The sequence below is a fragment of the Halovivax cerinus genome (genome assembly GCF_024498195.1).
GTDB lineage: Archaea > Halobacteriota > Halobacteria > Halobacteriales > Natrialbaceae > Halovivax > Halovivax cerinus.
In genome coordinates, this window is sequence record NZ_CP101824.1 from 629,187 (window position 1) to 685,007 (window position 55,821).

General features: G+C 66.4%; 57 protein-coding genes and 1 pseudogene (1 of these 58 cut by a window edge). 29 read left to right on the top strand and 29 right to left on the bottom strand.

From position 1 onward, the window contains the following. Positions 1-341 precede the first annotated feature (341 nt). The 7 genes from NO366_RS02915 (at position 342) to NO366_RS02945 (ending at position 9,110) form a co-directional block, all read left to right on the top strand. Complete coding sequence (locus NO366_RS02915; RefSeq protein ID WP_256532816.1) at positions 342-1,904, top strand: hypothetical protein; 1,563 nt, start codon at positions 342-344, stop codon at positions 1,902-1,904. A gap of 127 nt (positions 1,905-2,031) precedes the next feature. Beyond that, entirely contained in the window at positions 2,032-3,258 is a 1,227-nt protein-coding gene (locus NO366_RS02920) for a TIGR04053 family radical SAM/SPASM domain-containing protein (protein ID WP_256532817.1), read from the top strand. Positions 3,259-3,727: 469 nt separating this feature from the next. Continuing rightward, positions 3,728-4,825, top strand: a complete 1,098-nt coding sequence (locus NO366_RS02925; RefSeq protein WP_256532819.1) for a substrate-binding domain-containing protein — start codon at positions 3,728-3,730, stop codon at positions 4,823-4,825. A gap of 63 nt (positions 4,826-4,888) precedes the next feature. Further along, entirely contained in the window at positions 4,889-5,701 is an 813-nt protein-coding gene (locus tag NO366_RS02930) for an ABC transporter permease (RefSeq protein WP_256532821.1), read from the top strand. Between the two features lie 2 nt (positions 5,702-5,703). After that, a complete protein-coding gene (locus tag NO366_RS02935) occupies positions 5,704-6,510 on the top strand; it encodes an ABC transporter ATP-binding protein (RefSeq protein WP_256532822.1) in 807 nt (268 codons plus the stop codon). Continuing rightward, a complete protein-coding gene (locus tag NO366_RS02940) occupies positions 6,500-7,318 on the top strand; it encodes an ABC transporter permease (protein ID WP_256532823.1) in 819 nt (272 codons plus the stop codon). The genes NO366_RS02935 and NO366_RS02940 overlap by 11 nt, the downstream gene beginning before the upstream one ends. A gap of 148 nt (positions 7,319-7,466) precedes the next feature. Further along, positions 7,467-9,110 (top strand): amidohydrolase, encoded by a 1,644-nt coding sequence (locus NO366_RS02945; RefSeq protein WP_256532824.1) that lies wholly within the window; start codon positions 7,467-7,469, stop codon positions 9,108-9,110. A 159-nt stretch (positions 9,111-9,269) separates the two neighbouring features. Here the strand turns inward: NO366_RS02945 and NO366_RS02950 are convergent, their stop codons facing one another. The 3 genes from NO366_RS02950 to NO366_RS02960 form a co-directional block, all read right to left on the bottom strand. Beyond that, entirely contained in the window at positions 9,270-9,974 is a 705-nt protein-coding gene (locus NO366_RS02950) for a helix-turn-helix domain-containing protein (RefSeq protein ID WP_256532825.1), read from the bottom strand. A gap of 105 nt (positions 9,975-10,079) precedes the next feature. Next, the gene (locus NO366_RS02955; protein ID WP_256532826.1) at positions 10,080-10,952 is read right to left on the bottom strand and encodes an ABC transporter permease subunit; all 873 of its coding nucleotides are present in this window, start codon (positions 10,950-10,952) and stop codon (positions 10,080-10,082) included. Then, positions 10,949-11,866: an ABC transporter ATP-binding protein gene (locus NO366_RS02960; protein WP_256532827.1), complete on the bottom strand. Its 918-nt coding sequence runs from the start codon at positions 11,864-11,866 to the stop codon at positions 10,949-10,951. Before NO366_RS02960 ends, NO366_RS02955 begins: the two co-directional genes overlap by 4 nt. Before the next feature lie 293 nt (positions 11,867-12,159). On the opposite strand from NO366_RS02960, the gene NO366_RS02965 reads away from it, so the two are divergent. Next, on the top strand, positions 12,160-12,765 hold the full coding sequence (locus NO366_RS02965) for a nitrous oxide reductase accessory protein NosL (protein ID WP_256532828.1): 606 nt from the start codon (positions 12,160-12,162) through the stop codon (positions 12,763-12,765). 74 nt (positions 12,766-12,839) lie between these two features. On the opposite strand, the gene NO366_RS02970 is transcribed toward NO366_RS02965, so the two are convergent. The 4 genes and pseudogenes from NO366_RS02970 to NO366_RS02985 all read right to left on the bottom strand — a co-directional run. Next, positions 12,840-13,691 (bottom strand): ABC transporter permease subunit, encoded by an 852-nt coding sequence (locus NO366_RS02970; protein WP_382274540.1) that lies wholly within the window; start codon positions 13,689-13,691, stop codon positions 12,840-12,842. Positions 13,692-13,738: 47 nt separating this feature from the next. After that, positions 13,739-14,515: an ABC transporter ATP-binding protein gene (locus tag NO366_RS02975; RefSeq protein ID WP_256532829.1), complete on the bottom strand. Its 777-nt coding sequence runs from the start codon at positions 14,513-14,515 to the stop codon at positions 13,739-13,741. 56 nt (positions 14,516-14,571) lie between these two features. Next, on the bottom strand, positions 14,572-16,506 hold the full coding sequence (locus NO366_RS02980; RefSeq protein WP_256532830.1) for a NosD domain-containing protein: 1,935 nt from the start codon (positions 16,504-16,506) through the stop codon (positions 14,572-14,574). 78 nt (positions 16,507-16,584) lie between these two features. Beyond that, positions 16,585-17,175 (bottom strand): annotated as a pseudogene (locus NO366_RS02985) (LiaF transmembrane domain-containing protein); the annotation flags it as partial. 256 nt (positions 17,176-17,431) lie between these two features. Between NO366_RS02985 and NO366_RS02990 the strand changes: the two are divergent. Beyond that, complete coding sequence (locus tag NO366_RS02990) at positions 17,432-17,881, top strand: universal stress protein (RefSeq protein WP_256532832.1); 450 nt, start codon at positions 17,432-17,434, stop codon at positions 17,879-17,881. A 99-nt stretch (positions 17,882-17,980) separates the two neighbouring features. On the opposite strand, the gene NO366_RS02995 is transcribed toward NO366_RS02990, so the two are convergent. Together NO366_RS02995 and NO366_RS03000 are read right to left on the bottom strand one after the other, a co-directional pair. Continuing rightward, positions 17,981-19,132, bottom strand: a complete 1,152-nt coding sequence (locus NO366_RS02995) for an aminotransferase class V-fold PLP-dependent enzyme (protein ID WP_256532833.1) — start codon at positions 19,130-19,132, stop codon at positions 17,981-17,983. Beyond that, on the bottom strand, positions 19,132-20,523 hold the full coding sequence (locus NO366_RS03000) for an FAD-dependent oxidoreductase (protein WP_256532834.1): 1,392 nt from the start codon (positions 20,521-20,523) through the stop codon (positions 19,132-19,134). Before NO366_RS03000 ends, NO366_RS02995 begins: the two co-directional genes overlap by 1 nt. Before the next feature lie 312 nt (positions 20,524-20,835). Between NO366_RS03000 and NO366_RS03005 the strand changes: the two genes are divergently transcribed. Together NO366_RS03005 and NO366_RS03010 are read left to right on the top strand one after the other, a co-directional pair. Further along, complete coding sequence (locus tag NO366_RS03005) at positions 20,836-22,089, top strand: MgtC/SapB family protein (RefSeq protein WP_256532835.1); 1,254 nt, start codon at positions 20,836-20,838, stop codon at positions 22,087-22,089. A gap of 274 nt (positions 22,090-22,363) precedes the next feature. Next, positions 22,364-22,834 (top strand): Hsp20/alpha crystallin family protein, encoded by a 471-nt coding sequence (locus NO366_RS03010; protein ID WP_256532836.1) that lies wholly within the window; start codon positions 22,364-22,366, stop codon positions 22,832-22,834. A gap of 103 nt (positions 22,835-22,937) precedes the next feature. Here NO366_RS03010 and NO366_RS03015 read toward each other — a convergent pair whose 3' ends face one another. From NO366_RS03015 to NO366_RS03030, 4 genes are all read right to left on the bottom strand, one after another. Next, the gene (locus tag NO366_RS03015) at positions 22,938-23,405 is read right to left on the bottom strand and encodes a VanZ family protein (protein WP_256532837.1); all 468 of its coding nucleotides are present in this window, start codon (positions 23,403-23,405) and stop codon (positions 22,938-22,940) included. Between the two features lie 232 nt (positions 23,406-23,637). Further along, on the bottom strand, positions 23,638-23,889 hold the full coding sequence (locus tag NO366_RS03020) for a HalOD1 output domain-containing protein (RefSeq protein ID WP_256532838.1): 252 nt from the start codon (positions 23,887-23,889) through the stop codon (positions 23,638-23,640). Positions 23,890-23,981: 92 nt separating this feature from the next. Next, positions 23,982-24,617: a DsrE/DsrF/DrsH-like family protein gene (locus NO366_RS03025; protein WP_256532839.1), complete on the bottom strand. Its 636-nt coding sequence runs from the start codon at positions 24,615-24,617 to the stop codon at positions 23,982-23,984. 1 nt (position 24,618) lies between these two features. Further along, a complete protein-coding gene (locus tag NO366_RS03030; protein ID WP_256532840.1) occupies positions 24,619-24,864 on the bottom strand; it encodes a sulfurtransferase TusA family protein in 246 nt (81 codons plus the stop codon). Positions 24,865-25,118: 254 nt separating this feature from the next. Here NO366_RS03030 and NO366_RS03035 point away from each other — a divergent pair, with 254 nt between their 5' ends. From NO366_RS03035 to NO366_RS03055, 5 genes are all read left to right on the top strand, one after another. Continuing rightward, entirely contained in the window at positions 25,119-26,366 is a 1,248-nt protein-coding gene (locus NO366_RS03035; RefSeq protein WP_256532841.1) for an MBL fold metallo-hydrolase, read from the top strand. A gap of 20 nt (positions 26,367-26,386) precedes the next feature. Beyond that, positions 26,387-26,905: a YeeE/YedE family protein gene (locus NO366_RS03040; protein ID WP_256533994.1), complete on the top strand. Its 519-nt coding sequence runs from the start codon at positions 26,387-26,389 to the stop codon at positions 26,903-26,905. Continuing rightward, complete coding sequence (locus NO366_RS03045; RefSeq protein WP_256532842.1) at positions 26,905-27,375, top strand: YeeE/YedE family protein; 471 nt, start codon at positions 26,905-26,907, stop codon at positions 27,373-27,375. Before NO366_RS03040 ends, NO366_RS03045 begins: the two co-directional genes overlap by 1 nt. A gap of 49 nt (positions 27,376-27,424) precedes the next feature. Continuing rightward, positions 27,425-28,600, top strand: coding sequence for an inorganic phosphate transporter (locus NO366_RS03050; RefSeq protein WP_256532843.1), 1,176 nt, complete (start codon positions 27,425-27,427; stop codon positions 28,598-28,600). Between the two features lie 910 nt (positions 28,601-29,510). Then, the gene (locus NO366_RS03055) at positions 29,511-29,870 is read left to right on the top strand and encodes a hypothetical protein (protein ID WP_256532844.1); all 360 of its coding nucleotides are present in this window, start codon (positions 29,511-29,513) and stop codon (positions 29,868-29,870) included. A gap of 396 nt (positions 29,871-30,266) precedes the next feature. Here the strand turns inward: NO366_RS03055 and NO366_RS03060 are convergent, their stop codons facing one another. From NO366_RS03060 to NO366_RS03075, 4 genes are all read right to left on the bottom strand, one after another. Next, positions 30,267-30,437: a hypothetical protein gene (locus NO366_RS03060; RefSeq protein WP_256532846.1), complete on the bottom strand. Its 171-nt coding sequence runs from the start codon at positions 30,435-30,437 to the stop codon at positions 30,267-30,269. Positions 30,438-30,988: 551 nt separating this feature from the next. Then, positions 30,989-31,129 (bottom strand): hypothetical protein, encoded by a 141-nt coding sequence (locus NO366_RS03065; RefSeq protein WP_256532847.1) that lies wholly within the window; start codon positions 31,127-31,129, stop codon positions 30,989-30,991. A gap of 94 nt (positions 31,130-31,223) precedes the next feature. Beyond that, positions 31,224-31,382 (bottom strand): hypothetical protein, encoded by a 159-nt coding sequence (locus NO366_RS03070; protein WP_256532848.1) that lies wholly within the window; start codon positions 31,380-31,382, stop codon positions 31,224-31,226. Next, on the bottom strand, positions 31,379-31,750 hold the full coding sequence (locus tag NO366_RS03075; RefSeq protein ID WP_256532849.1) for a hypothetical protein: 372 nt from the start codon (positions 31,748-31,750) through the stop codon (positions 31,379-31,381). The genes NO366_RS03070 and NO366_RS03075 overlap by 4 nt, the downstream gene beginning before the upstream one ends. Positions 31,751-32,226: 476 nt before the next feature. Here NO366_RS03075 and NO366_RS03080 point away from each other — a divergent pair, with 476 nt between their 5' ends. Further along, complete coding sequence (locus NO366_RS03080; protein WP_256532850.1) at positions 32,227-33,609, top strand: ATP-binding protein; 1,383 nt, start codon at positions 32,227-32,229, stop codon at positions 33,607-33,609. 548 nt (positions 33,610-34,157) lie between these two features. Then, positions 34,158-34,721, top strand: a complete 564-nt coding sequence (locus tag NO366_RS03085; protein ID WP_256532851.1) for a BlaI/MecI/CopY family transcriptional regulator — start codon at positions 34,158-34,160, stop codon at positions 34,719-34,721. A gap of 57 nt (positions 34,722-34,778) precedes the next feature. Here NO366_RS03085 and NO366_RS03090 read toward each other — a convergent pair whose 3' ends face one another. Both NO366_RS03090 and NO366_RS03095 read right to left on the bottom strand, forming a co-directional pair. After that, complete coding sequence (locus NO366_RS03090; protein WP_256532852.1) at positions 34,779-35,627, bottom strand: bile acid:sodium symporter family protein; 849 nt, start codon at positions 35,625-35,627, stop codon at positions 34,779-34,781. Positions 35,628-35,777: 150 nt separating this feature from the next. After that, positions 35,778-36,500: a DUF2238 domain-containing protein gene (locus tag NO366_RS03095; protein WP_256532853.1), complete on the bottom strand. Its 723-nt coding sequence runs from the start codon at positions 36,498-36,500 to the stop codon at positions 35,778-35,780. Between the two features lie 104 nt (positions 36,501-36,604). Here NO366_RS03095 and NO366_RS03100 point away from each other — a divergent pair, with 104 nt between their 5' ends. Then, complete coding sequence (locus tag NO366_RS03100) at positions 36,605-37,240, top strand: metal-dependent hydrolase (RefSeq protein ID WP_256532854.1); 636 nt, start codon at positions 36,605-36,607, stop codon at positions 37,238-37,240. A gap of 186 nt (positions 37,241-37,426) precedes the next feature. On the opposite strand, the gene NO366_RS03105 is transcribed toward NO366_RS03100, so the two are convergent. After that, complete coding sequence (locus tag NO366_RS03105; protein ID WP_256532855.1) at positions 37,427-38,065, bottom strand: hypothetical protein; 639 nt, start codon at positions 38,063-38,065, stop codon at positions 37,427-37,429. 208 nt (positions 38,066-38,273) lie between these two features. On the opposite strand from NO366_RS03105, the gene hemE reads away from it, so the two are divergent. Next, positions 38,274-39,281 (top strand): uroporphyrinogen decarboxylase, encoded by a 1,008-nt coding sequence (hemE, locus tag NO366_RS03110; protein WP_256532856.1) that lies wholly within the window; start codon positions 38,274-38,276, stop codon positions 39,279-39,281. 61 nt (positions 39,282-39,342) lie between these two features. Here hemE and hemH read toward each other — a convergent pair whose 3' ends face one another. From hemH to NO366_RS03130, 4 genes are all read right to left on the bottom strand, one after another. Then, positions 39,343-40,410, bottom strand: coding sequence for a ferrochelatase (hemH, locus tag NO366_RS03115; RefSeq protein ID WP_256532857.1), 1,068 nt, complete (start codon positions 40,408-40,410; stop codon positions 39,343-39,345). A 114-nt stretch (positions 40,411-40,524) separates the two neighbouring features. After that, complete coding sequence (hemG, locus tag NO366_RS03120) at positions 40,525-41,862, bottom strand: protoporphyrinogen oxidase (RefSeq protein WP_256532858.1); 1,338 nt, start codon at positions 41,860-41,862, stop codon at positions 40,525-40,527. 226 nt (positions 41,863-42,088) lie between these two features. Then, entirely contained in the window at positions 42,089-42,460 is a 372-nt protein-coding gene (locus NO366_RS03125) for a hypothetical protein (RefSeq protein WP_256532859.1), read from the bottom strand. Positions 42,461-42,584: 124 nt separating this feature from the next. Beyond that, positions 42,585-43,424, bottom strand: a complete 840-nt coding sequence (locus NO366_RS03130) for a universal stress protein (RefSeq protein ID WP_256532860.1) — start codon at positions 43,422-43,424, stop codon at positions 42,585-42,587. 155 nt (positions 43,425-43,579) lie between these two features. Between NO366_RS03130 and NO366_RS03135 the strand changes: the two genes are divergently transcribed. The 3 genes from NO366_RS03135 (at position 43,580) to NO366_RS03145 (ending at position 46,757) form a co-directional block, all read left to right on the top strand. Next, complete coding sequence (locus NO366_RS03135) at positions 43,580-44,335, top strand: ZIP family metal transporter (protein ID WP_256532861.1); 756 nt, start codon at positions 43,580-43,582, stop codon at positions 44,333-44,335. A gap of 92 nt (positions 44,336-44,427) precedes the next feature. Beyond that, complete coding sequence (locus NO366_RS03140; protein WP_256532862.1) at positions 44,428-45,051, top strand: MSCRAMM family adhesin SdrC; 624 nt, start codon at positions 44,428-44,430, stop codon at positions 45,049-45,051. Between the two features lie 62 nt (positions 45,052-45,113). Then, on the top strand, positions 45,114-46,757 hold the full coding sequence (locus NO366_RS03145; protein WP_256532863.1) for a potassium channel family protein: 1,644 nt from the start codon (positions 45,114-45,116) through the stop codon (positions 46,755-46,757). 30 nt (positions 46,758-46,787) lie between these two features. Here the strand turns inward: NO366_RS03145 and NO366_RS03150 are convergent, their stop codons facing one another. Further along, the gene (locus NO366_RS03150; RefSeq protein ID WP_256532864.1) at positions 46,788-47,348 is read right to left on the bottom strand and encodes a DUF1684 domain-containing protein; all 561 of its coding nucleotides are present in this window, start codon (positions 47,346-47,348) and stop codon (positions 46,788-46,790) included. 100 nt (positions 47,349-47,448) lie between these two features. Then, positions 47,449-47,886 carry a thioredoxin gene (trxA, locus tag NO366_RS03155; protein ID WP_256532865.1) on the bottom strand — a complete coding sequence of 146 codons (438 nt, stop codon included), beginning with the start codon at positions 47,884-47,886 and terminating at the stop codon, positions 47,449-47,451. Between the two features lie 525 nt (positions 47,887-48,411). Between trxA and NO366_RS03160 the strand changes: the two genes are divergently transcribed. The 3 genes from NO366_RS03160 to NO366_RS03170 are packed head-to-tail and all read left to right on the top strand — an operon-like array spanning position 48,412 to position 50,304. After that, on the top strand, positions 48,412-48,651 hold the full coding sequence (locus NO366_RS03160) for a sulfurtransferase TusA family protein (protein ID WP_256532866.1): 240 nt from the start codon (positions 48,412-48,414) through the stop codon (positions 48,649-48,651). A 1-nt stretch (position 48,652) separates the two neighbouring features. Next, a complete protein-coding gene (locus tag NO366_RS03165) occupies positions 48,653-49,792 on the top strand; it encodes an NAD(P)/FAD-dependent oxidoreductase (RefSeq protein ID WP_256532867.1) in 1,140 nt (379 codons plus the stop codon). After that, complete coding sequence (locus NO366_RS03170; RefSeq protein WP_256532869.1) at positions 49,792-50,304, top strand: helical membrane plugin domain-containing protein; 513 nt, start codon at positions 49,792-49,794, stop codon at positions 50,302-50,304. Before NO366_RS03165 ends, NO366_RS03170 begins: the two co-directional genes overlap by 1 nt. A gap of 12 nt (positions 50,305-50,316) precedes the next feature. Here NO366_RS03170 and NO366_RS03175 read toward each other — a convergent pair whose 3' ends face one another. Continuing rightward, positions 50,317-50,742: an OsmC family protein gene (locus NO366_RS03175; RefSeq protein WP_256532871.1), complete on the bottom strand. Its 426-nt coding sequence runs from the start codon at positions 50,740-50,742 to the stop codon at positions 50,317-50,319. 270 nt (positions 50,743-51,012) lie between these two features. Between NO366_RS03175 and NO366_RS03180 the strand changes: the two genes are divergently transcribed. Together NO366_RS03180 and NO366_RS03185 are read left to right on the top strand one after the other, a co-directional pair. After that, on the top strand, positions 51,013-52,452 hold the full coding sequence (locus NO366_RS03180; RefSeq protein WP_256532872.1) for a cytochrome ubiquinol oxidase subunit I: 1,440 nt from the start codon (positions 51,013-51,015) through the stop codon (positions 52,450-52,452). A gap of 28 nt (positions 52,453-52,480) precedes the next feature. Beyond that, positions 52,481-53,554 carry a cytochrome d ubiquinol oxidase subunit II gene (locus NO366_RS03185; protein WP_256532874.1) on the top strand — a complete coding sequence of 358 codons (1,074 nt, stop codon included), beginning with the start codon at positions 52,481-52,483 and terminating at the stop codon, positions 53,552-53,554. A gap of 99 nt (positions 53,555-53,653) precedes the next feature. On the opposite strand, the gene NO366_RS03190 is transcribed toward NO366_RS03185, so the two are convergent. After that, positions 53,654-54,559 (bottom strand): ZIP family metal transporter, encoded by a 906-nt coding sequence (locus NO366_RS03190; protein WP_256532875.1) that lies wholly within the window; start codon positions 54,557-54,559, stop codon positions 53,654-53,656. Positions 54,560-54,703: 144 nt separating this feature from the next. On the opposite strand from NO366_RS03190, the gene NO366_RS03195 reads away from it, so the two are divergent. Then, the gene (locus tag NO366_RS03195; RefSeq protein ID WP_256532876.1) at positions 54,704-55,174 is read left to right on the top strand and encodes a PKD domain-containing protein; all 471 of its coding nucleotides are present in this window, start codon (positions 54,704-54,706) and stop codon (positions 55,172-55,174) included. Between the two features lie 89 nt (positions 55,175-55,263). Here NO366_RS03195 and NO366_RS03200 read toward each other — a convergent pair whose 3' ends face one another. Beyond that, a protein-coding gene (locus tag NO366_RS03200; RefSeq protein WP_256532877.1) for a universal stress protein crosses the window boundary here: on the bottom strand, positions 55,264-55,821 show its 3' portion. The gene runs 288 nt beyond the window's last position; 558 of the gene's 846 nt are visible here — the last part of the coding sequence; its start codon lies off the right edge, out of view; the stop codon is at positions 55,264-55,266.

Sequence of the window (55,821 nt, forward strand, 5' to 3'; positions counted from 1 at the left end):
GAGTGGAGACGGCAATCCGAACCGCCGGATCGGTGTCCACAGTACCGTGAACGTACGCCACGCCTGGGCCAGCGTAACGCGACCAAACGCCGTCGGCGTCGCGACTAACGATTTCGTACAACCGCTAACCCGCGCCGCTCGGGTGCGATTCGACCGCCGTTTTCGCCGCCCAGTGCCCGATCGTCCGATTTTCGTCCCGTCCCGGGACTGACTGTGTCCCATCGACTCCCGTTTCCCGTCGCGATCGTGCCCCCACGGCCCGACTTCCCCGCCGTTCCGGCCCGATCAGGCCAATCTGACGGTAACTATACCGGTCGGTATGGCGGTCTCAACCGCACACGATGACAGATCGCGATTCCACCCAGCCACCAGGTATCGATTCCGACGGACGTGCTGATTCCGACGACCGTTCCGATTCCGCCGACGACGAACGAGGCCAGGACGAACGACGACCAGCCCGCGACGAGCCGCCGGCGACGGACACCGACCAGTCCGTCGACGGCGACGACGGCAGTGCCGATCGGGACGCAGACGGGGACGTCGAGCGACGGACGTACCTACAGGCGATCGGCGCGGCGGGCGCCGCCGGTGCCATCGGCGCCGGAGCCGGCCTGAGTGGCCTGGGTTCGCAGCCCGTGAGCGCGCAAGCGGATCCGAACGGGAGTGTCCTCGCGACGTTCTGTGGGACCTTCTCCGGTGGACCACAGGTCCAGCAGTGTCTCTCCTGCGTCGAGGCCGCGTGCCCGGGCGAGGAGGTCACTCCGGTGTATCCGATCGTTACGGGCCTGACCGGCACGTGCTTCACGCCCAACAGTATCCCCGCCGGTGCCGACTACGTGACGCTCAAAGCCGGGACGAACTGCTATGTGGCCCCCGTGAACGGAAACACCACGTTCTGCCTGCCGCCCGGGGCACCGGACATCTCCAACGCGACGTTCTACAGCTGCGGGGGGGATCAGCCCCAGCCCGCGGTTGTCGACTACACGGTGACCTGCGAGGAGATCGTCGTCACGACGGCGAACATCGACACTGGAACGACGCTGACAGCGCAGGTAACCTTCCTCGACGGTGAGGGCAACGAGACTACCGAGACGTTCCAGGCGACCGTGCAGAACAATACGGCGACGTTCGCCCTCCCCGGCAATCTCAACCCGACGAATCTCGTCTTGCTGCTCGACGATCTCGTTCTCGACGACCAGCCCGTCGTCGCCGAGGACGCCCCGTGTACCCCCGAACCGCCGGTCTTCGACGGGGTCGACGTGACCTGCGACGCCATCACCGTCTCCACGACGAACGTCCCCGAGGGGGAAACGCTCTCCATCACGGTCTCCTTCGCCAACGGGGTCGTCGAAACCTACAACGTGCCAGTGGATGCCGATGGCGTCGCCGTCGTACCACTCCCCGGCGACGTCGATCCGTCGCACCTTACGGTCGTCTACGACGGCGAGACGCTGTTCGACATGGAGGTCCAGGCGACCGACGCGCCGTGTGCGGAGCCGCCGACACCGCCGACGCCGGATCCGCGCCTCGACTCGATCGAGGTGACCTGCGAGGCGGTGCGGATCGTGACGGCCGACATCCCCGACGGTGACGTGCTGACGGTGACGGTCTCCCTCGCGGACGGAACGTCGGTGATGGAGGACCTCGCCATCGACGCCGATGGGGTGGCGACCCTCGGGCTGCCCGGCGACGTCGACCCAACACACCTCACTATCGTCTACGACGGCGAGACCCTGTTCGACATGGAGGTGCAGGCGACAGATGCGCCGTGTGCGGAGCCGACGCCCCCGGAACCACCGGAGCCGCCGACCCCGAAACCGCCGAAGAAGGAGATCCGAAAGAAGATGATGCGACACAAGCGCGCGTACGAGAAGTACAAGAAGATGCTCGAGAAGTCGGACTGAGCCCGGAGCAGGCACAGTCCGGACCGATCGACGCAGCTGTTTCGCCGCCCGAACCAGTTCGCCCGCCTTCCAGCGAACTGGGACGGGCCACCTCGATATAGGCCGGTGGCGGGTCGACCTCGGTCCAATGACGACCGGCTCGCTGAACACGGCCGACCGTCCGCTCGTACTCATCTGGGAACTGACGCAGGCCTGCGACCTGGCCTGTGAACACTGCCGGGCGGAGGCGGACCCGACGCGACACCCGGACGAACTCTCCACGGCCGAAGGCAAGGCGCTCCTCGACGACGCGGCCGCCTTCGGTGAAGGCCAGCTCGTCGTCCTCTCCGGTGGCGACCCGCTCGTCCGCGACGACGTGACCGACCTCGTCGCCTACGGCACGGATCGCGGGCTCCGGATGACGATCACGCCGAGCGGAACGTCCTCGCTCACCGCGGACGCCATCGGCGATCTGGCCGATGCCGGGTTACGCCGGATGGCGGTCAGTCTCGACGGTGCCTCGCCCGAGACGCACGATGCATTCCGCGGCGAGTCGGGCAGCTTCGCGGAGACCATCCGGGCCGCCGAAGACGCGCGCGAGGCCGGCGTCCCGCTGCAGATCAACACCACCGTCTGCGCCCAGACCGTGTCCGACCTCCCGGCGATTCGCGACGTCGTCCGGGAGCTGGACGCGGTCATGTGGAGCGTCTTCTTCCTCGTCCCCGTGGGGCGTGGCCGCGTGCTGGATCCCATCTCGCCCGAACGCGCCGAGGCGGTGATGGAGTGGCTCCACGTCGTCAGTCGGGAGGAGTCGTTCGGCCTCAAGACGACTGAAGCGCCGATGTACCGTCGCGTCGTGGCCCAGCACGGACGGAACGGGAACCGAGATAGGGGTGCTGCCGGCGGACGGACTACCACAGGCGGCGAACGCGATAGTGACGACCGCGACCGTGACGCTCCCGGTCGGGATGACCGCGACCGTGACGACCGCAATCGGGACTCCGGCGGCCCACCAGCCGGCGTCACCCGCCGCACCGGCATCGTCGCCGGCGACGGTTTCTGCTTCGTCAGCCACACCGGCGAGGTCTACCCGTCCGGCTTCCTCCCCGAATCCGCTGGCAACGTCCGGGAGACGCCCGTCACCGAACTCTACCGCGAGAGCGACCTGTTCCGCTCGCTTCGCGATCGCGACCGCTACAGGGGCAAGTGCGGTGCCTGCGAGTTCCGCGCACTCTGTGGCGGCAGTCGCTCACGAGCGTACGCAACGACCGGCGATCCGTTGGCGAGTGATCCGCTCTGTTCGTACGTCCCCGAAGGCTACGATGGACCGTTACCGTGGGATGAAAGTGGGACGGTATCGTCGGCGAGCGACTGAATTGCTCGGACAGCCGGCACGAATTCGTTCGTCCCCGATCGTTCTCGCCGGTACAGTACCGTTCGTCTCCTCAAGTCCGCCGATGGGATCGCCTGCGACGACGAGCAGTGGTGGCTACGTCGGACGGCACCGGCGGCGACGGACGGTGGACCACTTTTCTCGTGTATCGGTACCCGCTCACTGTCGAGCACTCGTATCTACTACAGGAGTGTCGACGATCCTGTCACGTTTCCCGATAAAATTCCGACCACTTTGCATGCTAGCTATCGTGGTACAACCCACTACCATCATGCTTCCAACACGAATCGACACGACGAGTCGGCCCCACAAAAACGCAATCCCGGGGCCCAAGATGAAGATATTTGAAATCCATCGGACTATAGCCCTGGCCGATAGTACCAAGATTTAATACAGTTAGTGAGTTTGGTAGGCACGAACACGCATGGTGTTAGCTAACAGGAGACATTTTGTGAAGAGTCTCGGGACGATCGGTGCTGGAGGACTCGCAACATCGCTAGCAGGGTGCATGGGCGGTGGCAGTGAGGGATCGTCACTCAACGTGGTCACAGCACCGACGCCGACGACATCGCTCGAGATAAATCACCTCCAAGAGGAGACGGACATCTTCGAGACCGTCATGGACGACATCGGATACGAGGGTGACGTCCAGCTCACCTGGGACGAACTCTCTCAGTTCATGGGCGGTCAGGCGGATATCGCCCCCTCGGTCGGAACGGTGGAGGCCGCCCAGTTAGCGACGGAACGCGACTTCGATCTCACGGCTCACGCACAGACAACTCCGCAGCATACGGCACTGTACGTCCGAAGCGGAAGTGACTACGATCCCGACGTCGCCGGAAGCAAACAGGCCGCGATAGACGCCCTGGTCGAAAACGATGCGGCGTTCGGGATCGGTGGCTGGGGGAACGGGCCCGTCCCGGCCTACCGGTTGATATTCCAGGAAAAGTACGGCTATTCCTTCGAAGAAGGCGGGGATTTCAACATCGTAACCGGCGAGTTCCCGGCGCTCGCCCAGATGGTGGCCGAAGGCAACATCGATGCTGGCGGGTCGGGACCACCGTACGGGTTGTACCCGGTTCGGGATCAGGTCAAGCCGCTGCTCTGGAATCAGGAGGAACTGGCGGACATCGATCTGCCGAAGACGGCGATGTGCATCTCGAACGGAATCACGCGAACGAGTTACGCAGAGGAGAACACAGAAGCGATCGCCGCCTGGTTCGGGATGGAAAAGTACGCACACGAGTACATGGCCAATAATGTGGACGAACTGGCCGCTCGGTCGGACGTACAGGAGAGTCTGAACGTCCCGAACGAGGACGCCGCCGCGTGGATCCTGAACTTCCGCTACAACGCGATGAACACGGAAAACGAACTCCCGGCGAGCCTCCAGGACGTTCCGTTCACCGAAGATCGGATCGCGCAGGACAAAGAGTCCCTCAGATCGATCGAATCGATGGGGCAGCTATCCTCCGGCTGGGAAGAGTCACTCAGCTACATGGAACACGATATCGACGAGTACTACGAGATGGCGAAGAACAATGCCTAATTCAGAGATCCTGAGGCACCATAGACAGTCTACTGACGGAGATACAGCCGATCTATCTAAGGAATGAGTACCGCATCACGTTCCCCGACGAAGCTCGTTCCGGCACCCCTGGTTGCGAATCGACGCGTCGTCTTCATCGAAGCGGTCGCATCGATCGTGGTCCTCTGGGGACTCGTCGCGTGGGGGCTGAACATGACGGATACGGTTTCGTCACCCATCCTGGTCGCGGACTCGATCGTCGCTCTGCTCGCGAGCGGCGAGTGGGTCCCCCACTTCTCGGCGTCGATACGACGGATCCTCTACGGGTTCGTCCTCGCAACGCTTCTGGGGACGTCACTCGGCGTCCTGATGGGACTCTCCGAATTCTGGGAGCGCGTGTTTCAGGATTACATAACGATCGGGCTCGCGTTCCCGTCTGTGTTCATCGCGTTCTTCGCGGCGATGTGGTTCGGAATCGGTGACATGACGCCGACGGTGACGGCCGCTATTGCACCCTTCCCGTTCGTCGCACAGAACGTCTATCAGGGCGTCGAAAACATCGACCATCGCCTGACGGAGATGACCCAATCGTTCGACGTGTCGCGGAAACGGACGCTGTGGCGGGTCGTCTTCCGATCCGTCCTCCCGGAGTGGTTCGCCGGCATCCGGTACGGCTTCGCCGGGTCGTGGAAGCTGGTGACGCTCGCGGAGGCGATCGCAGCGGAGCGCGGAGTCGGCTTCATGATCCAGTACGAGATGAACCAGTTATCGATCACCGCCGTGCTCACGTGGACCATCCTCTTCGCGACCGTCATCATGGTCTTCGAGTACGGCATCCTCCAGCAAGTAGAGAAACGGGTGTTCGCCTGGCGGCAGGACACCGCCGTCGCGTGGTAACAATGACTCAGCACACTACAGCAGAACAAGAACGCATCGACGTCGGCTCGAACAGCGCAGGCAGAATCAGTATCGAGGGACTCACGAAGCGGTTCGAGACGGCGAGTGGTGGCGAGACGGTCTTCGAGAACGTCGACCTGGAGATCGAGCCCGGCCGATTCGTCACGCTGATCGGCAAGTCCGGGTGCGGCAAATCGACGCTACTGAAGATCCTGAGCGGCGTCCTGGAGCCGACGTCCGGTTCGGTGCGCATCGAGAGCGAAGACGGCGGCGACGCCGAAATCGGCCACGTGTTCCAGTCGCCCCGGTTGCTGCCGTGGAACTCCTGCGAACGGAACATCGAACTCGTTCACGAAGGTAACGCGGCGTACACGCCCGAGCTGGCGCGGCGGTACCTCGAGCTGGTAGACCTGGGCGAACACGCCGATAAGTACCCGACGCAGCTCTCCGGCGGACAGCAACAGCGCGTCGGCATCGCCCGGGCATTCAGTATCGACCCTGAAATCCTCCTGATGGACGAACCGTTCTCGAACCTGGACGAGATCACGGCCGACGAACTCCGGACGGAACTCATCGACATCTGGGAGAAACTCGATAAAACGGTGTTCTTCGTCACGCACGACATCACGGAGGCTGTGGCCCTCTCGGATCGGATCCTGATGCTCGGCGACGGGCGTCTCTACGGCGACCTGGAGGTCCCGCTCGAACGGCCGCGCGACATCGAATCCGAGGAGTTCCTCAGGTTCCGTCAACGGGCGATCAAGCAGTTCCACACAATCGACGAGGAGGGACCGATGGATGGCCACTAGCACTCGGACGAGCGTGCTCGACACCGTCGACGTGAGCGTTCGCCGATGGGCACCGAGGGTCGTCGCTATCGGGTTGACCTACGGCCTGTGGTACGTTATTGCCACGATGTTCCCGTCGGACCTGATGCCGTACCCGCTGGAGACCCTGGAGCTCACCTGGGACCTGTACGTGTCGGGACAGGCCTTCACCCATCTGATTCCGTCGCTATCGCGGATCGGGATCGCGTTCGTCGCCGCGATGATCATCGGGACCGGAGTCGGTGTGGCCATGGGATCGACGAACTTCGGTCAACTGTACTTCGCACCGTTCGTCGTGATCGGGCTGGCGCTCCCGTCCGTCGCGCTCGCCGCGATCATGCGGTTGATCTTCGGGTACACCTTCGTGGCACCGGTCGTCGCCGCGACGCTCGCGGTAGTCCCGTTCGTCACGGTCAACATCTGGAAGGGCGTCGAAAACATCGATCAGGACCTCCTCGAGATGGCGTCGTCGTTCGACGTTTCGAACCTCCGCCTGCTGTGGCGCATCGTCATCCCGAACACCGCCCCGTCGCTGTTCGCGGCGACGCGATTCGGTCTCGCGCTCTCGTGGAAGGTGGTTACGGTCGTGGAGGTGTTCGCCGCATCGAGCGGGATCGGGTACATGGTCAACCGGACCTACCAATCGTTCAGGTTCGAGCAGAGTTTCGCCTGGGCCGTCGTCTTCATCGTCGTCGTCATATTCGTAGAGTATCTGGTGTTGAAACCCCTCGAACGTCGGATGTTCGAGTACCGCCAGGACGTCGATTTCGACTTCGGTGGTGTCCGATGACTCCCCCCTCTCGAGCGCGTTCTGTGACGACGACCGATTCGGACCGGCGCCGAACCCACGCCGTTCGTCCCACCTCGGGATACGAAACGAACGAGTATTGTACACATACGACGAGCGCCAGCCGACACACGTCGAGGTGACACGACTAATGGTAGACAAACAGGACACACTCATCGAGTATCCGGAACGGATACTGTACAACGGAACGATTCGAACAGTCGACGAGAACGAGACCGTCGCCGAAGCCGTCGCGATTCGGAACGGTCGATTCCTGGCCGTCGGCGGAACGGCCGAAATCCGCGAACTGGCCGGTCCCGAGACCGACGAGATCGACCTGAACGGCCGGACCGCTATTCCCGGGTTGATCGACTCACACCTTCACCTTCGCAACGTCGGGCGGGATCTGAACAGGGTGACGCTGTTCGACGTACGGTCCATCGACGACGTCCTCGAGGCGATCGGTGACGCGGTCGAAACGACGACCGATACGGACTGGATCCTCGCCAGTTCGGGCTGGCACGAGAGCCAACTCGAGGAGGAACGGCTTCCGACGCGGTACGAACTCGACGCGGTCGCACCCGACAATCCGGTGTTCATCCCCCGCGGCGGACACGTCGCAGTCTGCAACAGCGTCGCGCTGGATCGCGCCGGCATCGGCGAGGACACGGACGATCCCGACGGTGGAACGATAGTCCGGGACCCGGACACGGGCGAACCGAACGGCGTCGTCCTGGAGACTGCCCGTACAGAAGTCGTCGAACCGGTGCTCCCGGATCGCGGGTACGAGGACTACGTCGCCGACATCGAACGCGCCATGTCCGAACTCAACTCCCGCGGCATCACCGCGGTGATGGAGCCAGGACTCGAACGCGACGAGTTGCGAGCGTACCAGCGTGTCGCCGTCGACGGAGAGGCGACGGTCCGAACGGACGCCTTCGTTCGTATTTACGGCGCGGACGACGTCCGCGACGCTGGCAGTTACTTCTATCGAGAATTCGGGACTGACAGGCTGAAGATCGGCGGGCTGAAGTACATGCTAGACGGCGGCGTCGAAGGCGCACGGCTCACAGAGCCGTATCGAATCGTCTCGGAAGTCCAGGAACAGGAAGACTATCACGGCCACTACCTGCTTCCAGAGGGCGGAACAGAAGAGCTCCAGGAGATGTACGAACTGGCCGCCGAGCGGGGCCACCAGGTGCAGACGCACGTCGTCGGCGACGAAGCGATCGAGACGCTCCTCGATATGTACGAAGCTGCGTCGGCGGTCCGAGACATCGAACCCCTCCGATGGACCGCGATGCACGTGTTTCTCCCGCGAGAGGAAGACCGAGAACGGATGCGAGAACTCGGCGTCGTCACCACGGTACAGAACCACCCGACCTTCCTCGGGCGAAACATGGAACTGCTGTGGGGGCAAGAACGTGCCGCCGACGCGATTCCGACCAGAACGCTCCTGGAGGACGATATCCCGGTCGGCGGCGGGACCGACGCCCCGGTGGTCCCGTGGTATCCGTTCGAGTCCATCTGGTGGATGGTGACCCGACAGACGGTTACCACCGGGACGCTCGGTCCCGAGGAAGCGATCGACCCCGCAGAGGCGCTCCGCCTCTGGACCCGCGGTTCGGCCTACGTCCTGCACTGGGAGGACGAACTCGGCTCCGTCGAACCGGGCAAGCGGGCCGACCTCGCGGTCCTCGATCGGGATATCGTCACCTGCCCTCCCGACGACATCCGGGAGACGACCGTCGAACTGACCCTCGTCGGCGGCGAGGTCGTCCACGAGGATCGGTAGTAGAGATCGTCGGTGTGGAAATCGTGGTTTCTGAAATCACGATTGCTTTTCCGGTTCGTCTACCGATAGATCGACGGAGACCATCACGCCACTCACCTGTCGTGCGCTGAACGAACGTCGAGAACCGACGGCGTCTCTGTCGAGTCCGCGTCCCCGCCCTCACTCGTCGAGAATCGCACCCAGCAGTTTCGACTGGGCAGCCGCGAGGTGCTCGGCGAAGGTCGACCCGGAGATGTGGAGTGCCTCGGCTACCTCGCCTGCGTTCGCGCCCTTCGGGTAGTCGAAGTAGCCCATCTCGTGGGCCGTCTCGACGACCTGGCGCTGGCGCCGCGTGAGGCGGGCGCGGTCGACGAGGACGGGATCGCTCCCACCGCTCCCGTCGCTCTGAGTCAGCTCCTGCAGCCGTACGCCGCCGAACTGTGCGTTGAGGCTGGTGACCGTCTCCGAGAGGTCGTCCACGTCGGGCGCGTTGACGGTGACGTGGAGGGCGCCGTCTCGCGCACGGAGTGACGAGACCGGGTTCCCGCCGTGTTCGACGACTTCGCAGACGCAGGCCGTCGACCAGTCGCGCTCGAACCGGTAGGTCCGCTCCGAATCGGTCGCCGCGACCGTCTGCAAGGAGACGTCGTGACCCCGTTCGCGGGTGTGTTCGTCAGATTCTGGGTTCCCGAGGGTGTCCGGTTCACCGGTGCCGGCGAGCGATCCGTCCGGATCCTGGACGGTGAACTCTTCGACGACCGTCTCCGCGTCGCGCGTCGACGACCGCGAGATCGAGTCGACCGGCGCGTCGAGTTCGTCCGCCGCGACCGCGACCGGACAGCCGCCCGGGTCGTCGACGACGATCGTGGCCTGGTACCCCGTCATGTACGGGTGGTCGGCGCCCGCGGGCTTAACGGGGGATCACCGTTCCCAGGGCCGTAGAACGTGGCGAACGTGTTCGGGCCGGTGTCTCCCTGCTACGTGGCACGACTAGAGGTCGGCGCCGTCGAACCGAACGTAGCCGACGACGATCGGGACGAGCAGCCAGCAGGCGAGGACGACGAACCCGATCTCCGGGGACGCGAAGAACGGCTCCCCGCCGGCGGCGCTCGCCTCGGTGCCAGCCTGCGCGGGATCGGCGTTCGCCCGCGAGGCGAGGTCGGGTAACGCCGCGACGATGCCGGAGAAGTACGCGGCCGACGGTGGAATCTGGGACACGGTGAACGCCCACTCCGGCATCGTCGCCGGATTCGGCATCGAGAAGCCGCCGGCGACGTAGAGGACCCCCATGACGACGGCGTCCCACAGCAGTTCGAAGACGACGAAGAAACCGAGCGCGAGCGTCGTTGCCCGACTCGTCGACCCCGTCGTCGCGGAGATGCCGACGACGATCGTGGCGTAGACGGCGACGAACGCGAGCGTCACGAGCAAGAACGTGATCGCGGCGACGACGTCGAGTGTGCCGAGCATCGCCGCGCCGAAGCCGAGGCCGACGACCAGCCCGACGCCGAGTCCGAACCCGAGGACCGCGGCCCGTCCGAGTACCTTCCCCGCGAATACCTCGCCGCGCGTGGTGGGCAGCGAGCACAGCAGTTTGATACTGCCGAGTTCGCGTTCGCCAGCGACGGACTTGTAGCAGCCGACGATTGCCGCGATCGGGACGAACAGGCTCGCGATTCCGGCGGTGAAGAAGAGGAGGCCGCCGAACGTCGCGCCGCCGGGTTCGCCGAACAGCTCCGGCGCTTCGACGTACGCGAACGAAGAGAGGAGCGAGACGACCACGAAGACCGCAACGAGCGCCCACAGCGCCCGCGACTGGACGGCGTCCCGGAAGTCCTTCTTCGCGACCGTGAGCCAGGTCACGATTCCACCTCCTGGGTCTCGGTCGTGTAGCGGACGAAGAGATCCTCCAACGACGATTCGATCACCGAGAAGTCCTGAACGGCGGCGATCTCGTCGACGGACTCCAGGACGGCGAACTTCGAGTCGCCCGCGATCGTGAGTCGGAGCTGGCCGTCGTCGATCGCGGCCGACCCGACGCCGTCGAGGCCGGCGACCGCCTCGCGAACGCCCTCGTCGAGGTCGGCGACGGAGACGTACAGCGTCTCCCCGGTTTCCGTCGCGTCGCGCAGCCCGTCGATGGTGTCGACGGCGACGAGTTCCCCGCGGTCGATGATCGCCACGCGGTCGCAGACGGCTTCGACTTGCTCCATGATGTGACTCGAGAAGAAGACCGTCGTCCCGCGGGCGTTCTCCTCGCGGATGATCTCGCGCATCTCGCGGGCGCCGTTGGGATCCAGGCCGGTCGACGGTTCGTCGAGGACGAGCAGATCCGGGTCTCCCACCAGGGCCATCGCGAGGATCAACCGCTGGCGCATCCCCTTGGAGTAGCCGCCGGCCTTCCGGTCAGCCGCGTCGGCGACGTTGACCCGATCGAGCAGCGCCACCGGGTCTTCCTCGACGCCCTTCATCTCCAGGGCGAACTCGACGTGCTGGCGGCCGGTGAGTCGATCGTAGACGTGGTAGGCGTCGGGGAGGACGCCGGTCCGCTGCCTGACGGCGCGCCCCTCGGACTGGGCGTCGTGACCGAGGACGGTTACCGTCCCCGACGTGGGCCGGATGAAGTCCAGCAGGATGTCGATCGTCGTCGACTTCCCGGCGCCATTCGGTCCGAGGAAGCCGAAGATCTCGCCTTCCTCGACGACCAGGTCGAGGTCCGAGACGGCGACGACGTCGCCGAAGCGCTTCGTCAGCCCGCTGGTTTCAATCGCTGCCATGGGATCTCCTCGTCAGGTCCGTCACTCGGCGCATCGATGTCGTGGGTTGCACGCCGAATAATGTGAAACCCGCCCGGATAAGCGTTGACGCCGTTCCCAGTCGGTTGAACTGCTCCGAGAGAACAGTTCCGACGCAATAGGGGCCACGACCTCGCGTTCTACGTGTCGGCCCGTCTCGCTCGGCGGTGGCGACGCAGGCGTTCTCAGGGACGAGTCGGCACCTGTGACCGGTTCCTCCCGAGTGGGAATGGAACAGTGTGCCTATTGGCCAGGGTGGCGTCGGTCCATCCAACATGCGTAGGCGAACTCCGTCGGAAGACGACGCCCGAACCCGACGCTCCGTACTCGCCGGCACGACCGTGATCGGTCTCTCGGCCCTCGCCGGTTGTCTCGACGGCTCGAACGGTGACACCGACGCGCCCGACCCGATCACCATCGACCCGGGGATGGCTTGCGACAACTGTTCGATGCGCATCGGCAACTTCGGAGGGGCAGCCGGACAGTCGTTCTACGAGGACCCGTCGGCCGTCCTCGGCCCCGACGACACGGATCGCCCGGCCCAGTTCTGTAGCTCGTACTGCACCTACACGTTCACGTTCGACAACCAGGCCGAGGCGGAGCCGGAGGTGAGCTACCTGACGGATTACTCGAGCGTCGACTGGACGGTCGACGACGGCGACGGGGCGCAGACGATGAGCAGGCACCTCGACGCCGACGCGTTCGCGTCCGCCGCCGACCTCACACTCGTTGTCGACAGCGACGTCGAGGGGGCGATGGGTGGGTCGCTCCTCGGGTTCTCGAACGCCGACGACGCGGAATCGTTCCAGGCCGAGTACGGCGGCGAACTGTACGACAACGACGAGATCACGCAGGAACTCCTCCAGTCGCTGATGGCGTAGCGATCCGCCCGCTGCTCGAATTCGTCTCCCCTGACCGGAGCGGCCGTCCGTTTCACGGCATCGACCGACGGTCATCACCGACGAACCGCCCACGCGGCGACCGCCAGCGACCCGACGAGCCAGGCGGCGAGTCCGACGAGACTGGCGAGCGGTGACGCCGCACGGGGGCCGGTCCCCGCGACCGTGTTCACGACGGTCTCGAAGACCAGCCCGCGGTAGGCGCTCAGCGGACTCAGCGCGAGCGCGTCGACGAGGGCGGACCCCGGAAGGATCCCCTCCGCGAGGCCGACGACGAGCGCGAGATCGAGCCCGACGAGCAGGACGACCAGCGCGACGATCGCGAAGGCGAGCGCGCCGCGCGTCCCGCTCGCGAGCGCCGAGACGGCGAGCGCCACCGCGAGGACGACCAGGGCGAACGCGACCGTGAGGGCGACGAATCGGGCGAACAGGATCGGCGAGTCGGCGCCGAGTTGTGTGGCGTAGATCTCCGCCGGCGCCTCTCGACGGACCGCGACGAGCCCGCCGACGAGACCGAGTGGGACGCCGATCGCGACGAGGAGGCAGACGGCGCGACCCACGTAGACGCCGACCACGTGTTCCCCCGCGCCGACGGGGTACGTCGCGAGGACGTCGAGCTCGCCCCGGCCCTCGTCGGCGACGATCGCGCGGTAGCCGAACGCGACGGCGACGATCGGGACGAGCAGTTCGAGCGGCGTGAGCAGGTCGACGGCGGTTGGGACGTACCCGGCGGACGCGCTCCCGGTGAGGCCGATCCCCAGCAGGACGGCGGCGAGCGCCCCGGCGAGAACGAGGTACCCGCGCGTTCTGCCGACCGTCCGGAGTTCACGTCCCACGAGCCGGCCGACACGGCCCAGCGAGCCCGGGGCCGACCGACCGTGGGGTGTATCGCTCTCCGGGCCAGCGATCGGCCCTCGGGTCCGATCGTCGGACGCGCTGTCAACTCGCTCGTCGGTCACGCCGACTCACCTCGCACGCTGACACGCGTGAGGTCTCCGGAGACGGCCGCCTCGTAGACGGCGTGGAGCGAGTCGACGTCGAAGCGGTCCAGCAGGGCGTTCGGCGACCCGGTCACCGCGACGCCGCCCGCGTCGAGGAGGGCGATCACGTCGGCCGTCCGCTCGACCAGTCCCATGTCGTGGGAGGTGACGACGACCGCGGTGTCGGCGTCGGCGAGCTCGCGGGCGATCTCGTAGATGTGCGCGCTCATCCCCGGGTCGAGGCCGGAGGCGGGTTCGTCGAGGACGACCACGGGCGGGTCGCCGATCGCGGCCTGGGCGATGCCGAGCAGGCGCGTCATTCCACCGGAGAGGGCCTCGACGTTGCGATCGGCCGCGTCGGCGAGGCCGACGCGTTCGAGCCGCGCGCTGACCTCCGCGCGCGACTCGCCGACGAGCGACCCGTAGAACGCGAGCGTCTCGGCAGCGGAGAAGCCGGGCCTGAACGCCGGTTGCTGGGGCAGGTAGCCGATCTCGCGCGGGACGTCGGGACCGTGATACCGGACCGCGCCCGCGGTCGGTTCGGCGAGCCCCGCGAGCGTCCGGAGCAGCGTCGTCTTGCCGGTGCCGTTCGGCCCGATCAGGGCCGTGACGGCGTTCGCCCGGATCTCGATCGAGACGTCCTCGAAGACCGATACGTCGCCGTAGGCGAACGCGAGGTCCTCGACGTCTACGAGGGTCGCTCCGGCTCGGTCCGTCCCCGTCGTCCGTGCGTCGTCTTCGTGAGTCGTCATGGGTCGGTCTGTCGTGCTCCGTCGCGTCGGTCGCGTGCCGTCGGTTCGATCACCGGTCACGGCTCGGTCACCACCGTCCCGTCGCAAGCGTACGCGTCGACCGCCCGGTCGGTCCGGGCGAGCAGGCCGGGGTTGTTCGGGCCGCACGCGGGCGAGAGGTCCGTAATACTCCCGGTCTGCATGCCGGAGACGGACCGTTCGAGTCCGGAGAGGGCGTCCACGGCGGGAGCGCGGGCGAGTGTCGCCGCGCCAGGGGTCGTGTGCAGTCGGCGGTCGACCGGGTCGGTCGGCGAGTACGCGCGTTGCGGTGGTTCGCCGTCAGCCGGGCTCGTCGCGCCCTGCCAGTAGTTGCCGACCCCGTCGTGCGACCAGATCCGGAGTGGACCGTGTCCGGCGGTCGCGTGACGGTCGTTCGCGACGAAGTCGTTGTCGATCACCCGGTTGGTCGGGAGGACGGCGCCGGCGTGGGCACCGACGCCGTTGCCGGCGAGGACGTTGCCCTCGTAGAGCGAGTTGTCGGCCAGGATCCGAAGCCCGACGTCGGCGTCGGTGACGACGTTCCGGGCGACGTAGGACGCCGTGCCGCCGACCGAGATGCCGATCTCGGCGTCTGCGATCTCGTTGCCGACGACTGCGGTCCCCGTCGGGCCGGTCATGACGTAGATAGCCGTCTCCGAGACGGTGTCGACCCGGTTGTTCGCGAGGAGCGCGTCGTTCGTGTGCATCAGGTGGAGCCCGAGGAGGCTGTCGCCGAGGTCGTTGTCCCGGAACACCAGGCCGTCCGACCGGTACAGGTAGATGGTGTCGCGCCCGCCGCGGAACGTCGAGTCCTCCACGACGCCCGGCGATCGGAGGACGATCAGGCCGGCGTAGGGATCCTCGGCGTCGGGCGCTTCGGTGACAGTGACGTTCCGCAGGACGGCCCCGGGACTCTCCCGAAGGATCACACCGTTCGCGCGCGTCTCGACGGAGACGTTCGCGATCGACACCCGGTCCGCGACGTGGGCCGTTAGTCCCGCGTCCGTCCCGCCGTAGAACGCCAGGGAGCGGTCGTCGGGGTGGTCGCCCTCGTCGCCGGGCAGCGACTCCGCGCCGAGCGAGCGGTTGCCGGTGCCCGCGAGGTGTACGTTACGGACGCCGACGTCGGGTTCGGTGATCGTCACGACGGAGCCGTTGTCGTCACCGCGGATCGTCACGTCGCCCTCGCCCGCGAGCGTGACGGGTCGATCGATCTCCACCGTCTCCGTGTAGGTCCCTGGCGGAACCAGGACGGTCGTGTTCGCCGGCGCGCGCTCTACGGCACCCTGGATCGTCCCGGCGTCCTCCCCGACGAGGACCGAGACCGGTCGATCGTCGTGGGAACTGGCGCTCGCGACGGTTTCGTTCGCCGATGCCATCTGCCGGGAGACGCGCTCGCGGACGGCCGCGGCCTCGGCGCGCTCGAACCGACGCTCCGTCACCTGATCCCAGGATTCGACCGTCCCGCCGTAGGATGCAGCGAACGCCTCCGCCTCGGCCCGCTCGCCGAAGGAGGGGATGGCCGCGCCGCCGGGTGTCCGGGCCTCGCTGTCGACGACGTACCAGGCAGACTCGGCCGGGATCCACGCCGGATCGCGCGCGACCACCGGGTAGTCGTCCGCCCCCAGTTCGACGCCGGTCCCGCCGTAGTCGGTGACGTACGTGACCAGCGGGTAGCCAAACCGCGATCGGTGGCCCGCCTGGCGCTGGGCGGCGAGCGCGGCGTCGACGCCGAAGTAACCGACGACGTACGCGTACTGCGAGTAGAAGGTCTGGACGCGCGGGAGCGACGCGTTCGGCCGGTCGAGCAGTTCGTACTGCTCTTCTAACGTGAGTCCGACGGTGACGGTGTCGTCGAAGTCTGCGGGCTCGGGGGACTCGGCGCCGGTCTCGACGGAGAAGAGCAGTCCGATGCCGACCGCCGCGAGCACGACGACTGCGACGAGCACCACCGACAGAACCCGTTCGTTCACGCACGTTCGTTCGATCGCCGGACAAAAAGATAGTCCGGTCCGTTCCCGCCCGCCGGGAGGCGGGCGATCGGGTGTCACTCAGTCCGAGACGGAGACGCCGCCGAAGGCGACGAATCCGGTCACCACGAGGTCGACGCCATCGTGGGGATCCGTGCTCCTGGGCCGGTCGTCGGTAGCCGCGCCCAGTACGGGCAGGACGTCCATCCGCACGGTCCACTCGCGGGGGACGATGACGTCCACGCCGCCGAAGAGGGCGACGGCGTTGATCCGGCCCGGCGGCTCGTCGATCGCCGCGTCGCGCAAGTCGAGCTCCGTGCCGCCGAACGCGGCGGTGAGGTCCGCGCCTGCGAAGTGCTTCGAGGTGTTTCGCTTTTCGACGCCGCCGAAGGCCGCGAACGCCGAGGTGAACGAATCGTCGACGTCGAGCGCCGCTGATCGGTACTGGCCGAGCACGATGGACAGGCCGAACGCGATCAACAGCAGCGGCCAGAGGTCGATCATCCCCTCGACGGTCGCGTACCCGAGGGCGACGAGCTGCCACGCGCTCGCGACACCGACCAACACCAGGGGGCCGACGACGTTGCGGAAGCCACTCGTGACGAGCGCCCAGACGCCGACGAGGACGAACAGCGACGGGACGAACTGTAGGAGGCTCCCCGTGGGGGCGAGCCCGGTCGTTTCGAGCGGGCGGTCGGTTTTACCGACCGCCTATAACGTGGCGGTCTAACCGCCACGCAGCAGGAGTATGACGCCGATCAGGACCACGAGGGCCCCGAGGAGGAATTGGCTCGTCGGGAGTCGTCGGGACGACCGTTCAATAGACATGGTGTTGACACGCTTCCTGGGGCGATAAACCTCGTACCCTGTTCCAGCGAGCCGAGAGTCCCACCCAGTCATATTTGGTCGTCCGTCGTAGGGACCCGGTATGCACGAGACGATTCTGGTCACGACGGACCTGAGTTCGGGCGTCGACAACGCCGTCGAGTACGCCATCGACGCGGCGGCCGCTGCCGACGCGACGCTGCATGTCTTGTACGTCGTCGACGCCGATGCCTACAGTTCGTACCCGGGTGACGAGTACGTCCACGAGTTCGAGGGGCTGGAACACGCGCTCGAACAGTCCGGCCGGGAGGCCGTCGAGTCGATCGCCGAGCGAGCAACCGACGCCGGCGTCGAGACCGAGACAGTCCTGCGCCACGGCGTTCCCCACGAGGAGATCCTCGCCTACGCCGACGAGGCCGACGTCGACCTGACGGTCGTCGGATCGAAGGCTCGCTCGGGTGAATATCGTCGCCTCCTAGGGAGTGTCGCCCAGCGGGTCACCTCGATGGCCGAGCGCCCGGTGACGATCATCAAGACGCCGGTCGAGGACTGAGGGTTCCGGGTGCCGTCGTCCCCGCTCGCGGACGATTTTCCGCACCACGCCTCCACGCCATCGGGCGAACGCCCCGTTCGGAAGCGCCTCGAACTGACCTCAGAGAATTCGCTCAAGTGCGTCGAGCAGGTCGTCGACCTCGTCCGCGGTGTTGACGGCGTGGACGGAGGCGCGGATCGCGTCCGGCTCCGGGAGCGGTCGGACGACGAGTCCCTCGTCTCGTATCCGCTCGGTGACGGCCTCCGGATCGTCGACGGCGATGGTCACCAGCCCGGATTCGGGTTCGGCCGGGCTCAGCAACCGGTCGTCGGGGACGCCGTCGGCGAGTCGACTCGCCAGTCGCCGGATCTCGGACTCGATCTGCTCGACCCCGATCGCCTCGGCCGTCTCGATGGCCGTCCGGAGCGCGACGTGCGGGGCCGGGTTGATGGTCCCGATCTCGAACCGCGGGGCGCCGGGTTCCAGTTCGTAGCGCTCGGCGGTCGCCTCGACGACGCCACGGTAGCCGATCGGGCCGGGGACGAGTCGGTCGGCGACGGACTCGTCGACGTAGAGAAAGCCGCCGCCCCAGGTGCCGAGCAGCCACTTGTGGCCGGCCGCGGCGACGGCGTCGGCGCCCCAGTCGGTGACGTCGAGGGGTGCCTGGCCCGGCCACTGGACCGCGTCGACGAGGACGAGCGCGCCCGCCTCGTGGGCGATGTCGACCAGTTCGCGGACCGGGAGTCGGGTCCCGTAGTTCCACGTGAGCGCGCTGAACGCGACGAGTTTCGCGCCCTGGACAGCCTCGCGGTAGGCGTCGACATCGAGTCGGCCGCGGTCGCTCTCGACGACGCGCACCTCTGCCCCGCGCTCGCGCTCTAAGCGCTCCCAGGGGAGGATCCCGGCGGGGTGCTCCATGTCGGTCCGGACGATCGCGTCGCCGGGTTCCCAGTCGATGGCGCAGGCGACGCGGTTGATCGCGTCCGTCGTGCTCTGGGTGAGCGCGACCTCGGTCGTCTCGGCACCGATAAAGTCGGCGACCGTCTCGCGCACGTCGTCGTAGGTCTCGAACGCCGCGGGGTACATCCCCTCGCCGCTCGGCGCGTCGAACTCGTGGTACTCGAGGAAATCCTCGGCGGCCTCGACGATCGGGCGCGGACTGGGTCCGCTGGCGCCGAAGTTCATGTAGGTCACGTCGTCGAACGCGGGGATCGTCTCCCGGAGTGCCGCCGCGGACGTCGGTGGGTCCGGCGTCTCGATTCGGTCCGTCATCAGTCGTCCTCCATACGTCCGCGGAGGACCTTCGCCGCCGTCAAGATTGGGTCCCAGACCGGGCTAAAGGGTGGGGCGTACGCCAGGTCCGCGTTCTGCAGTTCCGCGACGGTAAACTCCCCCGTGATCGCGGTCGCGACCGTGTCGATGCGTTTGACGCCGTCGCGGCCAACCACGCTCGCGCCGAGGACGCGCCCCGAATCTGCGTCGGCGACGAGGGTCACGGAGAGTTTCACCCCGCCGGGGTAGTAGTGTGGCCGCGTCGGTGCGTCGATCGTGACGGAGACGGGGTCGAAGCCGGCCTCTCGGGCCACTTCCTCGTCCACGATCCCCGTCCGGGCGGCGCCCAGGTCGAACGCCTTGACGATGGCCGTTCCGGCGGTGCCACCGGTCTGCGTCGGGTCGCCGCCGACCGTCGCGCCGATGGCTCGCCCGGCGCGGTTGGCCGTCAGCGCCAGCGGGACGTGGTCGGGCTCGCCCGTGACGACGTTGTCCGCTTCGGCGCAGTCGCCGGCGGCGTAGACGTGTTCGAGCGTGGACCCGTCCGCGGCGTCGAGCGTGCGGCCGTAGTCGTCGGTCGCGATCGCGCCGGTCGGCCCGAGTTCGATGCCCGCCTCCTCGGCGAGGGCGGCGTTCGGGGCGACGCCGACGCCCACGATCACGAGGTCCGCCGCGGCCTCGTCTTCGCCACCGTCGTCGGTCTTGTACCGAACTGTTTCGACGCTAACATCGCCGTCGAAGCCCTGCACCGCAGTTTCGAGGTGGAGCTCTACCCCCTGGTCGCGCAGGTGGTCTTCGACGGTGCGGGCGGTCTCCTCGCCGAACGGCTGGAGGGTCCGGGGGAGCATCTCGTACATCGAGACGTCGAGGCCGCGGGCGTCGAGCGCTTCGGCCATCTCGACGCCGACGTAGCCGCCGCCGACGATGGCGGCCGTCTCCGGGTCGTGTTCGGCGACGTAGGACTCGATCGCGTCGGCCTCGTCCATGTCGTGGATCGTGAAGACGCCCGTCAGGTCGAGCCCGTCGAACGGCGGCTCGATCGCGCTCGCGCCGGTGCCGACCAAGAGGTCGCCGTAGGCCTGCTCGATGGACTCCCCGTCGTCGGTCTCGACCGTGACCGTCTCCGCGTCGGTGTCGACCTCGACGACCTCGTGGCCGGTCCGGAGATCGACGTCGCGCTCGTCGCGGAACTCCTCGGCCGTCACGGCGACGAGGTCGTCGAGTTCCTCGACCTCGCCTTTGACGTAGTAGGGCATCCCGCAGGCCGCGTAGGAGACCCACTCGCCCTTCTCGAAGACGATCACCTCGCGGTCGGGGTCCTCGCGCTTGGCCTTGCTCGCGGCGCTCATCCCGGCTGCGTCTCCGCCGACGACCACGAACGGATCTGACATACGCGAAGAGACGGCGGCCAGTGGTAAAGTATTTTGGAATGTGCACAATACTGTTCCGTTCGTCGGGGGTAGAGATCCGGACGCGGTCTGTTCTCTCTGTGAGTCGCTGTCGCTACGTTCTCATCGCGAGTCGACAGCAGTAGAGGGTTCGACCCGGCACTCTCCCGTCGTGAGGGGCGACACGTCCTTTTTAGGCGTCGCCGCTGTACGCGGCTGTCGGACCGCTCGAAGCGGATCACTCGCGAAGCATCGCAGTCGATACCACAGCCACGTCGTCAGGTATCGGGTTCCAGTCTCCGGGTCCCAGCCACGATGATCGAAACGCTCCCCGTTCCCGATCTGTTGCTCAGGGTGTGCGTAGCCATCGCGACGGGCGGCCTGATCGGACTCGAACGCGAGCGCTTGCCGACGCGGAAGTTCGCCGGACTGCGGACGCTCGCCCTCCTGTGCGGGGCTGGCCCGCTCGTCGTCTCCGTCGGCGACCGGGCCGGCGAACCGGCGCTGATCGGCGTCTACCTCGCGCTGGCCGGTGCGCTCGCGGTGCTCGTGGCGTACATCCGCTTCTCGTTGGACGGGGCGAACGTCGGGCTCACTACGTCGGTCACCGTCTTCGTCGTCGCGCTGCTCGGGGCGCTCGTGGGCTACGGGGCGTACTTCGAGTCGACGTCGATCGCCATCCTGCTGGTCGCTCTCCTCGCCGAGCGCGACCGACTCCACCGCTACGTCGGCGCCATCACCGATCGCGAACTCGAGGACTCGCTGAAACTCGGCGCGCTCGTGTTCATCCTGTATCCGATCCTCCCCGGCGAGCCCGTCGATCCCTACGGCGTGCTGGCGCTCCGGGAGGTGCTGACGTTCACCATCTTCGTCCTCGTGATCCAGTTCGGCGCGTACGTGTCGATGCGCCAGCTCGGCGGATCACGTGGTCTCGCCCTCACGGGATTGCTCGCGGGCGCGGCCAACTCGTTCGCGGCCGCCGGCGTCCTCGCCAGACTGTCGAGGCAATCGCGGGAAGCGACCGACGCCGTCTCGGCTGCCCTGCTGCTCGCGACGACCTCGATGATCGCTCGGAACGTCGCTATCGCGATCGTCCTCGGAATCGGTCTGACGCTCCCGTTGCTGGGTCCGACCGCCGCGATGGTCGCACTCGCACTCGCGTTCGCGGCCTATCACTGGCGCTACGGCGACGTCACTGGCGCGTTCGATCTCGATATCGGGTCGCCGCTGTCGATGGTGGCTGCGGCCAAGTTCGCGATCGCGTACGTCGCGATCCTCGTCGTCTCGGTCGTCGCCGAAGAACTCTTTGCCGAGCTCGGTCTGTACGCGACGGCGTTCGCGGGCGGACTCGTCTCGTCGGCCGCCGTCTCGGTCACCGCGGCGACGGTGTTCACCGGCGGGACGATCGGTGCCGAGAGCGCCGCCGGGATGGTGGTCCTCGGGATTGCCGCCAGCCTGGCCTCGAAGCTCGCCCTGATCGACAGGGTGGACAGCCGCCTCCGTCGGCCCGTCGCGATTCCGCTACTCGCTATCGGGCTGGTCGGCCTCGTCGTGTTCGTCTTCGTCTGAGGCGCGTCGGTTCGGGTCGAACTGGCAGTCGATCCGGGCACGGGCACGGTCGGTCCGGGTGGAGCCGTGGCCGATTCGGGTGACGGCCTAACCGATCCGGGTGACGCCGCGGTCGGCCCGGGCGACGTCCTGGCCGATTCGGGTGACGGGGTGGTCGGTCCGACCATCGTCCTGGCCGATCCCGGTGCACCACGGCTCCGACCACCGCGGCATGCACTTCCCTGTAAAACGTTTAGCAGTGTGGTCGGTGGAGCCCCGTCCGGGTGTCACGCACGTGAGTACCGATCGGAACCCGTTCAGATCGATCGAAGAACAGTTCGACCAGCTGCGTCGCCAGTTCGAGACCATGCTCGAGGACTGGGACGGTGACCGCTACAGCTCGTCGGAACAGCTGCGCGCCGCGTCCGGGATGGGCGTCGACCTCGAAGATCGCGACGAGGAGTACGTGCTGACGGCGGACGTTCCGGGATTCGACCGCGACGAGATCGACGTTCGCCTCGTCGACGACACCGTCCACATCACGGCCGAGCGAGAGCGCTCGGCCAGCGAGGACTCCGACGATCACTATCTCCGGAGCGAACGCGAACACGAGACGATGCGACGGTCGGTCCGTCTTCCGTCGGCCGTCGAGGCCGCAGACGCCGAGGCGACCTGCCACAACGGCGTGTTGACGATCACGCTCCCGAAGGCGGACCCGGAGGACCTCGATGGGCAGCGAATCGACGTCCAATCGCACGATCAGTGACGACGATCCGGTCACCGTGGCGGGTTTCCGACCGACTGGTCCGCCGCTGTGGCCAGTTTCACCCGTCGCTCCGGCGGCGATATGGGCGGCTCACACTGGTACGCTACTCCCGCTGGAGCGCACCGTGTTCGGGCGATTCCGCGTCCCGTTTGATCGGCTGGGCCGATCGCGAGCCCGTCCGTTCGCCGTCCGATTCAGTGTTCACGACGGGCCGCCAACGGAACCAGTACAGGGCGCCGAGCACAGACCCGAGCGTTCCGGCGGCGACGTCGGCCCGTTCGTGCGCGCGGCCGGGAACGTACAGCTGGAGCAGTCCGGTTGCCGTCCCGATCGCGGTCGACCAGACCACCGCCAGAAGCCCGCTCTGGGCGCGTCCGATCCCCTCTGCCGCGAGCGCGTCGGCGACGGCCACCGACAGGCCGAAGTAGCCGAGCAGGTGCAACGCCTTGTCCGGCCCGACCAGTGCGAACTCGGGGCGACGACGAAACGGCAGGGGAAGCAACGACCCGCCGACCAGCACCAGCGCGATGGCACCGACCGCCGACCAGGGTCGGTCCGGACCACGGCTCATGTGCGTACGTCGTCGGCCGTCCATTTCATACCCGGGCGGTGTCGAGTCGTGTGAGAATCGACCGGCTGGGCGTCGAGCGGGCACCCCAGGTAGCGCGCATTCGAGGGACGGCCGGACGAGCGAGCCAGCTGGTCGGCCAGTAGTGTGAGTCCGGGTCGAAGCTATCGGCCGGGGTATCTCGTACTCGCGTTTCAGTGGGCACGAGTCGGGAGCCGCGTCACGAGCGACGGATTCACTCGAGTTCGACGCGGCCATCCGCGTCGACGGTGACGTCGTGATCGCGGTAGGAGAATCGTATCGCGCCTCGCCGCGAGCCGCTCGGCGTGTCGGCGAACACCCGATCGAGTGCCGACGGATCGACGGCCGCGTGCAACGGGGGATCGAGCGTCGCCGGGTCGGTGCCGTCCGCTTCGGCGACGGCCTTGACGACGCGCAAACTGGGCTGTTCGTCAGTCGTGATCGTGGAAGGCGTGTTCGTGTTCATGTGTGGTAGTGGGGTGTTGCCAGGGTCTGTGGTAGGAGGGTTCCTGTGTGCCTGTCCGATGTGCTCGTGTCCGGATCCGAGCGAGTGTCGTGTTAGACCAGCAACTGGACGTCCGATTCGGCCATGTGCTGGATCGCGGTGGCGGCGCCGACGCCGGTGGTGACGCCGTCGTAGAAGTCGTCCTCGTCGTAGTCCATCAGCTCGATCGTCATCTGGCAGGCCTGGAGGTCGACGCCGCTCTCTAACGACAGGTCGATGAGCTCCTCGATGGTGGCCGTGCCGTTCTCGTCGATCTTCTTCTCCATCATCTTCGTCGCCATCGCGTCCATGCCGGGGAGCGCGGCGATCGCGTTCGGGAGCGGCATGTTCGGGTTGCCGACGGCGGACAGTTTGAGGTCCTGTGAGTTCTCCTCGTGGAGGATGTCGAGCCCCCAGAACGTGTGGAAGACCACGACGTCCCAGCCGAAGGCGGCGGCCGTGCTCGCCAGGATAAGCGGCGGATAGGCCATGTCGAAGGTGCCCTGGGTGGAGACGATGGTCATCTTCTTGCCGTCCTCGCCGGTCTCGGTCTCGACGACCTCTCGCGGGTTCCCCGCTCGGTCTTCCGCGGCGCGTTGCGCCGCGCTCTCTTCGAGCTCTTCGACGCGCTCGCGCAGCGCCGCGAACTCCTCGGGGTCGATCTCCGATCCGGCGGTTCCCGCCGCGGATGGTTCGTTGTCCGTGCTCATCTTACGCGGTCTTCTCGACGTAGTGTTTGTAGACGTCGTCGCCCTCGACCTGGTCCAGGAGTGTCACGCCGTCCGTGCCCTCGGCCCAGCCTGCGAGGTCGCTCATGCTGCCGGAGTCGGTCGCGACGACTTCGAGGATCTGGCCCTCGTCTAGGTCGTCGACCGCACCCTTCGTCTTGACGACGGGCATTGGGCAGGACTGTCCTTTCACGTCGAGCGTCTCGGTGATGTCGTATTGCGAACTCATGTTGTATCGGTGCTCTGTATTGGAGCTACCACACAATATTGGGGCAGACCATAAAAGAATGTCGATTAGTGGGGTGGATACGAACAACCGTGATATCGAGGGTATGAAATAGTGGGCCTATATCGGCTCATCACGCACGCATACGGACGAACAACAAATTACCTCCACACGGGACTGGCGTTCAGTATTGTGCGGATAGGGGATTACTATGAAAACCCTTATGTGCGAGTACCCGGTACGGAGCGGTGTACAACATGGCCGACATGGACTTGCCAGAAATCGATGCGGAGGTCGAATCGATCGAACCAGCCGAGCTGAAAGCCCGAATCGACGACGGCGAGCAGGTCACACTGCTCGACACGCGCATGGAGTCGGAGTACGACGAGTGGAAGATCGACGGCGAGACCGTCGACTCCATCAACGTCCCGTACTTCGAGTTCCTGGACGACGAGATCGACGACGACGTTCTCGCCCAGGTTCCCGACGACCGCGAGGTCACGGTTCTCTGTGCGAAGGGCGGCTCCAGCGAGTACGTCGCCGGCGTCCTCACAGAGCGTGGCTACGAGACGAACCACTTAGAGGACGGGATGAACGGCTGGGCGCGTATCTACGAGCGCGTCGAGGTTTCGCGCTACGACGGCACCGGGACGCTCTACCAGTACCAGCGTCCCTCGAGCGGCTGTCTCGGCTACCTCCTCGTCGACGGCGACGAGGCCGCCGTGGTCGACCCGCTGCGGGCGTTCACCGATCGCTACCTCGACGACGCCGACGAACTCGGCGCGGACCTCACCTACGCCATCGACACGCACATCCACGCGGACCACATCAGCGGCGTCCGTCAGCTCGCAGAGCTTACGGGCTCGTCACGAGCGGAGCGAAGTGACGGCGTCCGTGCACTCGACGACGAAGGCGTCGAGGGCGTGATCCCCGAGGCCGCCGTCGACCGCGGCGTCACCTACGCGGACGAGGTCACGCTGGCCGCCGACGGCGACGAGTTCGCTGTCGGCGACGCGACGATCGAGACCGTCTCCACGCCCGGGCACACCTCCGGGATGACCTCCTACCTGCTCGACGACTCGCTGCTGGCCACCGGTGACGGCCTCTTCGTCGAGAGCGTCGCCCGTCCCGACTTGGAAGAGGGCGACGACGGCGCACCCGAGGCCGCGGGACAGCTCTACGACTCGCTCCAGGAACGCGTCCTGACGCTGCCCGACGACACGCTGATCGGTGGTGCCCACTTCAGTGACGCGGCCGACCCCGCCGCAGACGGAACCTATACGGCTCCGATCGGCCAATTAGCAGACGAGATGGACGCACTCACGATGGCGAAGGACGACTTCACCGACCTGATCCTCTCGGACATGCCGCCCCGTCCGGCCAACTACGAGGACATCATTCCGACCAACCTCGGTCAACAGGCCGCCACCGACGACGAGGCGTTCGAACTCGAACTCGGCCCGAACAACTGCGCGGCCAGTCAGGAATCACTGGCTGGTGACTGAACACCGTGATCGAGAACGCAATGCTCGCTGACCTCACGCCGCTGCTGGCGGCGGCCGACCTCACGTCGCTCGCCATCCCGGCCGAGCCGTTCCCCAACGGCATCAGCCGCTACGCCATCGGGGGGCTGTTCGTCGGCCTGGGCGCGGTACTCATCTACCTCGGGACGGGGATCATCGCCGGCGCGAGTACCTTCCTCGAGTCGACGTTGTCGTACGTCTCCGGACAGTCGCGCTTCGCGAAGTACCGCTACGATCGCGACTGGCGCGTCGTCTTCACCGTCGGCATCGTACTGGGAGCGGCGGTCTACGCCGTCCTCTGGCAGGGCGGCGCCTGGACGACGGACGTCCAGCCCTGGCGGCTCCTGGTCGGCGGCGTGTTCGTCGGCATCGGGACCCGCATCGGCAAGGGCTGCACCTCGGGCCACGGTGTCTGCGGCGTCGGTTCGGCCTCGAAGACCTCGATCGTCGGCGTGATCACGTTCCTCGCCGTCGCGATCGTGACCGCACAGGTGGTCTCCGCACTGGGGGTGAGCCCATAATGGGCGCCCCAGACAGAACCGAGCACCCGCTGTTCGCACCGCTCGTGCTCGTCGGCGGTCTCATCTTCGGGTTCGGGCTCGCTTACAGCCACATGGCGCGGCCGGAGGTCGTGCTCGACTTCCTCCAGTTCGAGGACTTCGGGCTCCCGTTCGTCATGTTCGGCGCGGCGATCGTGACGGGGATCGCGTTCTTCCTCGTTCCACGGATCCGCGACCGCGCGCCGATGACGGGCGACGCGTACGAACGCCGCCTCAAGCCCTTCGATCGCAACGTGCTGATCGGCGGCTCGATCTTCGGCGTCGGCTGGGGCCTCTCGGGCATCTGCCCCGGCGCGGCCTACGCCAGCCTCGGCATCGGCAACGTCACCATCCTGTGGGCGCTCGTCGGCATGTTCGCCGGCGCCTACCTCCAGGGCGTCTGGCGCAGTCGATCCCAGGACACCGACGCAACGGCCACCTCGGCCGACTGAGCACCACGATTCGAACGATAGCGATTCCCCTTCACTCCCTACACGATAGATGGATCTAGCGACCGTTCTCCTGTTCGGCGTGGCCGCGCTCGCGAGTCTCTTCATGGCCTGGGTCATCGGCGCCGGTTCGAGCGGCGCGACACCCTTCGCTCCCGCGGTCGGCGCGAACGCCATCTCGACGATGCGGGCCGCCTTCGTCGTCGGGATTCTGGGCTTCGTGGGGGCGGTGACGCAGGGCGCGAACGTCTCCGAGGCGGTCGGCAGCGGCCTCGTCGACGGCGTCTCCCTCCCGCCGACGGCCGTCATCGTCGTCCTCCTGATCGGGGCGGGCCTGATGGCGATCGGGATCGCGACCGGCTACCCAATCGCGACGGCCTTCACCGTCACCGGGTCGGTGATCGGCGTCGGGCTGGCCCTGGGCGGCTCGCCCGCGTGGGCGAAGTACGTCGAGATCGGTTCCCTGTGGCTCTTCACGCCGTTCGTCGGCGGCGGGATCGCCTACGGAATCGCGAGCGTTCTCCCCCGCCCGTCCGTCCCCGAGACCCGGAGCGTCCCGATCCTCGCCGGCGTCGTCGGGGCCGTCCTCGCGAATCTCGACTTCGCGTTCCTGGCGCCGATCGGCGGCAGTCTCGCGGCCGGCGGCGCCCGCGTGCTGCCAGCCGGGCCGACCGCGAGCGCAGCCGTCACCTCGCTCGCCGTCGGGCTTTTCGCCGCGGCCGTGGTCCGCTGGGACGTCGGTCGCGACCTGCACGGTGGCCTCCGACGATTCCTGCTCGTCCTCGGCGGCCTCGTCGCCTTCTCCGCCGGCGCGAGCCAGGTCGGGCTCGCCGTCGGTCCGCTGCTCCCGCTCACCGAGGACCTCGCGTCCGTGCCGATGGTCGCGGTCCTGCTCGGCGGCGGCCTGGGGATCCTCGTCGGCTCCTGGACCGGTGCACCCAGAATGATCAAGGCGGTCTCCCAGGAGTACGCCTCGCTGGGACCGCGTCGCTCCATCGCGACGCTCACCCCCTCGTTCCTCATCGCCCAGACGGCCGTCCTGCTGGGCGTCCCGGTCTCGTTCAACGAGATCGTCGTGAGCGCGATCGTCGGCAGCGGTCTCGCCGTCGGCGGGGCCAGCGCGATCAGTCCGAGAAAGCTCGGCGTGACGGTCCTCGCGTGGATCGGCTCGTTCGTCCTCGCGTTCGTCCTCGGGTACGGCGGGATGGCGGTCATGGGGGCGGTGTAGGGGACACGGCGGATGTCTGAATACGTCGACACATTGGTACAGTGCCGGGGACGATTCCGAGAACGGGGCTTTCATCGACCGCCACGAGAAGTAACCGGCTGCTCGAGCAATTTCGACAACCCTGGTGCGGTGCGCGTGGTCGGTGCACGTGCTGGCTGACGCTCTCGACTCTGAGAGCAAGCCGTACGTCCCTTCTCCCTCGATCGTCTGCCAGATTCTGGCCTGTACCAGCACCTCATATCGCCGGTTTTCTACTCACTCTCGTGATCGCCCCTACGAAGCTGTTGAGTAGGGTCCTTTTCTCGATCTCGTCACTTGCATTCGACACTAATTCAATATATTAATCACTCATGGGTGGATACACTATCGTAAGTAGCGGGACGACGAGCGTGATGGACCAGTGCGATCAATCCAGGTACTCGAGCAGTCTTCGGGAAATACGACTCGGGCAGACCACGTTATCGGCGTCGATGAGTCCGGTACCGTCGTCGGGCCGGACCCATTTACCCTCGCTGTGGTCCGATGTCCGCGCAAAAACGGTGAACGACTCGCAGAACTCCTTCTGGAGCACGAGTTGGCTCCGTGGCGAGCGAAATCCAAGACGCTCGCGGAGTATGCGACGCCGAAACAACGAAATGGCCGGGTTCGAGCGTTATTGGCGTCATTGGACGCGGAAGCAATCCCGTGGCGGGTGGCTGTCGGACGCTCGCACGAATCGATCCATCACAAAGCGGCGGCCGTCTGTATTCTCGCAAAAAAGACGATCACGTCCGCTCGCGCGTTCAGCGGTGATTCGATCCTTCTTCCGGATGGGGCGCCGAGTATGTACGGTTCTAGTCAGGCGCACCTCCGAACTCAGGCCTCGCAAATATTCGATGGGCCGTTTCAGTCGACGTTCGGTGGTGTGTACGTGACCGGACTTCCGAAAGCCGATCTCACGTATCCCGAAGTGATCGCCGCCGACTACATTGCTGGCTACGTCCGAAGCGTGATCGATGCGGGCGTCGAGCAGGTGGAATCCCTTCCAGAAAATGTCGTTCGATTCGACACGAACTGGCGCGAACCGTCCGTCTCCCCCACGCCGTTCTATCAGATCCGCGGCGGTAATGGTGACTACGGGGACATCGACCGGACACGTATTGCAGCGTGGATCAAGGGACGACGCCCTGACGACGGTGGGTTCGATGTCCACTCACAGTGGGAGAACACGATCGAGATGCTCGAATCACGGCGAGTACGAAACTATCTATCCGAACGGTTCGCCCCGTAGAATCGGACGTCGACAGGACGTAGGCAACTACCCCACGCCCCTAGCCGGATCAGTCCCGAGGGGTCGACCCAGCGGGCCTGGTCCGCGTCCTCACCGAATTGTACGCGGTGACAGCCGATAAACCTTTCCCACAGATCTCATCGAGTCCGTCCATCGACGGATGGGGCCTCGAAATAGACGGATCCGAGCGTTTCCTCGGGTAGCAGTGCTATGTGCGTCGACGCAGCACTCGTCGCGCTTGGGCTCAGGTCCGAAGGTGACTGCCGAGGGTCGGGTGATCCGACCGAGTGGGCGACTGGGTGCACGTCGGGCTGTGGGACGTATTGCACCGACAGTAAGCCATGAGGGCCGTGACGACCATCCCTTCCACAAATCCAATCCTACCGTGAGGACCGGTCACTCGTCTTCGAGTGCTTCGTAGATGTCCGCGTGACGGCGTCCATCGAGTTTCCCCATCTCGAGGGCGATCTCGCGTCGCTCTTCGTCGGTCTCGGCGGCCTGATATTGCTCGTACAGTCGCCGAACATCGTCGTCGATCGCCGACGTGGAGTCGCTGTCGAACGTCATCTATTCCGTAGGTGCTCGGCGTACGTCCTTCTCTGTTGCCCCAATCCATCGCAATCCGACTCTTTGAATTGGCCGCTTGCAAGTGGAACGGATACTACGTGGCCGTCGTCACGACCTGTATTGAGATGCGAAGAACAGCCGTTTGGTTTGATTTGCTATCGGACCAGGTCTCGAGCCCATCGATAACTAGTCGTTTGGTTGTATCCCCTCGGACGTTAGTCCAGCCGATCGATTCTGTCTGCAATCTGCGTCGCAGTGAACGCGTGATGGGTCTCGAGGTAGCGCTCGACGCTCTCGACTGAGTCGAACGAACGGAGGTCCCGAAGCCGCTGTCGTGTCGCGGCATCCAACCGCTGTAGGTTCTGAGAGCCATACTCGTGCCGATCGACGTAGAACACGAAGAGCACGTTGTATCGATCGGAGCCGTGTGGCACTCCTATAACGAGTCGACAGAATATCCGCCGATCGTCTCCAGCCCGAATCACTTCGAGATTATCACAGACTTCGACGGGTAAATTCAGACATCGAGAATGAACACTCAACGAACGAGATTACCGATCCAGCGCCGAATCCAGGTCGTCCGCATCGGCGGTACGACCGGTGGCAATATCTTCGATTCCGTCGATGACTCCTTCGGGAACCGCTGGATCTTCTGACTCGTCTTCGGAATCTGCTCGGTGAGTCGACACCATCGTACATACTCTACTGTGCACCGACGTGTAAGCGTTGTCCGTCGCCAATACCTCAGTCAGTTGGATTCGAGGGGCCGATTCGAGAGTGTCGATCCTACCCCTGCAGCTCCTGCACGTCCGCCAGCGTCAACCCGCAGCCGCAGGGACTCGCCGAGTGGGTGTGCGGCCCCGAGGAGGTGATGCGGACGACCGGCATCCCGCAGTTGGGACACAGCGGGAACGGGCTCTCCGCGGGATCGGGCAACTCGGTCATCGGTTCGGCCCTCCGAGCATCGACGTGACGGTCTCCCTATCCAGCGGACAGCCGCACGGATCGGCGGCGTGGAGGTGCGGCCCCAGCGTCCGAATCGTGATCACCGGCTCGTCGCAGTGGGGACACGGCGGGTACTGATCGCGCGAGACGATGCCCAGGCGGTTCGGATCGATCGGGCGCTCGACGTCGACCCGCAACTGGTCGTCCGGGGCACCGGCCGTCGCCGCGTGGACGTGATTCGGGTCGGGAACCGTGTGGATCGCATCGTAACGCGGCCGAATCGAACCGACACACACGTCGCTACGCGGATATCGGGGGTAGGCGGGCTGTGCGCGGGGTTTATGGTGGTCTGGTGTATACGGTGTCATGGCTTGCGTAAAACCCGTGGTTGGGTTTCGGAAGCCACGTCTCGGGTGCCTCTACACCCGGGGCATTTCTGCCCGCTCCGGAAGTTCGGAGCCAGTGGCTTCCGCGTGGGACAACGGGTTGGTACGTATTATATTTATTGGAAATTAGTGAATTTTGGAAAATCAGTATGATTGGGTAGTGATTGTAGAAAACGAAAGTTGGCTGGGTGATACGGCCAGACTATAATCCCGTGTCTGATAAAATGTTCTCAAGAGCCACTGTCACTGGTCTATTCGTGTTTTCTCCTAGGGGATTTATTTCCTCGTCTTGGCTAATGGGGTACTTCTTATCGCTGGTACAGGTGCTGGAGACGTAGCTGAACGGGCCGGCAGCGATCATAGCCCGATCGGAGAGTGGAAAATAGCCAATTTTGAATTAGCCTATTCAAAAATAGGCTATTCGGAAGTGTTATTCTCGAGTGGGAGAGAATAGACATATGGAACGCTTCGTGGATCGGCACCGAGAACTCTCACGACTGCGTGACTGTTACGAATCCGACGATGCCGAGATGGTGGTTATCTTCGGTCGGCGACGACTCGGGAAAACACAGCTCGTCCAGCACTCACTTTCCGACCAGGACGACGCCGTCGTCTACCAAGCCACGGAGACCACGTCGCAGATACAACGTGACGAATTCGTCGATGTTGCGGCCGACACGTTTCCTGGGATTACGGCGATCAAACAGAACTGGGAATCCCTTTTGGGGTATCTTGGCGACCACGACGGGATCGTGGTCCTCGACGAATTCCCCTACCTCATCGATGCTGACGAAAGCCTCCCGTCGGTTATCCAACGGCTGTGGGATCAACGCCTCCAGAACACCTCGGGAACGCTCGTTCTAGTCGGATCCTCGATTAGCATGATGGAGGACGCGACACTCCTCGGAAACAGCCCGCTGTACGGGCGGTTTACCGAGAAAATCGACCTCCGACCACTCGATTTCGCAGCCGCTCAGGAGTTCCTTCCGGACGACTACTCGCCCGAAGAGCAAATTTTCACGTGGAGCATTTTCGGCGGTGTCCCGTACTACCTTGACGGTGTCACTCTCGATCGGGATCTCGGAGCCGTCCTCACTAAGGAGGTCCTCTCTCAGAAGGGGTACCTCCACAATGAACCGGAGTACGTCCTCCGAACTGAACTCACAGACCCGAATCGATACTTTGCGATCCTCACGACGATCGCTGCAGGGAAGACGACAGCAAACGAGATTGCGCAAGCAGTCGGGATCGACGGGAAGCAGATTTCGACGTACACCCAAAAATTGGAACGGCTCCGACTCGTCGAGCGTGAGGTTCCACTAACCGAAGAGAAAGCGAAATCACGCCGCGGACGCTATCGAATCCGTGATCCGCTGTTTCGCTTCTGGTTCCGCTTCGTCTACGGTAACGAAGACCGATACGAACGGTTGGGTAAAGACGCCTACGAGGCGGTTATCGAACCAGAACTCCCTGACTTCGTGAGCCAAGAATTCGAGACGCTCTGTCAGGATGCGCTGCCAGATCTGTTTCCCGAGGAGACGTTCCTCGATATCGGCCGCTGGTGGTACAAGGAGCACGAAGTTGACGTCGTCGGCTTTACGGCAGACGGAACCATGGTCGCGGGGGAGTGTAAGTTCACGAACGCACCCCTCGACTACAGTGCGCTCGCTTCACTCGAAGCCCATTCTGCGGAAATCCGTTGGACACCAGATACTGGCGATACCGATATGCAATACGCATTGTTCACGCGGAGCGGCGTCACACAATCCGTACAGGAAGCGGCCTCCGAACGCGACGAGGTACACGTGTTCGACCTACGCGACGTCACACAACACGCCTGAGAGAGCCGTTCGCCGACAGGAAGTGCTCCCGCTCTGTTGAAATCCTATTAGTGCAACCCGATCGTCGCTGGAACAGCCGTTAGATAGGGTTGCCGGGCGACATAGAAATCGCTACTCGTCAGTCTCGTCGGTGAATTTGACGGCACGAAGCGCCCGCTGGGTGGTTTCGACGTCTCCATCGACTGCAGCGGCCACCTCCTCGGCTGTGGGCGCGTCTCGTCTCACGGGCATCTACGACTACGTACCTTCTGTAGGTTTGTAACTGTTTTGTGCAGACTGACATATAAGTCAAATAGCGGCCAGATCATGGCTCGGCGGCGTATACAGGCGCTTCGTGTGATTTTCTTGGAATCCCTCGATCCAGTACCAGCGCAGAAAACTGGGAAGGCACGCTCCTTTTGACGTACCGTTTCCGTCCGATCGATCTGTCGTGGAGTTCTCGCACCTTCAAACGTCTCCGGTTGCCGGTCTGTACGAGAACTACGACGAGCCTTCGTATACGACGAACCTCCTCAATCTATATTAAGACAGAGGTCGAACGAGCGCGTATGAGCGAAGACGAATCGGACACGGGACTACGAGACCGGCAGACCACCGGTGAGGACCGCGTGCGGATGGTCGCCCGGCAGTTGTCGGAGCCCCGGACGGCAAACTGGATCGCCGCCGAAGCGGACTGGTCGCACGGGCCTACCAGGCGCGTCCTCGAACGACTCGTCGAGGACGGGATCCTCCACCGCGACGACGCCGGCACGCACGCGACGTACTACCCAGACTACCGTCGGCAAGCGATGCAGGAGTCGATGCGGCTTCGAGACGGCGACCACACCGTCGAGGAACTCACCGACCGGCTCGCCGAGATGAAGGCCCGGATCAGAGCGTGGCAGGCCGAGTTCGACGTCGAATCGCCGAACCACCTTCGCGGCACGATCGCCGACGACGCGCTCGACACCGACGAGGAGGACCGCCGCCGCGAGATCGCCGGCGAGTGGGACCATCTGCAACGACGCATCGAAATCGTCGGGTTCGCCGTCCGCGAGTGGGACTTCCTGGCTCCAACGACTGAGCCCGCCGGGGCGGACCGAAACGGGATATCCGGTACCTGCCCACAATGAGCCGAACGCGAACCGCTACGCACGGCTGAAGCAGGTCGTCTGGCCCCGTCCTTCAGATCACGACGCACTTCCTCGGCCCCACCACCCGGCGACGGGCGCCGAGACCACGAGGCTGAGGAGGCCGAACGCGACGATCATCGCGAGCACGCCCGGGTCGCTAAAGCTCGTCGTGGCGACGAGCAGGGCGATGGCCACGTTTCGCGACGCAGTCGTCGTCGCGAGGACTTCCCGTGCCCCCGTCGCGGGCCCGCCCAGCGCGTACCCGAGCAGGATCGAGGCGCCGATCACGACGAGCGAGACGAGCGGCGTTCCGGTACCGACGAGTTGGCGCATCTCACCGGCGTACGCGACCGTCAGGAGGGCGACCAGGCCGACCAGGAGGACGGTCGAGAGTCGCTGGATCGGCGGGTGGACGGCGGCCGCGACGGACGGCGAGCGCGCCGCGACCCACAGCCCGCCGAGCAGCGGGACGAGCTGGGTGAGGACCACGATGCGAGCGATACCGATCGGATCGGCAGCGACGCCTGCCGGCATGAGGAGCGCGACCGTGATCGGGATCGTCGCGACGGAACCGACGCCCAGCACGGCCATCAGCCCGCTCGCGAACGCGACGTCGCTGTCCGAGATTTCGGCGAGCTTCGGACCGAAGGGTGCCCCCGGCGCGATCGCGATCACCAGAAGCCCGACGGCGTGGCTGGTCGCCATCGGGATCGCGAGGACGAACGCGAACGCCAAGAGGGGTACGACCGCGAGGTTCACGAGCAGCGATTTCGCCATAAGCCGGCGCTGTGCCAGCGACGCGAGGATCTCGTCCGGCGTCAGTGCGAGCCCCATCGAGAGCATCGTCGCGAGGACGAACCCGATCGTCACGCCGTTGACGAGCGCGGTGACCGTGGGCGCCTCCATTCAGTACCGCACGTTGGGGCGGTGGCGCGAAAAGCGGTTCGAAGGCGGAACGGCGGGGTCGGCGGACAGTTCTGCCCGTCGCTCGGGAGGCCGACTCGCGGTTCGTTCGAGTGGCCGACACCTGCCACCGATCACTCCGCTCCCTGTCCGTCACCCCTCGCGCCCGGCGACGACGATCACCGCCGAGGCGGCGGCGATCGCGCCGATGGCCACGACGAACCAACCGAGCAGCGTCCGCGACAGGCCGGGGATCGGTTCGAACAGCGGCGTGAAGAGGCGGCCGTCGAGCGCGACGACGGCGACGGCGCCAATCCCGTCGAAGAGGAGGTCGAGCGGCGTGTCGAATCGGCCGTAGTGTTCGAGGACGCGTTCGATCCCGGCGCGGTCGCTGGCGACCCTGGCGGCGTGTTCGAGGACCTCCCAGGCGGCGCCGGCCGCGAGGGTGAGGCCGATCGTCGCCGCCCCGGCGGATCGGCCGAGCGGGCCCGGCAATACGTCGGCGCCGGCGACGACCACCCACGCGTAGACGAGCGCGGCGACCAGCGCCGCCGAGACGGTGTGGGTCACGTGATCCCACCACCAGACGGTGTCGTACCAGCCGTGCATACCGAGCATGTGGAGTAAGCCGGCCAGGGCGATGCACAGCGGCAGGATCGGTCCGAAGTCGACGCTGGCGTCGACGAGACCGGCGACGGCGTACTCCACGACGAGCGGGCTCGCGGTCGCAGCGAGCGCGGCGGCCGCGTTGACCGCCACGTCCGCCTCGCGCCGGTCGACGCCGAGCCAGAGCGAGGTCACCAGCCCGCCCACGACGAGGGCGAGTCCAACGGTCACGAGGGAGATCGACGAGAGGAGGGGCACGTCGTTGTCCATACTCGGGGCGCGTGCGCCCTAATCCTTGCCATCGGGGTCGATACCGAACCGCCTTCTTTGGGCCGCGAAACGGCTATAGGGTCAGCCTCCCTAGTTTTGGTACAATGATGGCCTCGACGCACGCGTTGCTGGGGATGGCCCTCGCCCTTCCCGTCGTTGTTGGCGCACCCGAGCTGGCGCCGGTCGCGATCCTCGCCGGCCTCGTCGGTGGCCTCTTGCCGGACGTAGACCTCTACGTCGGTCACCGCCGAACCCTCCACTACCCCGTCTACGGCTGGCTCGCGGCGATTCCCGCGATCGCCGCCGCGCTGGTCGCCCCGTCGGCCGTGACGGTGGGCCTCGCGATCGCCCTCACCGCGGCCGCGCTCCACGCCGCGACCGACGTCGCCGGTGCCGGCCTCGAACTCCGACCCTGGGAGGGCGGCAGCGACCACGCGGTCTACAGCCACTACCACGACCGGTGGCTCACGGCCAGGCGCTGGGTCCGCTACGACGGCTCGCCGGAGGATCTCGGGCTCGCGAGCGTCGCCGGCGTCGCCGTGATCGGCCTGGCCGCCGAGCCCGCCGGCCCGATCGCCTGGGGCCCTGTCGGCGGCCTCCTCGCGGTCTCGACCGTCTACGTCCTCCTTCGCAAGTCGCTCGCCGACCTCGCCGTCAGGCTCGTCCGGTACGTCCCCGCCTCGCTCACGGGACACGTCCCGGACAGATATCTCGAATCGAGTTCGGCCGGGAGCCGGTAAGCGGCGCCGCGAAGCCGACCCGATGGGGACGTCCGCTGTTGGATTGGCTCTCCGGTAGCTCGGCGGCGCATCGCCTCCGTCGGTCGCCACGGAGGCTCGCGCTGGATACCGAGTTTCGGCCCGGATACGTTCTTCCGGCCCGAATCACCTTTTTCCGGCCCGCATCACGTCCTCCGCGCGGCCTCGTCAGCGCGACTCCACCGTCGCAGACCAGTAGGCGATGAGGGGCGCACCGACGGCGGTCGGCCAGAGCCACGCCGCAATCCCGATCACTGGCGTCAGATTGACGGCCGAGACGGCGCTGACGGTTGCGATGAAGGCGGCGATCATTCGCTGGAGATGCGTCACCCGCCACTCGGTCGCTCCGTCGCGACGGAATTCACGGGCGTCGAGAACGGTGAACACCACGCCGATCGCGCCGAAGACGACCATCACGATACCGAAGGTCGTTCCAGCGATGTACTGGCGGAGTCCCCAGAGAGCCAGGCCGAGACAGGCGACGAACACCGTGCCCGTGGCGATCCGGTCTGGCGCTGCCGCGTCGGTCGTCGGTCGTTTGCGCGCGAGAACTCGATAGCCCGAAAACGCGAAGTAGCCACTGAAGATGGCGACCAGTGTGAGCACCACCCTTCGGCGCGTGGGGGCGATGGCAGCGAGCCCGACCACCGTGATCACGACGACGCCCATCGAGTACACGAAGAGCCGCCCGACTCGCCGATGGCGGCGTCCGCCCTTGGTCGTCCCCAGCGCGACGACGCCGGCAAGCACGGCGATCGCTCCGGCGGCGATGTGTAGCCAGAGCGTCCAGTCCTCGAGCGTTGCCACACCGATTCAGGTCGGCACGGTCGGATAAATCTGGTGTCGGGTCCGGGCGTCACTCGGCAGCGTCCCTCGCAGCAGGTGGTCACCCGGTCAGTTCACCGTCGCGACCGAATCCACACCCCGAGGCTGGCGGCGCGGTGATCGACCCTGGCGGGTCGCGTCGGTGGGGGAGTTCGCAACTGTTAGGCGCGCCCGCCGCGAACCACCGCCAATGAGAGATCTGTTTCTCCGGGCAGCTCGCGGGGAGCGCACCGAGCGGCCGCCGGTCTGGATGATGCGACAGGCGGGGCGCTATCTCCCCGAGTATCGCGAACTGCGTGCCGACTACTCCTTCCTCGAGGCCATCTCGACGCCCGACGTCGCGGCCGAGATCAGCCTCCAGCCCTACGAGCGGTTCGACCCGGACGCCGTCGTCATGTACTCGGATATCCTGACGGTGCTCGAACCGCTCGGCTTCTCGTATCACCTCGAATCGGGCGTGGGTCCGGTCGTCGAGAACCCGGTCGAGTCGCCCGCGGATGCGGACCGCACACCCGAAGATGTCCGCGAGCACCTCCCCTACGTGGGGGAACTCCTCTCTCGCCTCTCCGACGAACTCGGGTCGGACGCCGCGACGCTCGGGTTCACCGGCGGCCCGTTCACCCTCGCCGCCTACACCTGTCAGGGCGAGCCCTCGCGGAGCTTCATGGCCGTGCGTCGACTGCGTGCCGAGCACCCCGAGGCATTCGAGCGCCTCCTGCGCGCGTTCACCGACGTCATCGCCGATTACGTCGAATTCCAGGTGGAGTCGGGTGCCGACGCGATCCAGCTGTTCGACACCTACGCCGGCCTCCTCTCGCCCGCAGACTACCGCGAGTTCCTCCTCCCGTTACACCGCGAGATCGTCGAGGCGACCGACGTCCCGACGATCGTCTTCGCCCGGAACCTCTCGGGCAACCTCGACCTGCTCGCCGACACCGGCGCCGACGTAGTCGGCCTCGACTGGACGGTCGACGTCGCCGCGGCTCGCGAGCAACTGGGCGACAGACCGGTCCAGGGGAACCTCGACCCTGCGCTGCTCTACGGCGATCCCGACACCGTCCGCGAACGCACCCTTGAGATCGTCGACGCCGCCGGCGAGGCGGGCCACATCCTCAACCTCGGCCACGGTGTCGACCGACACACCCCGGTCGAGAACGTCGCGGCCTTCTTCGAGGCGGCGCAGTCGGTCTCGCGGTAGCGTGGCGGGACAGCAGTAAGCGGGCCAATAATGGGGCGCTGATGGAGAATAGAACCGCCAACTATCGCGTTTCCGTCCGCATCCCGGCGTTCAGGCAGTAGGTTCCGGGTTCGGGCCGACACTCACACTGGCGGAGCTGGTAGTACGCTGGATCGAAACCCGCACAGAAGGGTTCGAGCAGGTCGGCCAGCAGGTCGGCGAAGCGCGGGTCGTCGTGGGGAATCGGGACCCGGTAGAGGTCGAGTCCGACGTCGGCGGCGTCTTCCGCGAGGTCGACGTCGAGTTCGGCGAGCGTCTCGGACTGTTCGTGCATGAAGCTCATCGGCTCGACGACGACGCGGTCGGCCTCGTCGCCGAGGTTCTCGACGACCTCCTCGGTCTCGGGGGCGGTCCACTCGATGCCCCGGTTGGCGTGGTTCTGGTAGCCGATGTGGTAGTCGTCGAGTTCGAGCAGGCGGGCGACCGCGGCCGCGTGTTCCTCGACGTACTCGTCGTAGCGGCTGCCGGCCTCCAGGTACTTCGTCGGCGTGCCGTGGGCCGAGAAGATGAACGCGGTGTCGGGGTCCTGCAGGTCGACGTCGGCCTCCTCGGTGTACGCGGCGATGCCGTCCGCTCGCAGGCGGTTGTACGCCGGAACGCGGTGCCAGCCGGTGACCGAGGCGAATTCAGGGTCGTAGCCGTCGAGTTCTTCGACCGCCGATTCGAGCGCGTCGATCGACGAGACGGTCGTCGAGGGGCCACACAGCGGGTAGATGGGGAGGGCGACGACCTCCTCGACGCCGTCTTCGGCGAGTTCGGCGGCGACGTCGGGGATCAGCGGCTCGGTGAACTGCATCGCGTGGCGGACGGTCACGTCGTGGCCGCGCGAGTCGAGGCGCTCGGCCAGCGCGTCGGCCTGAGCGACCGCCTGGTCCTGAAGCGGCGAGCCGCCGATCTCCTCGTACTCCGCCATGATGCTCGGGAGTCGTCGCTCCGCGAGTTCGCGCGAACGATCCCTGGCTGCCGCTTCCGACTCGGCGTCCTCCAGGTCCGCGTTGTCGAAGAAGATCCGCGTCAGATAGTCGAGCACGGTCTCGCGGTCGGGCGTCGCCGGTTCGCCGAAGTTGCACAGGACGATCCCGGTTTCCATGCCCGACGCTTGCCACCGGAGCGGTTTAGCCACTTCGGACCCGGCGGCCGTTCGTCCGTCCGCATCACCCGCTTATCCTTCGGCGTCACTCGACCGCCCGTCCGCGTCACTCGCTCATCCGTCGGCGCCGCCGGCGAGTCGGTCGGCGAGGGCCGTCGCGTTGCGGATCCGGCCGGGGATCCCGGGTCGGCCCACGTAGCTGGCACAGAAGTGGATCCCTGCCGGGGGTTCGAGGTCGTCCATCGCGGTCCAGGAGCGGTCGTAGGCGGGCATGCCCGGCTCCCAGCGGTGGACGTGGATGGGTTCGGCGGGTGCGCCGGTGATGCGCTCGAACTCCCGCGCCGCGACCTGGCCGAGTTCGCCGTCGGTCGCCTCTAGCAGCGGCGGGTACGACAGCGGATCGAGGTAGGCGGTGTAGAGGCGGTCGCGATCGAGGATGCTGGCGTTCCAGGTCAGTCCGCTGATCGAGACGTCGTCGGCGTCCGGCGGGACGAGCGTGCCGAGGCCCCGGCCCCCGAAGTCGGAATCGAGAAAGACCAGCCCGATCGGGTTGTAGGTGAATCGTTCGAGGGTCGCGGCGAGGTCGGCGTCGACCGGTTCGAGTAACTCGGCCGCGATCGGTGCCGGCGTGGTCACGACGACGTCGTCGACGCGCACGGTCTCCTCGGCCGTCTCGAGTTCGTAGCGAGCTGTGTCGCCACCCCCGTCCCCGGCCCCACAGTCGCCGTCCCTGTTCGGCCCGTCACGTCCGTCGACCGGCCGGATCGCCTCGACCGGCGTCCCCAGGTGGATCGAATCGGCGTGGGCCTCGGACAGGGCGTCGACGAGTTCGCCGATCCCGTCGTCGAAGGAGACGATCGGCGGCGTCTCGCGGTCGGATCGAACCGATTCGAGTACCTTCAGGAGGATGCTGCGCTCGACGCCGCGTTTCTCGAGGACGCGACCGAGCGAGTACGCCATCAGCATGTCGCGCGGGTCGGTGCCGTAGAGGCCGCTGTACAGCGGGCCGGCGTAGCGTCGAGCCGCCTGCTTGCCGAACTTCCGGACGAGGAACTCGTCGACGGTCTCGTCCGGCTTCGGCGGACCGAACAGCGGTTCGAGCAGCATCCGGAGCTTGCCCAGCGGGCTGATGAGGTCGGTCGTGATCGCCTCGCGGACCGACAGCGGCGCGACCTTCAGGTCGCCGTCGTGGTAGACGTAGATCGGCTGGTCGTCGGCGCCGTACCGGAGGCTCTCGCGCAGGTCGTAGTCGTCGATCATCGACTCGAGGCCCGGTGTGAGGCGCAGCCGTTGCGGCCCGAGTTCGACGACGCGGCCGTCGACCTCGCGACTCTGGACGACGCCGCCCGGCTCGGTCCGCGCCTCGAAGGCCACGACGTCTTCGCCGTGCTGTTCCAGTGCGCGCACGAGCGCCAGTCCGGACATCCCCGCGCCGACGACTCCGACGGTCATCCCTCGAGGGTTTCGAGTCGATGCATTTCGGTGTGTCGGGACGGGCGCGGCCATGGTATCGCCTCGCTCGGCTCGGCACGAGTTGCCCGGCCGATCGAGTAGCCGTCATGTCCAACCCGACGTGGGCGCGGCCGTCTCGCTCGGCGTGATCGGCGGTCTCGCTCGCGGTCCACCGTCTCCCGCACTTCTCGTCAGAAGACCCACCACTCGCAGTCAGCACGGGTTCTCACTCGCCGTCCGCACCGTCCGGCTCCGTGAGCGGATCGATGCGAAAGACGTAGTCCGGGCCGGCCTTGTCCAGGTTCACCGGCCCCTCCTCGGCGGTGTGGTCGCGACACATCGTCGCCACCGCCTCGACGGTCCCGTGGCCGGTGTCCTCCTCGTAGCGCTCGAGGACGCGGAACGCCGCCGGTTCGTCGCATCCGCGACGGTGACAGGTCGGCTGATCTTCGGTTTCGAGCGCATCTGCGTCGTACTCACTCTCGTCAGTGGGTTCTACCTCGTCGCCGCGCTCGAGTTCTTGTTCGAGTTCTCGCTCGCGCTGGCGTTCTTCTTCGTCTCGGGCTTGCTTGTCGCGCCCGCGTTTCGTGTCTGCCATGCTGAACGAGACGACTCCGAGCGGGATAGGGTTGTGTGTACCGTTCGGATCACTGATGGGTTTGGGGGCCGAGAGGAATCGAATTGGGCTCGGGGGAGTGTGCGACGTCTCGTTCGAGGAACGCTCAGTCGTCGGCCTGGGACCCGATCGTCAGCACCGGAACCGGGGCACTCCGGAGCACGCGGTCGGTGGTCGAGCCGAGGAGCCGCTCGTTGACCCCCTGGCGACCGTGGGTGCCCATGACGATCAGATCGACCCCGGCGTCCGTCGCGACCGTCCGAATCGTCTCCGGAACGGCGCCGCTCTCGACGCGTGTCTCAACGGAAACGTCACCGACGTCGGCCGCGGCGTTGTCGAGGAGGTCGCGGGCGTCTTCAGCACCCGTCGACGAGCCGAAGGCACCGAAGGTGGGTTCGTCGACGACGCCGAGTAGATGGAGCGTCGCTCCGGTGTCCGCGGCGACCCTCCGCGCCAGATCGAGCGCGTCGCGGGCGTGGGGACTGCCGTCGAACGGGACGAGGACCCGCTCGTGGGGGTACGTCCACGTCGCCGCCTCGCGGACCGTCACCACGGGCATCTCGGTCGTTCTGACGACGTGTTCCGTGACGCTTCCCAGCAGGTAGGCGTCGATCCCGCTCCGGCCGTGGGTCCCCATCACCACGAGGTCGGCGCGTTCGGCCGCGGCGACGATCTCGTGGCGCGGATCGCCCTGGACGAGTTCGTCGTCGACGGTCACCGCTGCGTTCGTCGCCCGCTCGCGGGCGTCTGCGAGCACTCCGTCGCCTTCCCGCTCGAGGACGTCGAGGACGGCACCCTGGTACTGCACCTGGCTGGGCTTGTTCGTGTCCGCGACGTACAGCAGGTGGGCCGTCGCGTCGTGTGCGGCCGCGACCTCGAGCGCGTACGTGAGGGCGACTGACGACGGTTCGCGATCGTCGACGGGGACGAGCACTCGGTCGAACATGCCAGACCGTTGGCTCGCGAGCGACATACGTGTGTGGGACGCCGTCGGTGACGTACCCGTGATATCGGCCGATTCGCGAACGGCCAGCTCGCCCTCGTGCGGCCGATCGAACACGCAGAAGCTATGGCGGTCCGCTCGCAAGGACCGGTATCGATATGGGTCCGCTCGGCTGGATACTCCTTACGACGCTGCTCATCAGCCTGTTCGCCTGGATCGGCGTCTTCACGCTCTTCCTGGCAGACCACCTCGTCGAGCGCCTGCTCCTGTGGCTCGTCGCGTTCGCCGCCGGCGCGCTGCTCGGGGGCGCCTTCTTCCACCTGCTCCCGCGGGCGATCCGCTCGCACGGCTCGCTCCACACGCGGGGGCTGTTCGTCGCCCTCGTCGTCGGCTTTGCCTTCTTCTACGTGTTGGAGCAGTTCATCCACTGGCACCACCACCACGGCACCGACCACGAACACGAACCGGTGACCTACCTCGTGCTGGTCTCGGACTCGCTGCACAACTTCATCGACGGGCTCGTCATCGCCGGCGCGTTCCTCATCGACGTGGAAGTCGGGTTCGTCACCGCGTTCGCGATCGCGCTACACGAGATCCCCCAGGAGATCGGTGACTTCGGCATCCTCGTCTACGGCGGGTTCGAGAAGGTGCGCGCGCTCGCCATCAACTTCGCGACCGCGCTCACGGTCGTCCTCGGCGGCCTCGTCGGCTACGCGCTCTCCGGCGTCGTCGGCGAACCCCCGGTCGCGCTCCTCACGTTCGCTGCTGGTAACTTCATCTACATCGCGAGCTCGGACCTGATCCCGGAGATCAACGCCGAGGCCGAGGTTCGCAACCGACTCGGCTACTTCGTCGTCTTCGTCGCCGGCCTCGGCGTGATGTACGGGATTGCCCTGCTCGGCCACAGTCACTGACCGACGTCGGGCGGGCTGACGAGGTGTCGACCGACTGCAGGAGTCTTTTCCGCACCGGGCGGCCTTTGTAACCCGACCGAGTACGGAGTCGTATGCCCACCTTCGGCTCATCCCGACGACAGCTCCTTCTGGCGTCCGGGACGCTCGTGGCCGCGACCCTTTCCGGGTGTAGCGACCTCGAAGGTGACGATTCGAACGCGGGGGACGAGCCGCAGAGTGACGGTGGATCGACCGTTACGGAAGACTCGGCCGACGACACCGATTCGGACGGGACAGCTACCCAGGAGGGTGAGGCCGATTCGGACGGCGAAGATGAGTCCACGGCGGACGAGCCTGCTGACCTCGATCTCCGCGAGGCGAACGTGGTCGACGTGACCGTCGAACCGACCGACGAGACTGGGGCGTACCGATTCGACGTCACGCTACATCACGACGATGACGGCGAGGACGGCTACGCGAACTGGTGGCAGGTCGAACGCCGCAACGGCGAACGACTGGGCCGTCGCGAACTCACGCACGCTCACTCCCAGCAGCCGTTTACCCGCTCGGCGACCATCGAGATTCCGGAAGCGGCCTCCTGCGTCGTCGTCCGCGGACACGACGAGACGCACGGCTACGGTGGTCGCGCGATGCTGGTGGCCATCGAGTCGGGCGAGACGCGAGTCGTCGATCAAGGTGTCGAAGCGCAGTCGGTCGAAGAGACGGACTGTCCCTGACGGTCCACCGTCGGCACCCGCAGGCCGATACCGTCAACATCGATCGGGTTCGACTGGTCCACATGTCGCTGCTCAGGTCGCGCCGGACGGGGTATTACCTGGTGCTGTTAGGCGCCACCACGGTCGTCTTCACGGCCCTGTACACCTACGGAATGGGGGCGTGGGAGGGACGACCGCGCCCGTGGTTTCGCTCGCTCGAAGTCGTCTTCCAGTCGTTTACGACCACCGGGTACGGCGAAGACGCAGGCTGGGACACTCCCCAGATGAATTTCCTCGTGATCCTGATGCAGTTGGCCGGGATCGGGCTCATCCTCACCGCAGCGGACGTCTTCGCCGCGCCGTGGATCCGTCGAGCGCTCACCGAGTCACTTCCCACGGCCGCGCCCGATGCCGACGACCACGTGATCCTCTGTACGTACTCCTCGCGCGGCGAGGCGTTCCTGGACGAACTCGATTCACGTGGACGCGACGCCGTCGTCGTCGAAGCGGACGAAGCCCGTGCACGTGACTTACACGACGCCGGACGGACGGTCGTCCACGGCGATCCGGAGTCGATCGACGTCCTGCGCGACGCTGGCATCGAGCGAGCGACAGCCCTCGTCTCCGACGCGGCGGACGACACGAGCGCCAGTATCGTCCTCACCGCGCGAGAAGCCGTTTCCGATATCGAGGTCGTCACCATCGTCGATGACGCCAGCGTGGCCCACTACCACCGGATCGCCGGCGCGGACGACGTCCTCTCACCGCGCCAGTTGCTCGGCGAGAGCCTCGCGCATCACGTGCCGACCAGCGTGACGACGGTCGTCGAAGACAGCGTCGAACTCGGCGGCGACCTCGAACTGGTCGAACTCTCGATCGACCCCGGCAGTGACCTCTGTAACCGCCGCGCCGGAGAGGTCGAACTCGGCGACCGCTTCGCCGTCGACGTCGTCGGCGCGTGGATCGGCGGGACGTTCGAGAGCCCGATACCGCCGTCTGCCGAACTCAACGAGGACGTCCGGTTGCTGGTCGCCGGGGCACCGGACCGGATCGCCGCGTTGCGCGAGGAGGCGACGTCCACCATCCGATCGTTGTCTGGTCGGCGCGTCCTCGTCGCCGGCTACGGCGACGCTGGAGCGGCCGCCGCCGCGGAACTCGAGGAGACGGCAGCGGCCGTGACGGTGATCGACAGGGAAGCGGGCCCCGAAGTCGACATCGTTGGCGATACGCGGGAGCCCGACGTCTTTCGCGAGGCCGGCGTCACGGACGCGTCGGCCGTCATCGTCGCAGTCAACGACGACACGACGGCGATCTTCACGACGCTCGTCGTCGCGGAACTGAACCCCGAGGCCGAGATCCTCGTGCGGGCGAACGACCCGGAGAGCGAACCCAAGCTCTACCGGGCGGGGGCGGACTACGTGCAGTCGCTGGCGACCGTCAGCGGCCGGATGCTGGCCTCGACCGTCCTCGACGACGAGACGGTCCTCACGTTCGACACGCGGATCGACCTCGTCAGACTTCCCGCCGGACGGCTCGTCGGATCGACGGTCGTCGACGCCGACGTGCGCGCCGAGACCGGCTGTACCGTCCTCGCCGTCGGTCGGGACGGAGAGATGATCACGTCGTTCGACCCGGCCTCCTTCGCGCTCGAACCGGACGACGAGGTCGTCCTCGCGGGTACCGACGAGAGCGTGCATCGATTCGAGGAGACGTTTCTCGGCGAGTAAGGGCTGCAAAACGGATGTCCGGTCGTGTTCTCAGAACGGGCGCCCCGAGTCGGGTTCGTACGCCCGTTCGCCGGCCTCGATCGGGACGTCGAGCCAGTTTGCCGTCGGCGGGAGCGGACACTCGTACTGATCGGAGTACGCGCACGTCGGGTTGTACGCCTCGTTGAAGTCGAGAATCCATTCACCGTCCGCCGTGCGGTGGCTGTCGACCTCCAGGTCGATGTACCGGCCGGCACCGTAGGTTTCGTCGCCGCTCGTCTCGTCGCGGAAGGGGACCCAGAGTCGGTCGTCGTCCGGGTCGGCCTTGTACGCCTGGACCGCGACGTCGTCGCCGTCGATCGTGACCGTGAACTCGCCCCAGCGGTAGTAGGTCTGTTCGCCGTCCGTACTCGTTCCGACGGTGACGGGTTCGGGGTCGTCGTACCGATCGAGGGGGACCTCGAACCGGTAGTCGGCGTCGATCGCGTAGTAGGAGAGCCCGTCGAAGGCCTCGCGTTCGTCGGGTGGGATCGGCGAGTGCGGATGCTCGCCGAAGTACCGCGATTTCTCCTCGCGCTGGGCCTCGATCGCTCGCTTCCAGTCCTGGCTCATTGGTAATGTCGTGGGGGTCGCAGTCGGTCGTGTGTGGTGGGAGACGGCCGTGTGTGGTGGGAGACGGCCGTGCGTGGGTCTCCAGCGGCGGGGTATCCGATTACGTGTACTGGCCGATCAGCTGCTCGAGTGTGGCGCGGTCCTGGACACCGCTCGTCCGTTCGGCGGGCTCGCCGTTCGCGTAGAGGACGAGCGTCGGGACGCCGCGGACGCCGTGTTGCTGGGCCATGCGCTGGTGGACGTCGATGTCGACCTTCGCGACGGCCGCCTCGCTCTCGGCGGCGAGCGCCTCGACCGTCGGCTCCAGCATCTTGCAGGGGCCACACCAGTCGGCGTAGAAGTCGACGAGGACGACGTCGTTCGTCGAGACGACCTCGGAGAGGTGGTCGGGGCCGTCGACGTGGATCGGCTCGGTCGGCGTCCCGGTCGCCTCACCCCCGGTGTCGTCGATACTGGCGCCGTTCTCGAGGCGCTCCTGGAGTTCTCGTTTCTTCTGCTCGCGAATACGAGCGCGTTCGTCATCGAGTGACTCGCTCATACGAGACACGTACGAACTCCACCGACATAACAGTTGTGTGGTTGAGGTGCAATAACGAAGGATGACCGCACCTGGGTCGAGACGAACGTGGATCGACACCCGTTCGTCCCCCCGGCACGACGACAGCTGGATTCTCGCGGCATTCGGTCCACTTCGGGGTCTCCCGTCGTGGTACGAGCGCCCCTGCCGAGTCCACAGGCGAGACGGTTCGGTCCGTCCGGTTTCGGTCGAATCGCTCGACCCTCGGACCGACCACACGTCGGACCGATCCAGTCCGGCCGGACCGATCGGTTGGCACCGAGGGGCTCGTCGACCGGAGCGCACGGAGTCGGTACGAGATCCGTCGATCGGGACGATCCCCACCGAGCCGATCGGCCGCGGACGCGTGACGCCTGCCGCCTCCGGTCGTATATATCCGTCGCCCATTCCGACGGCGCTGGGGGTCATGTGGTTGTTTATGTTGTGCAATACTGTAGTATCTCGTGTGTTCGGCCGCGGTCGGCCGAACGGACACTGGTGATTCCAATGACGAACCCACCCGACGCGGACGTCACGATCGATTCACGCGGGGCGACGTGCCCCGGCCCGCTGATGGACCTCATCGGCCGGGTGAAGACGCTCGACCCGGGGACGACGGTCGCGCTCCGGACCTCGGAACGCAACTCGACGACCGACGTCCCCGCGTGGCTCGAAAAAGCCGGCCACGACCTCGTCGAGATCGACGAGGGTGACGACGAGTGGACCATCTATCTGGAGGTGACCTGAGATGTACCGCATCGCGATCGTCGGCGGCGGGACGGGCGGGACGGTGCTCGCGAACCGCCTCGCAGAGGAGCTCGGGCCGGAACTCGCGGCCGGCGAGGTCGAGGTTCGCCTGATCACGGCCGATCCCGAGCACGTGTACAAGCCGACCTTCCTGTACGTCCCGTTCGGGAAGAAGACGGTCGACGACGCCGCTCGACCGATCGACGAGCTGCTCGACCGGCGCGTAACGCTCGATATCGCCGAGGTAACCGATGTCGACACGGACGGCCACGCGCTGACGTTCGCCGACCGCTCGCGGCTCCGCTACGACCACCTCGTGCTCGCGACGGGTGCCTCCCTCGACCCCGATGCTGTGCCCGGCCTCGCCGAGGGTGGCCACCACTTCTACGGCCCCGCCGGTGCCGAGACGCTGCGTGACGAACTAGCCGACTTCACCGAGGGCCACCTCGTGCTGAGCGTCGCCGGCGTGCCGCACATGTGCCCGGCCGCGCCCGTCGAGTTCACGCTGATGGTCGACGACTGGCTCCGCGAGCGCGGACGCCGGGACGACGTCGACCTCACCTACACGTACCCGATCAATCGTGCGCACGGGCTAGAGTCGATCGCCGAGTGGGCGACCGACCTGTTCGACGCGCGTGATATCGACGTGGAGACGTTCTTCAACGTCGAATCGGTCGACCCCGACGCCGGGATCGTCGAGTCGATGGAGGGAACCGAGCTGGACTACGACCTGCTCGTGGCCATCCCGCCCCACGCGGGCAGCGACCTCGTGATCGACGCCGGCCTCGGCGACGACGGCTGGGTCGACGTCGACCGGCACACGCTCGAAGCGGAACACGCCGACGACGTCTCCGCGATCGGGGACGTGGCGGACGTGCCGACGAGCAAGGCCGGTAGCGTCGCTCACTACGAGGCGGGCGTCGTCGCCGACCGTCTCGCCAGCCGCGCTCGCGGCGAGACCCCGACGGCCGTCTACGACGGCAAGACCGTCTGCTTCCTCGAGGCCGGGATGGACGAAGCGACGTTCATCGAGTTCGCCTACGGCGAGGAACCGTACGTTCGCGAACCGTCGCGCCCACTGCACTGGGCGAAGCTCGGCTACAACGAATCATACTGGCTCACCGCACGGGGGCTCCTGTGATGACCGACTCAGACCACACGACCAACGCCGATTCCACCGACTCCAACGACGCGACCGACGCAGCATCGACTCCGGACGCCGACGCGGCGGCGTCCGCGGAACCCGCAGCCACCACCGAGCGCGATCGGCTCGGCGCGGCGACCGGTGACAACGCCGACGACCTCGCCGAGGCCGTCGAGACGCTTGCTCGGCTCCAGCGATCGGGAACACTCGACGACCTGGCGGCGCTCGCGGACGTCGCCGCCCTCGGCTCGCAGGCGATGGACGACGAGATGGTCACCCAGCTGGCGGCCACCGGGACCAGCCTGGGCGAGGTCGCCGACACGGCGGCCGACGAGGACGTGGCTCGGACGCTCGAATCCCTGCTCGCGGCCGTCGGCGAGGCGGGCGCGGAGCCGACAGCACCCGTCGGTGCGATCGGCCTCGTAAGAGCGATGCGCGATCCAGAGGTCAAGGCCGGAATGGGCTTTCTGCTCTCCCTGGCGGAGGCGGTCGGGCGTGAAACGCGGTAGCGTCGCGCCGGCTCAGGGCGACTCGACGGTGACCGTGATCGCCGTCTCGTTTGCGACGTTGTCGGTGACCGGACAGCGGTTCTCGACCGCGTCGAGCCACGCGTCGAGCGTCTCCTCGTCGGCGTCGCTCTCGACGGAAATCGCTACGTCGAGCGCCTGGAGTCCGGGCCGTGCGTCCGACGCCTCACCGCGGTAGGTCGCGTAGTCGACGTCACCTGCGACCCGTACCGTCAGCTCGTCGATCGCGATATCCATGTCACGGGCGACCACCGATCCCGTGGAGTTCAGACACCCGAGGACGGCGCCCAGGAAGAACTCGACGGGATTCGCGTCGGCGCCGACGACGAATTCCCCGTCGCCGGTGTCGATTCGCATTCGTCGTGGGCTCAGCCGCTCGCCGGTCAGTTCGTACGTCGTCAGGGAGTCTGTCTGTGTCATGGGTGGGTTCGTGCGCCGGTCGGTCGCCGGTCGATCGCTCGTCGGAGCTGTCGCCGGCGAATTCCGTCCGTACCGAGATGTCGTGTTCGCGGTCGTTTAACCCCTGTTCGATTTCCACAATACTGGGAACAACCGATTGTCGCCGGGGACGGTTCACGTGGTGAGACGCGGCGTAACGGCTACCAGCGCGCTATCCGAACCGTCAACACGACGGACCGTTCGACGGTCGGGGCTTCCACGCGCCCCCGACGCCATCGCACTCGACTCGCCATGATCGACCCAGTCCTCGCCAGCCGGGTACAGTTCGCGCTGACGACGATCGTTCACATCGTCTTCCCGGTGCTCACCATGGGTCTCGCCCCCTTTCTGATCTACTTCACCTGGAAGGACATTCGGACGGGCGAGGCGATCTACGAGCAGCTGCGGCGGTTCTGGACGCGCATCTTCGCCGTCAGCTTCGCCATCGGTACGGTGACGGGGATCGTCCTCGAGTTCGAGTTCGGGACCAACTTCGCGGCGTTCTCGACGACCGCCGGCGACCTGTTCGGCGGGCCGCTCGCACTGGAAGGCCTCCTGGCGTTCATGCTCGAGGCGACGTTCCTCGGAATCTTCGTCTTCGGGCGAGAGCGCGTCGGGAACGCACTGTACATGCTCTCGGCGCTCGCCGTCGGCATCGGCACGTGGCTCTCGGCCGTCTGGATCCTGATCGCGAACTCCTGGATGCAGACGCCGCGGGGGTACGAGCTGGCCAGGGAGGGTGGCCAACCGGTCGTCACGCTGGTCGATCCGATCGCAGCGTACGCCAACCCGCGATTTCCCTGGATGTTCGTCCACATGCAAAACGCCGCCGTCGAGTCCGTCGCGCTGTTCATGGCCGGCGTCGGCGCCTACTACGTCTTCAGGCACCACGTCTGGGGCTACTCGATCGAGAACGTTCGGTTCTGGGAGGCGACGCTCAAGTTCGGCCTCCTCGCGCTCGTCGTCACCGCGCCGCTGCAGGTGCTCCACGGCGATCTCTACGCCCGCCACGTCTTCGAGACCCAGCCCCAGAAGTTCGCCGCGATGGAGGCCGTCTGGGAGACGGACTCGTACGTCCCCGAGTACATCGTCGCGTTCCCGACCGACGTCGGCGACCTGCTCGATCCGAAGGCGAAGGACATCTTCGGGATCGGCATCCCCGGCGGGGCGTCGTGGCTCGCGAGCGGCGGCGATCCCCAGGCGGTCATCCAGGGCCTGGAGGAGTTTTCGGGACCGCAGCCGCCCGTCGCGATCGTCTTCTGGTCGTTCCGGATCATGGTCGCGCTTGGTTTCTGGTTCGTCCTCCTCGGGGTCTGGGGCGGATTCCGCTGGTGGCGGGGCGACCTCCTGACCGACGACCTCCTCCACAAGGCGCTCATGCTCTCCGCACCGCTCGGGATCATCGCGGTCGAACTCGGCTGGATCGTCACGGAGGTGGGCCGCCAGCCCTGGGTCATCCAGGGCGTCATGCGGACCAGGGACGGCGTCTCGCCGGGGCTGACCGGCGGCGAAGCCGCGCTCACGCTCGCCGGGTTCGCCGTGGTCTACACCGGCATCTTCGTCGTCCACACCTACGTCCTCTATCGGATCATCCGCGCCGGCCCGCCGGCGGTCGGCAGCGACGAGTCGTCTGGCGCCGAGCGAGCCGACTCGGGCGGTGGGCCGACGGGAGCGGGGGAGGGCGGCGGATGAACGCGAGCGCAGCGACGGAGGGGAGCTGATGTCCGTTCTCGCTCGCGTCCCGTCGGTTGCCGCCCCCACCGCCCTCTCCGTCGGCCCGTTGATCGGTTACGCCGGTGGTCCGTCGTTCACTCTCGCCGACGGGCCACTGTTCGGCCTCCCGCTCGCAGAGATCTGGTTCGGCCTGCTCTTCTTTCTCCTCGGAACCTTCCTCTTTCTCGACGGGTTCGACTTCGGTGTCGGCGCGCTCTTCGCCACCCGCGAGGATTCGGCCGAGCGCGAGCAGTTCCTGACCGCGATCGGGCCGTTCTGGGACGGCAACGAGGTCTGGCTCGTCGTCTTTGGCGGGACCCTGTTCGCCACGTTCCCGCCCGTCTACGCCACGCTGTTCAGCCGCCACTACCTGCTCATGTTCGCCATTCTGGGCGCACTCATCCTTCGCGGGATGGCCCCCGAACTGTACGAGCAGCGCCACGACGAGGCCTGGCGGCGCTGGTGGGGCCGGTCGTTCGTCGTCGGCAGCCTCACCGCGCCGTTCTTCCTCGGTGTCTTCGTCGCCCACTGGCTGTTCGGCGTGACGGCGCTCGTCTCCCTCCAGGGACTCGTCGTCGGCCTCGCCGTCGTCACACTGACGATCGTCGACGGTGCGGCGTTCCTCCGGATCAAGACCCGCGGCGCCCTCCGCGACGACCTCCGGACGGACGCGCTCCTCGCGCTCGGGGCCTACCTCGTCCTGCTCGTCCTGACGCTCGGGCTCCTCTACGCGTCACCGGCCATCCGACCGGCCCTAGTCTCCGCGCCGTCGATCGCACTCGTTCTCCTCTCGCTCACCTTCGCCACCGTCTACGCGCTCGCGACCCGAGCCGACAGGTACTACATGGCCGTCGGCGCAGCCGCCGGCCTCGTCTTCGCGCTCGTCGCCGTCGTCGCCGTCCTCCTGTACCCCGAGCTCGATCCCGTCACGGGACTGACCGTCGAAGAGGCCGTCGTCTCGACCATCCCGCTCAACCTCATGACGATCGGGATGGCGATCCTGCTACCGCTCATCTTCGGCTACTTCGCCGTCCTCTACTCGTCGTTTTCGGGGCCGGCCGAGGAGGGAGAGGGGTACTAGGCGGCAGACCTGTGAAGTGGAGAAGAGGCGGGAGAGGGGTACCGGCGGGATCGAACGCGGCGACTACTCGGACCGTCCCAGGAGGTCTCGGGGAGTAATTCACCCCAGACTCACGTCCAGATATAGCATGACGATCACGCCGGCCATGACGCCGAGGGTGGCGATCCGCTCGTGGCCACGGGTGTGGGTCTCGGGGATAATCTCGTCGGAGATGACGAAGAGCATCGCGCCTGCAGCGAAGCCCATCGCGTAGGGGAGCAACGGTTCGACTGTGGCCACGGCGAGTGCGCCCAGTACGGCGAGGGGAATCTCGACGACACCCGAGCGCACGCCAGCGAAGACGGCGTAGATACGTCGATCCAGCCCAGCGTTGATCGCGGCGACGGAGACGGCGAGCCCCTCCGGAATGTTCTGGATCCCGATCGCGAGCATGAGCGCGATCGCGTTCTCGACGTTGCCGGAGCCAAAGCCCACGCCCACGGCCAGCCCCTCGGGCATGTTGTGCAGCGTGATGGCGAGGATGAACAGCACGACGGGGGCGAGGCGTTCCGAGCGCTCTGTAGCGGTTTCGGCCGCCGTCGATCCGTCCGGGTCGAAGACATCACTCGTGGATGGGTCGCCGATGTCGGGTCGCCTGCTGCCCGTCAGGAGGTAGTGGGCGTGGGGGACGAGGATGTCCGCTCGATCGAGGAACGCGACGCCGAGGGCGACGCCGACGAGAGTCGGAATCGGGTCACCGCCGGAGTACTGCTCGATGCCTGGGATGATGAGGCTGGTGAAGGCCGCGGCGAGCATCACGCCGGCCGCGAAGCCCAGCGCGCCGTCCAGCGCGCGTTCGGATGGGTCCCGCCAGACGAAGACGAGTGACGCGCCGAGCAGGTTCAACGTGGCGATGACGACGCCGCCGACGAACGCCTGTCTGACGGGGTTCTCGCCGATCAGGCCGACGAATCCGTCGACGAGGGCGAGGACGGTCGGCGGGCTCGCTATCGTCGGTCCGATCACGGTAGTGGGCCGTGTCTACGACGTCCTCCGGGAAATATGATCGGTCGTCTCCCGCCACTGTCAGCCAGCGGCGTCCCTCCCGACCGAACGACACTCTTCGATCGGGTGGCAGCGGTTTATCACACGTTTCGGTGTCCGTTCGGTATGAGTGCTCGATTCACTCGACGAGCAGCGTTACGAGCCGGTGCGACGGTTGCAACGGTATCACTCGCAGGGTGCGGCGGTGGTGGTGGCGGCGGGCCGAGTGGTGGCGGCAACGGTGACGGCGGTGGCGCGATCGAAATCGAACCCGGAACGCAGATCGAACTCGACGGCATCACCGCCGGGTGGGAGGGGCTCGCGCCGAGCGCGATCGAGGGATCGACGAACCCGACGCTCTCGCTCGTCGAGGGAGAGACCTACGAGATCGGGTGGACTCAGGGTGACGGCGCGAATCACAACATCGCCATACACGACGACAACGAGGAGGTCGTCGACGACCTGGCGACGGAGATCGTCTCCGACCCCGGCGACGGGCAGTGGCTCGAGTTCGAGGTCGGCAGCGAGATGACGACCTACATCTGCGAGGTCCACCCGACGACGATGATCGGCGATATCGAACTCCGAAGCGGGTAGGCGACGGCGAACGGCTCCGGGTGGGTCGAATAGGGCCGGTGTTCGAAGGGCAACGTGCGGAGTGGGGACGGCGTTCGGAGCGTGGGTGCCTACACGTGCGCGCCCGGCGGCACGAGGAGCACGTTCCCGTTCGCACGAGAGACGATGTCTTCGGAGACGCTGCCGAGCAACAGCCTGCGGAGTCGGCTGTGGCCGCGCGATCCGACGAGGGTCGTCGACGGCCCGTAGTCGGTTTCGGCGGCCATGATCTCGTCGGCCGGGTCGCCCTCGCGAACCTCGGTCTCGACGTCGATGCCCCACGATTCGAGCTGAGTCGCCAGTTCGTCGAGGCGGACCTCGGGGTTCGCGTCCTCCGGCAGGCCGGGGTCCTTCGGGGTCTGTACGTGGACCAGCCTGGCCTCCTCGGTCGCGTTCTCGAGAACGGAGAACAATTCGAACGCGTGTTCGGCGTTCTCGGAGAAGTCAGTGGCGTAGAGCATGCGCTGGAACAGGTGCGACTCGAGCAGGTCGGGTTCGTCGGCCTCGCGCTCGACACGGTTGACCAGCAGCGGCGTCTCCGTCGTCCGCGCGAGGTTGCGCGCGGTCGAGCCGATGACGCGGTTCTCGAGCGGGCTCTTCCCGCGCGATCCGACGATCGTCAGGCTCGC

Excerpts from the sequence above, each read along its gene's own strand:
- NO366_RS03015 (WP_256532837.1), bottom strand. The coding sequence starts at position 23,405 with ATGAGCCGTGGTCCGGACCGACCCTGGTCGGCGGTCGGTGCCATCGCG.
- hemH (WP_256532857.1), bottom strand. The coding sequence starts at position 40,410 with ATGGAAACCGGGATCGTCCTGTGCAACTTCGGCGAACCGGCGACGCCC.
- NO366_RS02965 (WP_256532828.1), top strand. The coding sequence starts at position 12,160 with ATGCGTAGGCGAACTCCGTCGGAAGACGACGCCCGAACCCGACGCTCC.
- NO366_RS02990 (WP_256532832.1), top strand. The coding sequence starts at position 17,432 with ATGCACGAGACGATTCTGGTCACGACGGACCTGAGTTCGGGCGTCGAC.
- NO366_RS03025 (WP_256532839.1), bottom strand. The coding sequence starts at position 24,617 with ATGAGCACGGACAACGAACCATCCGCGGCGGGAACCGCCGGATCGGAG.
- NO366_RS03005 (WP_256532835.1), top strand. The coding sequence starts at position 20,836 with ATGATCGAAACGCTCCCCGTTCCCGATCTGTTGCTCAGGGTGTGCGTA.
- NO366_RS03195 (WP_256532876.1), top strand. The coding sequence starts at position 54,704 with ATGAGTGCTCGATTCACTCGACGAGCAGCGTTACGAGCCGGTGCGACG.
- NO366_RS03125 (WP_256532859.1), bottom strand. The coding sequence starts at position 42,460 with ATGGCAGACACGAAACGCGGGCGCGACAAGCAAGCCCGAGACGAAGAA.
- NO366_RS03145 (WP_256532863.1), top strand. The coding sequence starts at position 45,114 with ATGTCGCTGCTCAGGTCGCGCCGGACGGGGTATTACCTGGTGCTGTTA.
- hemG (WP_256532858.1), bottom strand. The coding sequence starts at position 41,862 with ATGACCGTCGGAGTCGTCGGCGCGGGGATGTCCGGACTGGCGCTCGTG.
- NO366_RS03140 (WP_256532862.1), top strand. The coding sequence starts at position 44,428 with ATGCCCACCTTCGGCTCATCCCGACGACAGCTCCTTCTGGCGTCCGGG.
- NO366_RS03095 (WP_256532853.1), bottom strand. The coding sequence starts at position 36,500 with ATGGACAACGACGTGCCCCTCCTCTCGTCGATCTCCCTCGTGACCGTT.
- NO366_RS03000 (WP_256532834.1), bottom strand. The coding sequence starts at position 20,523 with ATGTCAGATCCGTTCGTGGTCGTCGGCGGAGACGCAGCCGGGATGAGC.
- NO366_RS03100 (WP_256532854.1), top strand. The coding sequence starts at position 36,605 with ATGATGGCCTCGACGCACGCGTTGCTGGGGATGGCCCTCGCCCTTCCC.
- NO366_RS03130 (WP_256532860.1), bottom strand. The coding sequence starts at position 43,424 with ATGTTCGACCGAGTGCTCGTCCCCGTCGACGATCGCGAACCGTCGTCA.
- NO366_RS02945 (WP_256532824.1), top strand. The coding sequence starts at position 7,467 with ATGGTAGACAAACAGGACACACTCATCGAGTATCCGGAACGGATACTG.
- NO366_RS03035 (WP_256532841.1), top strand. The coding sequence starts at position 25,119 with ATGGCCGACATGGACTTGCCAGAAATCGATGCGGAGGTCGAATCGATC.
- NO366_RS03090 (WP_256532852.1), bottom strand. The coding sequence starts at position 35,627 with ATGGAGGCGCCCACGGTCACCGCGCTCGTCAACGGCGTGACGATCGGG.
- trxA (WP_256532865.1), bottom strand. The coding sequence starts at position 47,886 with ATGAGCGAGTCACTCGATGACGAACGCGCTCGTATTCGCGAGCAGAAG.
- NO366_RS03085 (WP_256532851.1), top strand. The coding sequence starts at position 34,158 with ATGAGCGAAGACGAATCGGACACGGGACTACGAGACCGGCAGACCACC.
- NO366_RS03065 (WP_256532847.1), bottom strand. The coding sequence starts at position 31,129 with ATGGTGTCGACTCACCGAGCAGATTCCGAAGACGAGTCAGAAGATCCA.
- NO366_RS02960 (WP_256532827.1), bottom strand. The coding sequence starts at position 11,866 with ATGGCAGCGATTGAAACCAGCGGGCTGACGAAGCGCTTCGGCGACGTC.
- NO366_RS02920 (WP_256532817.1), top strand. The coding sequence starts at position 2,032 with ATGACGACCGGCTCGCTGAACACGGCCGACCGTCCGCTCGTACTCATC.
- NO366_RS03050 (WP_256532843.1), top strand. The coding sequence starts at position 27,425 with ATGGATCTAGCGACCGTTCTCCTGTTCGGCGTGGCCGCGCTCGCGAGT.
- NO366_RS03185 (WP_256532874.1), top strand. The coding sequence starts at position 52,481 with ATGTCCGTTCTCGCTCGCGTCCCGTCGGTTGCCGCCCCCACCGCCCTC.
- NO366_RS02915 (WP_256532816.1), top strand. The coding sequence starts at position 342 with ATGACAGATCGCGATTCCACCCAGCCACCAGGTATCGATTCCGACGGA.
- NO366_RS02935 (WP_256532822.1), top strand. The coding sequence starts at position 5,704 with ATGACTCAGCACACTACAGCAGAACAAGAACGCATCGACGTCGGCTCG.
- NO366_RS03060 (WP_256532846.1), bottom strand. The coding sequence starts at position 30,437 with ATGACGTTCGACAGCGACTCCACGTCGGCGATCGACGACGATGTTCGG.
- NO366_RS02975 (WP_256532829.1), bottom strand. The coding sequence starts at position 14,515 with ATGACGACTCACGAAGACGACGCACGGACGACGGGGACGGACCGAGCC.
- NO366_RS03175 (WP_256532871.1), bottom strand. The coding sequence starts at position 50,742 with ATGACACAGACAGACTCCCTGACGACGTACGAACTGACCGGCGAGCGG.
- NO366_RS03160 (WP_256532866.1), top strand. The coding sequence starts at position 48,412 with ATGACGAACCCACCCGACGCGGACGTCACGATCGATTCACGCGGGGCG.
- NO366_RS03180 (WP_256532872.1), top strand. The coding sequence starts at position 51,013 with ATGATCGACCCAGTCCTCGCCAGCCGGGTACAGTTCGCGCTGACGACG.
- NO366_RS03170 (WP_256532869.1), top strand. The coding sequence starts at position 49,792 with ATGACCGACTCAGACCACACGACCAACGCCGATTCCACCGACTCCAAC.
- NO366_RS03070 (WP_256532848.1), bottom strand. The coding sequence starts at position 31,382 with ATGACCGAGTTGCCCGATCCCGCGGAGAGCCCGTTCCCGCTGTGTCCC.
- NO366_RS03030 (WP_256532840.1), bottom strand. The coding sequence starts at position 24,864 with ATGAGTTCGCAATACGACATCACCGAGACGCTCGACGTGAAAGGACAG.
- NO366_RS02950 (WP_256532825.1), bottom strand. The coding sequence starts at position 9,974 with ATGACGGGGTACCAGGCCACGATCGTCGTCGACGACCCGGGCGGCTGT.
- NO366_RS03040 (WP_256533994.1), top strand. The coding sequence starts at position 26,387 with ATGCTCGCTGACCTCACGCCGCTGCTGGCGGCGGCCGACCTCACGTCG.
- NO366_RS02930 (WP_256532821.1), top strand. The coding sequence starts at position 4,889 with ATGAGTACCGCATCACGTTCCCCGACGAAGCTCGTTCCGGCACCCCTG.
- hemE (WP_256532856.1), top strand. The coding sequence starts at position 38,274 with ATGAGAGATCTGTTTCTCCGGGCAGCTCGCGGGGAGCGCACCGAGCGG.
- NO366_RS02995 (WP_256532833.1), bottom strand. The coding sequence starts at position 19,132 with ATGACGGACCGAATCGAGACGCCGGACCCACCGACGTCCGCGGCGGCA.
- NO366_RS03150 (WP_256532864.1), bottom strand. The coding sequence starts at position 47,348 with ATGAGCCAGGACTGGAAGCGAGCGATCGAGGCCCAGCGCGAGGAGAAA.
- NO366_RS03045 (WP_256532842.1), top strand. The coding sequence starts at position 26,905 with ATGGGCGCCCCAGACAGAACCGAGCACCCGCTGTTCGCACCGCTCGTG.
- NO366_RS02940 (WP_256532823.1), top strand. The coding sequence starts at position 6,500 with ATGGCCACTAGCACTCGGACGAGCGTGCTCGACACCGTCGACGTGAGC.
- NO366_RS03075 (WP_256532849.1), bottom strand. The coding sequence starts at position 31,750 with ATGACACCGTATACACCAGACCACCATAAACCCCGCGCACAGCCCGCC.
- NO366_RS03080 (WP_256532850.1), top strand. The coding sequence starts at position 32,227 with ATGGAACGCTTCGTGGATCGGCACCGAGAACTCTCACGACTGCGTGAC.
- NO366_RS03165 (WP_256532867.1), top strand. The coding sequence starts at position 48,653 with ATGTACCGCATCGCGATCGTCGGCGGCGGGACGGGCGGGACGGTGCTC.
- NO366_RS03135 (WP_256532861.1), top strand. The coding sequence starts at position 43,580 with ATGGGTCCGCTCGGCTGGATACTCCTTACGACGCTGCTCATCAGCCTG.
- NO366_RS03020 (WP_256532838.1), bottom strand. The coding sequence starts at position 23,889 with ATGAACACGAACACGCCTTCCACGATCACGACTGACGAACAGCCCAGT.